This window comes from Shewanella sp. 4_MG-2023 (assembly GCF_030548015.1).
In the GTDB taxonomy this organism is placed as follows: domain Bacteria; phylum Pseudomonadota; class Gammaproteobacteria; order Enterobacterales; family Shewanellaceae; genus Shewanella.
In genome coordinates this window covers 1-57,671 of sequence record NZ_JAUORL010000020.1, presented here as the reverse complement: position 1 = coordinate 57,671, position 57,671 = coordinate 1, and the positions used below count along the sequence as shown (strand labels likewise).

43 protein-coding genes, 1 other RNA gene and 2 pseudogenes (1 of these 46 running past the window's edge) are annotated in these 57,671 nt (G+C 42.7%); 24 read left to right on the top strand and 22 right to left on the bottom strand.

From position 1 onward, the window contains the following. The 3 genes and pseudogenes from Q4546_RS12360 to Q4546_RS12350 all read left to right on the top strand — a co-directional run. Positions 1-53 carry the 3' portion of a phosphoglycolate phosphatase gene (locus Q4546_RS12360; protein WP_102440334.1) on the top strand. 670 nt of this gene lie to the left of the window's left edge, so 53 of the gene's 723 nt are visible here — the last part of the coding sequence; its start codon lies beyond the left edge, outside the window; the stop codon is at positions 51-53. Between the two features lie 4 nt (positions 54-57). Further along, on the top strand, positions 58-1,059 hold the full coding sequence (gene trpS, locus Q4546_RS12355; protein WP_102440333.1) for a tryptophan--tRNA ligase: 1,002 nt from the start codon (positions 58-60) through the stop codon (positions 1,057-1,059). A 75-nt stretch (positions 1,060-1,134) separates the two neighbouring features. Next, positions 1,135-1,332: pseudogene (locus Q4546_RS12350) on the top strand (EamA/RhaT family transporter); the annotation flags it as partial. A gap of 83 nt (positions 1,333-1,415) precedes the next feature. Here the strand turns inward: Q4546_RS12350 and Q4546_RS12345 are convergent. From Q4546_RS12345 to Q4546_RS12330, 4 genes are all read right to left on the bottom strand, one after another. After that, complete coding sequence (locus Q4546_RS12345; protein ID WP_303446356.1) at positions 1,416-1,991, bottom strand: BON domain-containing protein; 576 nt, start codon at positions 1,989-1,991, stop codon at positions 1,416-1,418. After that, positions 1,988-2,581, bottom strand: coding sequence for a phosphoheptose isomerase (locus Q4546_RS12340; protein WP_076541969.1), 594 nt, complete (start codon positions 2,579-2,581; stop codon positions 1,988-1,990). Before Q4546_RS12340 ends, Q4546_RS12345 begins: the two co-directional genes overlap by 4 nt. Before the next feature lie 81 nt (positions 2,582-2,662). Beyond that, positions 2,663-2,989: a YraN family protein gene (locus Q4546_RS12335; RefSeq protein WP_102440355.1), complete on the bottom strand. Its 327-nt coding sequence runs from the start codon at positions 2,987-2,989 to the stop codon at positions 2,663-2,665. Between the two features lie 11 nt (positions 2,990-3,000). Continuing rightward, entirely contained in the window at positions 3,001-4,824 is a 1,824-nt protein-coding gene (locus tag Q4546_RS12330) for a penicillin-binding protein activator (RefSeq protein WP_303446355.1), read from the bottom strand. An 89-nt stretch (positions 4,825-4,913) separates the two neighbouring features. Between Q4546_RS12330 and rsmI the strand changes: the two genes are divergently transcribed. After that, complete coding sequence (gene rsmI / locus Q4546_RS12325) at positions 4,914-5,756, top strand: 16S rRNA (cytidine(1402)-2'-O)-methyltransferase (protein ID WP_102440330.1); 843 nt, start codon at positions 4,914-4,916, stop codon at positions 5,754-5,756. A 113-nt stretch (positions 5,757-5,869) separates the two neighbouring features. Continuing rightward, positions 5,870-6,213: RNase P RNA component class A (rnpB, locus tag Q4546_RS12320), an RNA gene on the top strand. Positions 6,214-6,275: 62 nt separating this feature from the next. Here the strand turns inward: rnpB and Q4546_RS12315 are convergent. Further along, positions 6,276-7,547 (bottom strand): YeeE/YedE family protein, encoded by a 1,272-nt coding sequence (locus Q4546_RS12315; RefSeq protein WP_102440329.1) that lies wholly within the window; start codon positions 7,545-7,547, stop codon positions 6,276-6,278. Positions 7,548-7,932: 385 nt separating this feature from the next. Between Q4546_RS12315 and Q4546_RS12310 the strand changes: the two genes are divergently transcribed. The 7 genes from Q4546_RS12310 (at position 7,933) to Q4546_RS12280 (ending at position 20,488) form a co-directional block, all read left to right on the top strand. Further along, a complete protein-coding gene (locus tag Q4546_RS12310) occupies positions 7,933-11,013 on the top strand; it encodes a chemotaxis protein CheB (protein ID WP_303446354.1) in 3,081 nt (1,026 codons plus the stop codon). A gap of 50 nt (positions 11,014-11,063) precedes the next feature. Further along, entirely contained in the window at positions 11,064-13,319 is a 2,256-nt protein-coding gene (locus Q4546_RS12305) for a GGDEF and EAL domain-containing protein (protein WP_102519729.1), read from the top strand. A 279-nt stretch (positions 13,320-13,598) separates the two neighbouring features. Next, a complete protein-coding gene (locus Q4546_RS12300) occupies positions 13,599-14,330 on the top strand; it encodes a histidine phosphatase family protein (protein ID WP_303446353.1) in 732 nt (243 codons plus the stop codon). 89 nt (positions 14,331-14,419) lie between these two features. Next, positions 14,420-15,166 (top strand): SDR family oxidoreductase, encoded by a 747-nt coding sequence (locus tag Q4546_RS12295; protein ID WP_102440322.1) that lies wholly within the window; start codon positions 14,420-14,422, stop codon positions 15,164-15,166. Positions 15,167-15,423: 257 nt separating this feature from the next. Next, a complete protein-coding gene (locus tag Q4546_RS12290) occupies positions 15,424-16,599 on the top strand; it encodes a BamA/TamA family outer membrane protein (RefSeq protein WP_102440321.1) in 1,176 nt (391 codons plus the stop codon). A 1,193-nt stretch (positions 16,600-17,792) separates the two neighbouring features. Beyond that, a complete protein-coding gene (locus Q4546_RS12285; protein ID WP_303446352.1) occupies positions 17,793-19,937 on the top strand; it encodes a bifunctional 2',3'-cyclic-nucleotide 2'-phosphodiesterase/3'-nucleotidase in 2,145 nt (714 codons plus the stop codon). A gap of 251 nt (positions 19,938-20,188) precedes the next feature. After that, positions 20,189-20,488 (top strand): DUF3144 domain-containing protein, encoded by a 300-nt coding sequence (locus tag Q4546_RS12280; RefSeq protein ID WP_102475801.1) that lies wholly within the window; start codon positions 20,189-20,191, stop codon positions 20,486-20,488. Positions 20,489-20,800: 312 nt separating this feature from the next. Here the strand turns inward: Q4546_RS12280 and Q4546_RS12275 are convergent, their stop codons facing one another. From Q4546_RS12275 to Q4546_RS12255, 5 genes are all read right to left on the bottom strand, one after another. Continuing rightward, positions 20,801-21,979: a winged helix-turn-helix domain-containing protein gene (locus tag Q4546_RS12275; RefSeq protein ID WP_102440318.1), complete on the bottom strand. Its 1,179-nt coding sequence runs from the start codon at positions 21,977-21,979 to the stop codon at positions 20,801-20,803. A gap of 142 nt (positions 21,980-22,121) precedes the next feature. Continuing rightward, positions 22,122-24,392 (bottom strand): cytochrome C, encoded by a 2,271-nt coding sequence (locus tag Q4546_RS12270; protein WP_303446351.1) that lies wholly within the window; start codon positions 24,390-24,392, stop codon positions 22,122-22,124. A gap of 308 nt (positions 24,393-24,700) precedes the next feature. Next, entirely contained in the window at positions 24,701-25,366 is a 666-nt protein-coding gene (locus Q4546_RS12265; protein ID WP_303446350.1) for a hypothetical protein, read from the bottom strand. Positions 25,367-25,414: 48 nt separating this feature from the next. Then, on the bottom strand, positions 25,415-26,110 hold the full coding sequence (locus tag Q4546_RS12260) for a HupE/UreJ family protein (protein ID WP_303446349.1): 696 nt from the start codon (positions 26,108-26,110) through the stop codon (positions 25,415-25,417). Positions 26,111-26,271: 161 nt separating this feature from the next. Further along, entirely contained in the window at positions 26,272-26,670 is a 399-nt protein-coding gene (locus Q4546_RS12255) for a hypothetical protein (RefSeq protein WP_102519723.1), read from the bottom strand. A 229-nt stretch (positions 26,671-26,899) separates the two neighbouring features. Here Q4546_RS12255 and Q4546_RS12250 point away from each other — a divergent pair, with 229 nt between their 5' ends. Next, entirely contained in the window at positions 26,900-27,496 is a 597-nt protein-coding gene (locus tag Q4546_RS12250) for a TetR/AcrR family transcriptional regulator (RefSeq protein ID WP_102440316.1), read from the top strand. Between the two features lie 97 nt (positions 27,497-27,593). Further along, the gene (locus tag Q4546_RS12245) at positions 27,594-28,283 is read left to right on the top strand and encodes a haloacid dehalogenase type II (RefSeq protein ID WP_102530826.1); all 690 of its coding nucleotides are present in this window, start codon (positions 27,594-27,596) and stop codon (positions 28,281-28,283) included. 173 nt (positions 28,284-28,456) lie between these two features. Here Q4546_RS12245 and Q4546_RS12240 read toward each other — a convergent pair whose 3' ends face one another. Both Q4546_RS12240 and Q4546_RS12235 read right to left on the bottom strand, forming a co-directional pair. After that, the gene (locus Q4546_RS12240) at positions 28,457-29,113 is read right to left on the bottom strand and encodes a DsbA family oxidoreductase (RefSeq protein WP_102530827.1); all 657 of its coding nucleotides are present in this window, start codon (positions 29,111-29,113) and stop codon (positions 28,457-28,459) included. Positions 29,114-29,309: 196 nt separating this feature from the next. Next, complete coding sequence (locus Q4546_RS12235) at positions 29,310-29,858, bottom strand: carboxymuconolactone decarboxylase family protein (RefSeq protein ID WP_102440313.1); 549 nt, start codon at positions 29,856-29,858, stop codon at positions 29,310-29,312. 478 nt (positions 29,859-30,336) lie between these two features. On the opposite strand from Q4546_RS12235, the gene Q4546_RS12230 reads away from it, so the two are divergent. Both Q4546_RS12230 and Q4546_RS12225 read left to right on the top strand, forming a co-directional pair. Next, positions 30,337-31,287 carry a LysR family transcriptional regulator gene (locus Q4546_RS12230; protein ID WP_303446348.1) on the top strand — a complete coding sequence of 317 codons (951 nt, stop codon included), beginning with the start codon at positions 30,337-30,339 and terminating at the stop codon, positions 31,285-31,287. A 112-nt stretch (positions 31,288-31,399) separates the two neighbouring features. Continuing rightward, positions 31,400-31,825, top strand: coding sequence for a DUF6491 family protein (locus Q4546_RS12225; protein ID WP_102440311.1), 426 nt, complete (start codon positions 31,400-31,402; stop codon positions 31,823-31,825). A gap of 48 nt (positions 31,826-31,873) precedes the next feature. Here Q4546_RS12225 and Q4546_RS12220 read toward each other — a convergent pair whose 3' ends face one another. The 4 genes from Q4546_RS12220 to Q4546_RS12205 form a co-directional block, all read right to left on the bottom strand. Then, positions 31,874-33,424 carry a ShlB/FhaC/HecB family hemolysin secretion/activation protein gene (locus tag Q4546_RS12220; protein ID WP_102440352.1) on the bottom strand — a complete coding sequence of 517 codons (1,551 nt, stop codon included), beginning with the start codon at positions 33,422-33,424 and terminating at the stop codon, positions 31,874-31,876. Positions 33,425-33,836: 412 nt separating this feature from the next. Then, the gene (locus Q4546_RS12215) at positions 33,837-35,057 is read right to left on the bottom strand and encodes a threonine/serine exporter ThrE family protein (protein ID WP_102440310.1); all 1,221 of its coding nucleotides are present in this window, start codon (positions 35,055-35,057) and stop codon (positions 33,837-33,839) included. Between the two features lie 336 nt (positions 35,058-35,393). Next, positions 35,394-36,728, bottom strand: coding sequence for an MFS transporter (locus Q4546_RS12210; protein WP_102440309.1), 1,335 nt, complete (start codon positions 36,726-36,728; stop codon positions 35,394-35,396). A 36-nt stretch (positions 36,729-36,764) separates the two neighbouring features. Further along, the gene (locus Q4546_RS12205) at positions 36,765-38,312 is read right to left on the bottom strand and encodes a M81 family metallopeptidase (protein WP_303446347.1); all 1,548 of its coding nucleotides are present in this window, start codon (positions 38,310-38,312) and stop codon (positions 36,765-36,767) included. Positions 38,313-38,642: 330 nt separating this feature from the next. On the opposite strand from Q4546_RS12205, the gene Q4546_RS12200 reads away from it, so the two are divergent. Continuing rightward, positions 38,643-40,823: a TonB-dependent receptor gene (locus Q4546_RS12200; protein ID WP_303446346.1), complete on the top strand. Its 2,181-nt coding sequence runs from the start codon at positions 38,643-38,645 to the stop codon at positions 40,821-40,823. 194 nt (positions 40,824-41,017) lie between these two features. Here the strand turns inward: Q4546_RS12200 and Q4546_RS12195 are convergent, their stop codons facing one another. After that, positions 41,018-41,737, bottom strand: coding sequence for a Crp/Fnr family transcriptional regulator (locus Q4546_RS12195; protein WP_102440306.1), 720 nt, complete (start codon positions 41,735-41,737; stop codon positions 41,018-41,020). A 308-nt stretch (positions 41,738-42,045) separates the two neighbouring features. Between Q4546_RS12195 and Q4546_RS12190 the strand changes: the two genes are divergently transcribed. Together Q4546_RS12190 and Q4546_RS12185 are read left to right on the top strand one after the other, a co-directional pair. Beyond that, positions 42,046-42,417 (top strand): RidA family protein, encoded by a 372-nt coding sequence (locus Q4546_RS12190; protein WP_102475793.1) that lies wholly within the window; start codon positions 42,046-42,048, stop codon positions 42,415-42,417. A gap of 35 nt (positions 42,418-42,452) precedes the next feature. Then, positions 42,453-43,709, top strand: coding sequence for a D-amino acid dehydrogenase (locus Q4546_RS12185; protein ID WP_303446345.1), 1,257 nt, complete (start codon positions 42,453-42,455; stop codon positions 43,707-43,709). 71 nt (positions 43,710-43,780) lie between these two features. On the opposite strand, the gene Q4546_RS12180 is transcribed toward Q4546_RS12185, so the two are convergent. Both Q4546_RS12180 and Q4546_RS12175 read right to left on the bottom strand, forming a co-directional pair. Next, positions 43,781-45,160 carry an FAD-binding oxidoreductase gene (locus Q4546_RS12180; protein WP_102440302.1) on the bottom strand — a complete coding sequence of 460 codons (1,380 nt, stop codon included), beginning with the start codon at positions 45,158-45,160 and terminating at the stop codon, positions 43,781-43,783. A 22-nt stretch (positions 45,161-45,182) separates the two neighbouring features. Then, on the bottom strand, positions 45,183-48,671 hold the full coding sequence (locus tag Q4546_RS12175) for an indolepyruvate ferredoxin oxidoreductase family protein (protein WP_303446344.1): 3,489 nt from the start codon (positions 48,669-48,671) through the stop codon (positions 45,183-45,185). A gap of 219 nt (positions 48,672-48,890) precedes the next feature. Here Q4546_RS12175 and Q4546_RS12170 point away from each other — a divergent pair, with 219 nt between their 5' ends. The 4 genes from Q4546_RS12170 to Q4546_RS12155 all read left to right on the top strand — a co-directional run bounded on the left by Q4546_RS12170 (position 48,891) and on the right by Q4546_RS12155 (position 53,195). Next, entirely contained in the window at positions 48,891-49,286 is a 396-nt protein-coding gene (locus Q4546_RS12170; protein ID WP_102440300.1) for an MAPEG family protein, read from the top strand. A gap of 177 nt (positions 49,287-49,463) precedes the next feature. Continuing rightward, positions 49,464-51,812, top strand: a complete 2,349-nt coding sequence (locus Q4546_RS12165; protein ID WP_102440299.1) for a YgiQ family radical SAM protein — start codon at positions 49,464-49,466, stop codon at positions 51,810-51,812. A 229-nt stretch (positions 51,813-52,041) separates the two neighbouring features. Continuing rightward, a complete protein-coding gene (locus Q4546_RS12160; RefSeq protein ID WP_241901006.1) occupies positions 52,042-52,596 on the top strand; it encodes a hypothetical protein in 555 nt (184 codons plus the stop codon). A 392-nt stretch (positions 52,597-52,988) separates the two neighbouring features. Next, the gene (locus tag Q4546_RS12155; protein WP_102530834.1) at positions 52,989-53,195 is read left to right on the top strand and encodes a hypothetical protein; all 207 of its coding nucleotides are present in this window, start codon (positions 52,989-52,991) and stop codon (positions 53,193-53,195) included. Positions 53,196-54,743: 1,548 nt separating this feature from the next. Here the strand turns inward: Q4546_RS12155 and Q4546_RS12150 are convergent. The 3 genes from Q4546_RS12150 to Q4546_RS12140 form a co-directional block, all read right to left on the bottom strand. Next, positions 54,744-55,316 carry a lipid-binding SYLF domain-containing protein gene (locus Q4546_RS12150; RefSeq protein WP_303446343.1) on the bottom strand — a complete coding sequence of 191 codons (573 nt, stop codon included), beginning with the start codon at positions 55,314-55,316 and terminating at the stop codon, positions 54,744-54,746. Between the two features lie 263 nt (positions 55,317-55,579). Then, complete coding sequence (locus Q4546_RS12145; RefSeq protein WP_303446342.1) at positions 55,580-56,425, bottom strand: hypothetical protein; 846 nt, start codon at positions 56,423-56,425, stop codon at positions 55,580-55,582. A gap of 114 nt (positions 56,426-56,539) precedes the next feature. Then, positions 56,540-56,956, bottom strand: a complete 417-nt coding sequence (locus Q4546_RS12140; protein WP_102440295.1) for a nitrous oxide-stimulated promoter family protein — start codon at positions 56,954-56,956, stop codon at positions 56,540-56,542. 315 nt (positions 56,957-57,271) lie between these two features. On the opposite strand from Q4546_RS12140, the pseudogene Q4546_RS12135 reads away from it, so the two are divergent. Continuing rightward, positions 57,272-57,671 (top strand): annotated as a pseudogene (locus Q4546_RS12135) (hypothetical protein); the annotation flags it as partial.

Genomic DNA, 57,671 nt, shown 5'->3' with positions numbered 1-57,671 from the left:
TAGCGCTACTGAATTTATCCGCTGAAATGAATGCAACATCAATGGAGCAATAAACGAATGACTGCAAAACCTATCGTGTTTAGTGGTGCTCAACCATCAGGTGAGCTGAGTATTGGTAACTACATGGGCGCACTTCGTCAATGGGTTAACATGCAAGATAGCCACGACTGTATTTATTGCGTAGTTGATTTACATGCAATTACTGTAAGACAAGACCCTGCGAAACTACGTGAAGCCTGTTTAGATACCTTAGCTATTTACCTTGCATGCGGTATCGACCCTGAAAAAAGCACGGTATTTTTACAATCTCAAGTTCCGCAGCATACACAGCTGAGCTGGGCGTTAAACTGTTATACCCAAATGGGTGAGCTAAGCCGTATGACCCAGTTTAAAGATAAGTCGCAAAAGCATGCAAACAACATCAATGTTGGCTTGTTTGATTACCCTGTATTAATGGCTGCAGATATCTTGCTATATCAAGCTAACGAAGTACCTGTTGGTCAAGATCAAAAGCAGCACTTAGAGCTAACCCGTGATATCGCGACGCGCTTTAATAATGCCTATGGTGATACGTTTGTCGTGCCAGAGCCGTTTATTCCGCCAACGGGCGCAAAAGTCATGTCACTGCAAGAGCCGACTAAGAAAATGTCTAAGTCGGATGAAAACCGTAACAACGTTATTGGTTTACTTGATGATCCTAAAGCGATTATGAAGAAAGTGAAAAAAGCCATGACCGATAGCCAAGAGCCACCAGTGGTGCGTTTTGACGTTGAAGAAAAACCAGGCGTTTCAAACTTATTAAGCCTGATGTCAGGTTGTAATGGTCAGTCAATCGAGTCAATTGAAAAAGACTTTGAAGGCAAAATGTACGGTCACTTAAAAGTCGCTACCGGTGAAGCAGTTGTCGCTATGCTTGAGCCGCTGCAAGAGCGCTACCGTGAGATTAGAGCCGATGAAGATTATCTTAATGCAGTATTTAAAGCCGGTGCTGAAAAGGCACAAGCTCGTGCAGAAGAGACGATCAAAAAGGTCTACGAGAAAATCGGTATGATTGTGTAGTATCTGTTTTTTTAAGACAAAAAAAGCCAGCATCAAGCTGGCTTTTTGTGAGCTGCCAATAAAGGCTAATGGTTTGAAATCGCCGTGGCTGAATACTCAGGATTACTATTTTGTGTCATGTTTGGATGGGTATGGTTTGGGGAATGGTTAGATGGGCTCGGTTGGCTGGGAGCTGGGTTGATTGTGCTGCCGACAACACTCGTTTCAATATGTGGAAAAGTCTTGATAGCCAAGCGTAAAGTATTGGCTAATAGGTTGGTCGAAACGCAATAATAGAAGGTTACTCATTAGCAACAGCCAATAAAAATAGTCTATACAAACTCTTTTTATTGGCAGTCTAATGATGAGTTATTGAGCTAGTCATCTTTATCGACGTACTCAAATACTTTGATTACCTTACGTACACCAGAAGTATTGCGGGCGATATCAACCGCAATATCCGCTTGTTCGCGATCGATTAACCCCAGTAAAAATACCTCGCCGTTTTCCGTGATCACTTTAACTCGGGTCACATCCAAAGACTTCTCATTTAGCATCCGCGTTTTAACCTTGGTTGTTACCCAAGTGTCGTTGCTGCGAGTGGTAAATGAGGTAGGGTTACCAATGCGAATTTGATTATGTAATTTGCCGCCAATTTCCAGCTCTTGTACCGTTTTAATGGCTTTATCCCGCAACATTGAGTTAGGAGATTGACCAATCATCAATACATTACTGTTTAACACCACACCGGTAATATTGGTCTGGTTATGAATATCTTCATGCTTAGACAGTGCGCTGGTAATTTCAAAGTCGGCATTGGTATCACTGATTTGTGTCGACATACTACGCTCATCATTGACCATTTTGGCCCCGCCAACAGCACCAACCATCACCATGCCAGCGCAGCCTTGAAGAAGGAAAAGTATTGCTATGACAAGAGCCGTTTTTATCATGCTTGCTCGTCCTGTGGGAACAGAGTGCGGTCAATATTGTCACATAAGCAGTGAATTGCTAATAAGTGAACTTCTTGAATACGCGCAGTGACATTGGATGGAACTCGTACTTCAACATCGCCAGCGCTCATCAAGCCCGCCATAGCGCCGCCGTCTTTACCGGTTAATGCCACAATAGTCATGTCACGGCTTAATGCAGCTTCCATGGCTTTAATGATGTTACCTGAGTTACCGCTGGTCGAAATTGCTAATAAAATATCACCTGGTTGACCCAGTGCCATGATTTGCTTTGAGTAAATTTCGTCATAGCTGTAATCGTTAGCAATAGCTGTAATGGTTGAAGTGTCACAACTTAACGCGATAGCAGGTAGCGGTGGACGCTCAATTTCATAGCGGTTTAATAACTCAGCTGAGAAATGCTGCGCGTCACCTGCACTGCCACCATTACCACAGGCTAGGATCTTGTTACCACTTAAAAGACATTGCACCATCATTTCAGCCGCTTTCTCAATCGACTCTGGTAATGCTTCAGCAGCATCAATCTTGGTTTGAATTGACTCTGTAAAGCTATCTTTAATACGTTCTAACATGGGTTAAATCCTTACAAGGTAAAGTGTTGCTAGCATGCTTTATTTCTTCAATTGAGCAGCATTATAGCTAAAAATGGCTGTTTAAAAACACCCCTGAAGCCATTGAATGTCGGTTGTGTTAATGGCAACCATATCAAAACGGCATGGGGCATTGATTTTATGGGTTTGTATATACTGTTGGGCTGCTTTTCTGATGCGAGAAATCTGTGCTGCAGACAGGGCGGTGAGTGCGCCGCCAAATTGGGTTGATGAGCGAAATTTTACTTCAACAAAGACCCAAGTTTGTTGGTCGCGCATGATTAAATCAATTTCACCAAAGCGGTAACGCTGATTTTGAGCCACAAACTTAAGGCCTTGCTGTTCAAGGTAAGTACGTGCGGTTAATTCAGCCTGTTGGCCTTGACCCACAGTTGACGACATCATAATGGGCGCAGCTGGCCTCGTTGGTATTTACCCCAACTGAGTTTACGTTCAATTACGCCATTTTCATCCACCGATAATGCTCCACTACGACCATTAAACTGGTAGCCAGGAAAGGCGCGCATTTGCGCTAAACGATTGACTAAATCAAGGGCGTCATAACCCATGATGTATAAACGCTTCTGGCTGTTATTCCAATTGCTCCAGAGTTTTTTGACCATGGTGGTTTCAGTATTCGTGCCCATTAACCAAGGGATATCACTGATCATCAGGTTGTTAAGCTCTTGAGCCGATTGAGTCGAGCTGCCACTTAAACGGCTGCGGCTGGTGGTATACAGGGCAACCGGATCGGCAAACACACTAAAATTGACGTCTAAAAAGGGCTTTAATAGCACTAAATCTTTTGCGGCTGAGATCATGTAAATAGCATCAATATCACGACGTGAGCGAAAATCAGCTTCAATATTGTTGCCAATCAGCTCTTTTATTCTAGCAATTCGCGCTTGGCTGTCTTTAACACCTAAGGCTTCTTGTACTGTTAGCTTCATCTGATCGCCGCGATCATAAAAGTGGACTTCAGCATTGTCTTCAGTGAGCTCAAGCCACTTTTTATTAAAGCTTTCTGCCATACGTTTACCCGTTGAGTCATTACTGACTAACAATAACGGTAGCGTGATGCCATCTTCATAGAGTTTTTGCGCAGCATCGCTAGCTTCTTGTGCTGGCGATAATGAAAAGTAAAACTGATCATTTTTTGGGGTAAAGCTGTCGGTTTGATTTAAATACAGCTGCGGCACAGTGAGCAAATCTTGCTCATTAAGTGCTTGTAGCTCTTCAACCGCGGAAGGCAATAGCGGCCCAATCACAAATTCAGCACCAGCAGCAATAGCAGCTTGATAAGCTTGCTCAACCCCAAGGTTAGTGTCAAAGAAATTAAGCTCAACATTGTCTTCAAATGCCGCCATATAGCTGGCAATTAAACCTTGTCTAATTGGCTCTGCAACACTGGCTCGTCGGCCTGTTAACGGCAATAACACTGCAATATTTTGTGGTTTAAAAGGTTTGGCATTTAAGGCTTGTTCTAAATCTGATGGCAGTTTCGCAGCGCCTGGGTGATTAGGGTTGGCTTGTTGCCACTCACCTAAGTAACGAACTAACTGTGAAGGGTCAACCGCATAATGTTTGGCAATGTAGGCTAGTTGCAACCAGCCTGAAAAAGTGGGATTACTGCGATCACCCATAAAGCTTTTAATGGTTTCTTCATGCAGTGGTTGTAGCGTGCGCCAAATGGTGTCATTCACTTCAAAGGCTTGCTGCTGCGGAAGATATAAACTGAGTAAACTTAATTGTCTAAGCTCATCAATCGGCTGCTTAGTTTGATTATATAAGCGGGCTTTATATTGATGATAGGAGACTCTTTGCCATTGAGGTAATTTCCACTGGCTAGGATAGCGTAAAATCGCTAAGGCATCGGCATCTGAACTGGTGTTTTCAGCCACCCGCGCAGAAAGGTAAATATACTCAGCCTGAATGCTTGAATCACTTTGCAAATCAGCTTTCATCGAGGTCAAAAGCTTGTTTGCGGCAACAAAATTGCCATCATTGATATAAGCATGTGCGGCAAGTAGCAAATAGCGGTCGCGAATTTGCGGCTGTTTAGCATTGCTTGCTGCAGATAAATAAACATTAGCCGTTTGTTCAACGGATGCCATTGAGCTATCAATAGCCTGTTTATTTTCAGTAGGTTGAGTCGCACAACCAAATAACACGGCTGATAAAATGGCGGCGAAAACAAATTTAGTTGTATTCAGTCTTTTTAACACAGGGCTTCACTCTGGTAAGATGCTGACTCTAGTTTAACCTGCTCTTTCACTTGGCGAAAGTCTTGATGATAGTCAATACAGAGGTAGTTATGGACCTATCGGTCGCACTTTATATCGTTCCCACTCCTATAGGCAATTTAGGAGACATCAGCAGCCGTGCAATCGAGGTGCTTAATAACGTTAAACTTATTGCCTGTGAAGACACGCGTCATAGTGGTAAATTGCTCAGTCATTTTGGCATTGAAACCCGTAAGACGGCGTTGCATGATCATAATGAACGTGACAGAGCCCAGTGGATTATTCAAAAGCTGAGTAATGGTGAAGCTGTGGCACTTATTTCTGATGCGGGCACGCCGCTCATTTCAGATCCTGGCTACCACTTGGTCAAACAGGTGCGTGAAGCAGGTTACAATGTTATTCCGTTGCCGGGCCCTTGCGCAGCAATTACCGCCTTAAGTGCATCAGGATTACCTTCAGATCGTTTTTCATTTGAAGGCTTTTTACCTTCAAAAGAAAAAGGCCGTTTAGACAAATTATCAGCACTTAAAGAAGACTCAAGAACCTTAATCTTCTATGAATCACCACATCGCATAGTGCACAGTTTAGAGTCAATTGTGGCGGCATTAGGCGAAGACCGTGAAATTGTCATGGCCCGTGAAGTGACTAAAACCTTTGAGACCTTTTTATCTGGCGCAGCAGGCGCTGTACTGCAACAAGTTAAAGATGACTTAAATCAGCAAAAAGGCGAAATCGTATTAATGATCCATGGTCACCGCAGTGACAGTGATTCAGAAATACCCACAGTGGTGATCAATACTTTAAAATTGCTATGTAAAGAACTGCCACTTAAAAAAGCCTCGGCATTGGCTGGCGAAATCTACGGCCTTAAAAAGAATGCGCTTTACAAATACGGTTTAGAAATCGGTCTATAGAGAATAGGTTGAGTTGAGTAGTTAGCTCAACCTGTTTACCTCAGCTTCATATGGTTTGCCATAAAGCCATATTTTAGTTGGTGTGTTGCAGTGGCTTAGGCTATAATCCGCGCCGAGTTGGCCAGACAGTTGCTGCGTTCGCAAGAACGGGGAGGAAAGTCCGGGCTTCAAAGAGCAGGATACCAGGTAACGCCTGGGCGGTGTAAACCGACGACAAGTGCAGCAGAGAGGAGACCGCCAACTTCGGTTGGTAAGGGTGAAAGGGTGCGGTAAGAGCGCACCGTGCGGCTAGTAATAGTTCGTAGCAAGGTAAACTCTATCCGAAGCAAGACCAAATAGGGTCCCGTATGGCGCTGCTCGCGTTGGGACCGGGTAGGTCGCTTGAGCCTGTGAGCGATTGCAGGCCTAGATGAATAACTGTCCAAGACAGGACCCGGCTTATCGGCCAGCTCACCTAATAGTACGAAGCCCGCTTATCGAAAGATAAGCGGGTTTTTTGCTGTCTAGTCTATCAGTAACTTATTTCATTACCGCTTGTTGGAAACGGTTACCTGCAATGGCGCCGATGACAAGTACCAGTAAATATACCCAACCAGATAATGAGAAATTAGCAATTGGGGTGAACAAGGCGCCGACATTACAGCCGTTAGCAAAGCGTGTACCAAAGCCCATTAACAGTCCACCTAAAGCAAACAATGCCAGCTGTTTTGTGGAGTGGTTTATGGCAAATGAGAATTTAAATTTACCCATAAATAACACCGCGATGAGCGTGCCTAAGAAAATCGCCAAGTTTTGTACTGATACCCCGTGTTCAAAAAAAGGCGTACTGAACATGGCTTCTGGTCGTTGGCTTATTTCGGTAATGGTGTTCATTTCAACCCCAAACAACATCAAACCTTTAGCAAACCAAATACCAAAGGGGGTCGATGCGCCCCAGCCTGAGCCAGTACTTGCCATCATGATGCCAAAAATAACGGCAATAACTAATGCTGTGGTGCGCATTTGCCACAGGCTGGCAAGCCAGTTTTGATATGTTTTACGGCTAAATAACGTGAACTGTGTGTCTGCATCACGGTTAACGCTTTGGGATTGAAGCTGTTGACGCTCAATTTCACCGGCGACACCTAAGTATGAGCCTTTACGGCGGCGATAGTTTTCATATTTTTTGGCAATAATCACCACGGTTAACGCTAAAACTATGGTCACTAAAATTGACATGAAGTAACCATTTAGCGGCGTGCCAGCAAACAAGTCGGGTAAAAATACCCCTTTACCTTGATAGCTTGCTGATGAAAACCAGCTATCCGTTATCCAGCTTTGGCTGCTTTGTAATGGAAAGCCAAAAAAGACTCCCGCGCCAAAAAACACTAAGGTAATTGCCGCTCTTGGCACATCACTGACAAACTCCACCATCATCCCCGTTGCGCAGCAGCTGGATAAGCTCATGCCTGCACCAAACATGATGCCGCCAATCAATAGCCCTGCATTAATGGGGTTAATCCATAAATCATAGTGCTGGCTATCAGCGTTAAGCAATAAACCGGCATTGATGATGGCAGTGATCACAAACATGAACATCAGGGTTTGCAATAATTGAGTAGAGCCGCGGCGGTAAGCGCGGTTAATACTGCCTGCAAAACCGATGGCGCCTTTGGCTAACGCAAAGCCTAAACTAAGGCCTAATAACAAGCGTAAAAACAGCCCGTCATTGGCTAATTGAGTCGCACCAACCACTAAGGTTAATAGCAAAATGGCAACGGCCATCACCGCTTGATTTTTATTTATTTCCACTAGACCAATCCACTACATTTGATAACAAACTAAAAACAGAAATTAAACAAATGGCATTATTTTCAAGTGTTTAAGTGCATCTGCTATTTTTAGGGCGATTATGGTGAACTTGCCTGTAGGTGTCTATCACCATCGGCTGGTTTAACTAGACCGCTTTGTCATAACTCATGCGATAAGGTGAATGAAAATGCCCGCGACCTAATAGCTAAATCATCCGTTACATGATCGCTTAGTGAGCGACCTAGTGAACAAATGGGCAGCAATAACGACCAATATATGTATTAAAGTCCTTATTAATCAGTAATGAGGCTAAGTTTATTGAGTTTCTTGCTCATGGGGCGCATTATCTAAACTCGACTTCTTTAACATAAAATCACTTCAAATAATGAAAAAGCCCAATGCTGCTACCGCGCCGACTCCGCTGACAACTGATGTAAAAACGTCGGCGACAAAGGCTGACTTTCCTATTATTGGTATTGGTGCTTCTGCTGGCGGCCTTGAGGCCATTGAGCAGTTTTTAAGCCAGGCTAAAGCTGATTGCGGTATGGCTTTTGTGGTGGTGCAGCATCTAGACCCTCACCATAAAGGCATTATGTGTGAGCTGTTGCAGCGTGTAACCCCGCTTAAGGTGCTACAAATTAGCGATCGCATGATGGTTAAGCCCAATCATGTATATGTTATCCCGCCCGCTTATGACCTAACTCTTTTAAATGGGACATTACTGCTATTTCCTCGTGTTGAGCCCCATGGGTTACATTTACCGATAGATTATTTTCTTAAGTCTTTAGCGGCTGATAAACAGACTCAAAGCATTGCGGTGATTCTGTCGGGAATGGGCTCAGACGGCACGCTTGGGTTACGGGCTATCAAAGAAAAATTTGGTGCAGTGTTTGTACAGCGCCCTGATACGGCCAAATTTGCCAGTATGCCTAAAAGTGCCATTGATACCGGACTAGTTGATGCTGTAGCACCCGCAGATGTGTTAATGGATAATGTGGTTAATTACCTCAACCACATGCCTATTCAGGTTGAAAATACTGAACAAGATCACCACGACATTAAAAAAGTCATCGCCTTGCTGCGATCCCATACAGGGCATGATTTTTCCCGTTACAAAAAAAGCACCATTTATAGACGTATTGAGCGGCGCATGGCTTTGCATAAGCTCACCAGCATTGCTGACTATGCTCAGTATTTACGCAGTAATGCCCAAGAAAATGAACTGCTGTTTAACGAGTTACTCATTGGTGTGACACACTTTTTCCGTGACAGTCAGGTTTGGCTGCAGCTTCAGGATGAGGTTATTCCAGCATTGCTGGCTAAACACCCAGAAGGCGGCACCTTGCGAGCTTGGGTACCTGCTTGCTCTAGCGGTGAAGAGGCTTATACATTGGCAATCGTGTTTCAAGAAGCCTTAAAGCAAGGGAGTTATCCCCAGCATTTTGAGTTGCAGATATTTGCCACCGATCTTGATAATGACGCGGTTAAAAAAGCCCGAGCTGGGATCTACCCGGCGAGTATTGCAGATGATATTGCTCAAACGCGATTAGATCATTATTTTGTGGCCAATAAGGCAGGTTACCGCATCGGTAAAGAAATACGGGAAATGGTTATTTTTGCCCAGCAAAATCTGGTCACCGATCCACCATTTACTAAGCTTGATTTAATCAGTTGTCGAAACTTGTTTATCTATTTAGAAGCGGATTTACAGCAAAAGCTGATCCCCTTATTTCATTACAGCTTAAATCCTGGTGGGGTGCTGGTGTTAGGCACCTCTGAAACCATAGGTAAAGACGACGTCCTGTTTAGTGCTGTGCATGAAAAACTGCGTATTTATCAGCGATGCGAGACAATTGAACCGATTAATTTAATGAGCTTTCCAAGCAGAACCTCAGGTGGCTATTCACCTGAGCAAATGTTTGAAAAACTGGTGCCCGCTAAAACCCAAGGAGTTGATGATTTGAACTTAGAAGACTTGACCCAATCGCTGTTGCAAGAGCACTTTGTGCCAGCGGCGTTGTTGACCACAGAGCAAGCGGATATCGTCTATATCAATGGTAAAACTGGCAATTATTTAGAGCCCGCAGCCGGTAAAGTGAATCACAATCTATTTGCAATGGCTCGTGAAGGTTTAACTGCGCCCATAAGTGAAGTGTTTAATCGGGCTGTGCGCCAAAAGAAGAAGGCTGAACTAAGAAATATTAGTGTGGGGACTAATGGCAATACAGTGCAAGTGGATGTGAGTGTGCAACCATTGCTGCAACCTGCAAGTCTGTGTGGCATGGTATTGGTGCTGTTTAGTGAATCATCAATGCAGACTTCGGCTTTAAGCACGCACAGTAGCGCTGATGGCGTTGATAGCGCTACTGATACTGATGAAATAGTTGCCTTAAACCAAGTCCTGCAACAGGCTCGGGATGATTTAAGGATCACCACCAATGAGATGCAGTTTGCACAAGAAAACCTCAAGTCGACTAATGAAGAATTACAAAGCACCAATGAAGAGCTGCAAAGTACTAACGAGGAGCTGACCACCTCTAAAGAAGAAATGCAGTCGATGAATGAGGAATTACAAACCGTCAATCATGAGCTAAACACTAAAGTTAATGAGTTGTCAGAAGCCAGTGATGACATGAAAAACCTGCTTAATAGCACCAATATTGCCACCTTGTTTTTAGATAGCGATCTTAAGGTGCGCCGTTATACCACTGAAACACGCAGTATTTTCAAACTCATTGCCAGTGATGTTGGTCGTCCGATCACTGATTTAGTTAGCTCGTTAATTTATCCCGCCTTGGCTGATGATGCCTGCGAAGTGCTGCGGAGCCTGATATTTCAGCAAACAGAGGTGCAAACCCATGATGGTCGCTGGTATATCGTGCGCATCATGCCTTATCGCACCCAAGAAAACCTCATCGATGGCGTAGTGATCACCTTTAGTGACAATACTGAAAACAGAATGGCGAGTATTGCCATGACGCAATCGGAATCGCGATTCCGATTATTATTTGAAAATTCCTCCCATGCAGTTGCCTATAAAAGAATCATTTTGAACAATGACAAAGCGGTAGACTTCAACTATCTTGAAGTAAACAACGCTTATGTTGGCATAACCGAACTACATGACGTAATTGGAAAAAATGGCAGTGAAGTCATTCCTAACATCCTCCAATCTAATAGTGATTTTATGGCTGCTTGTGGTCGCGTCGCTATGTCTGGCAAGCCAGAAAAAATTGAGTATTACGTAAAAGAAACTAAGCAATGGTTTGAATGTTCAATGTACTCACAACAACAAGGTCTGTTTGTTTGTGTGACTGAAAACATTACCGATAAAAAGCACAACTTAAAAACCTTAAATAATGTAAGGGAAATACTTAAGCGGGGGAATAACTCCTCTGAAGCAGAGCTTAGGAATTTATTGGTGGATGTACAAAATAATCTGGAGAAACTTTGCAAGATGGAATAGCAAAGTGATATCCAAAGGCAAAGGAAGATAGCCATGACCAAGTGCACGCAATGAACAAGGGTATAAAGCCAACTATTCAAAGCCTGAATTCATTGCGTAAGGATTCTATGCAGTGTCAGCATAAACATGATTGCAATGAGTGCAATGAGCGCTGCTCACTAGCGGATGAGGTTGCAGCTGATCGATTACTACATGAGTTACAGGTGCATCAAATCGAATTAGAGATGCAGCAAAAAGAGCTAATAGTGGCCAGAGATATCGCCGAATCAGCCGCTGCAAACTATCAAGCATTATATGATTTAGCCCCAGTAGGTTATGTTTCGCTTAATCGCACTGGGCATATCACTCAGGCTAATTTTACCGCTGCAAGTATGTTAGGTATGCCCCGTAAAAATATACTGGGTAAACGCCTTGGAGCATACTTAACTGAAGACTCCCTACTGCAATATAACGCTCACCTTGGCAATACTTTTCAAGGCGTTGACTCTCCAGACAGTGAGATAAAACTTAACATCGATAATAAGCTAAGCACGGTACAGTTAAAGCTTACTATTAACGAAGATGGCCTTGAATGCCTTAGCGCACTGACAGATATTACCGCCACTAAAAAATCTGAAATAAAATTAAAACTTGCCGCCAGTGTTTTTAGTCATGCTCATGAAGGCATCATGATCACCGATTTAAAGGGCAATATCCTTGAAGTTAATGACACTTTCACTCAGATAACGGGCTTTAGCCGTCAAGAGGCCATTGGTAAAAACCCACGAATTTTCAGATCGGGTCGACAGTCTGCAGACTTTTACGACGGTATGTGGAGCACGCTGAAACAGCATAACTATTGGTGTGATGAAATATGGAATAAACGCAAAAACGGCGAAATTTATCCGCAAATGCAATCAATCAGTGCGGTGCGTGATGTGTATGGTAAGGTCATGCACTATGTCTCAATGTTTACTGACATAACCGATAAAAAAGCGCACCAGCAGCAACTAGAGCATACCGCCCATCACGATATGTTAACTGGTTTACCCAATAGAGCATTACTGGCCAATAAGTTAGCGCAGGCACTAAAACAGAGCCAGCGACGCGGTAAAAAGCTGGCACTGGCTTATCTTGATTTAGACGGCTTTAAAGCCATTAACGATATCCACGGCCATAGCACTGGCGATCAATTCTTAGTTTTAATTTCACAGGCGCTAAAAAGTGCGCTGCGTGCAGGAGACTTTTTAGCGCGTATTGGCGGTGATGAGTTTGTTGCAGTGCTGAGCGACCTAGAACAGGCCAGTGATTGTGAACCAGTATTACAGCGGATGCTGGTGGCTGCATCGCAAAGTATTATTTGCAATGAAGAAATACTGCAAGCTTCAACCAGTATTGGGGTAACACTGTACCCGCAAAATGGCACCGATCCAGACTTATTGCTAAGACAAGCTGATCATGCGCTGTATCAAGCGAAAGACGCAGGCAAAAGCTGTTATTTATTTTTTGATAAGGACTCTGCTGAAGCCTCGAAAACGAAACGAAAGAGCCTTGAGTGTATTATTCAGGCTTACGAAAACCAAGAGTTTGTTCTTTATTTTCAGCCTAAAGTAAATATGAACACAGGGAAAGTAGTGGGGGTTGAAGCATTGCTGCGCTGGCAGCATCCGCAACAAGGATTATTGCTGCCAGAAGTCTTTTTACCCATGATTGAAGACCACTTAATTAGCATTAAAATAGGCGAGTGGGTAATTGATACTGTACTTAAACAACTAGATGAGTGGCAAGAAAAAGGCTTAACGATTCCCGTTAGTGTCAACATTGGCGCCAGCCAATTGCAAAGTAGTGACTTTGTCGCCAACTTAGCTGCAGCTTTAACCGCTTACCCTAATATTTCTCCCGAGCTATTGGAAATGGAGATATTAGAAACCAGTGCCTTAGAAGATATGGTTAAAATTAGTCAGCGAATGAACGCCTGTTTACAAATGGGCGTTAAGTTTGCCTTAGATGATTTTGGTACTGGTTACTCATCACTTACCTACCTTAAAAGCTTGCCTGCTACGAAATTAAAAATAGATCAGAGCTTTATTCGGGATATGTTAACAGATACGTCTGATCTGGCCATTTTGAAGGCTATTATCGGTTTAGCTGATATTTTTGACCTTGGGGTCATAGCTGAAGGGGTAGAAAACAAGGCACAAGCTGACAAGCTGTTATCACTTCACTGCACTATAGCTCAAGGTTATGGTATTTCTAGACCTATGCCAGCAGCACAGGTGCCTAAGTGGGTGCAAGCTTGGCACTGCAATCCAACTTGGACTGCGTAATTCTTAATGCGAATAAAAGCGCTCTAATTCACTATCACTTACCCTCATAACTCAATTCTTTGCTTCCTAATCAAGTAACTAAAAAGGCTTCTTTTGTATCATGATTAAAGACTGTCGAATCCCCTTTAAAAATAGGCTATGTTAATGAAATAAACAGGTCGCTCTTACGGGCTTTAAATGCTGTTGAGCATGATTTAGCATTTGGATGTAAAAACGGTTTATGGGCATTATATATGGCGCTTAACGCAGCAAATTCAGCATTTAGTGATGGGACTTACCATGAGTAAAATTTTTCTAATTCGTCACGGCCAAGCCAGTTTTCATGCCGATGATTATGATCAGTTATCTGATTTAGGCATTGAGCAGGCTAAGCTGGTGGGGCGATATTTAGCCAATAAAACCATTACGCCAGATCTCGTGATAACAGGCTCAATGTTACGCCATCAGCAAACCGCGCAGCATAGCCTAGATACCTTTGGTTTGGCCGATGATGCACTGATAAGTTTAAGTGAGCAAGATGCTGGCTGGAATGAATATGACCATCAAAATATTCTCGGTGCGTATCATCCTGAGTTTACCAGCCCCAGTAAAATGCGCGCATTTTTAGCTCAAGAGCCCGATCCTCTCGCGGCTTTTCAGCAGCACTTTTTCGGCGCTATGGAGCAGTGGACACAGGCATCTGCAACGGCTAAGTTTAATGAAAACAACCTATATACAGAATCTTGGAGTGATTTTCAGCAACGGGTCATAGGTGTTTTTGAGCGCTTAACCAGCGAGCATCACGGTAAAACCATTTTGGTCTATTCATCGGGCGGACCAATTAGCGTGATTGCCAGTTTATTATTGGGATTGCCGCTAACACAGTTTGTCGATATTAATTGGTCATTAGTCAATGGCGGCGTGACCAAAGTGGTGGCCAGAGGTCAGGACAAGCAGTGGTCATTGTCGTCATTAAATGAGCACGATATATTCGAGCAACAAGGGGATAAAAGGATAATTACATACACCTAAGTGCTTATTTTTGCTGTAACAGCGCCTAAAATGGGCTTAAATAGCCCATGTAAATAATAAAAATAACTCATCATAAAATGGATAATAAGATGCGAAAAAATATTTTGATCACCGGGGCAAGTTCGGGTTTAGGTCGAGGAATGGCCATTGAATTTGCAAAACAGGGATCTAACTTAGCACTGTGTGCGCGCCGAATGGATAGGTTAGTTGAGCTCAAGGCTGAGCTAGAACAAATTAACCCGCAAATTAACGTGCTGATAAAAGCCTTAGACGTGAATGATCATGAGGCTGTTTTTAGCGTTTTTGATCAATTTAACGCTGAAATGGGGCCGTTAGACCGCATTATTATTAATGCGGGCATGGGCAAAGGTGCTTCTATTGGTACTGGGTATTTTCATGCCAATAAGCAAACCGCAGAAACCAATTTTATTGCCGCACTTGCACAAGCTGAGGCGGCAATGGCTATCTTTAGGGCTCAAAATTCAGGGCATTTAGTCACCATATCATCAGTCAGTGCAGTACGTGGTTTTAGACGGGCAATGACAGTTTACGCAGCCACTAAAGCAGCGCTAACATCTCTTAGTGAAGGCATACGTATTGATGTAATGAATACGCCGATAAAAGTAAGCTGTATTCACCCTGGTTTTATTCAAAGTGAGATCAATGAAGGGGTTGAAAAAATCCCCTTTATTGTCGATACCGAAACCGGTTGTAAGGCGTTAGTAAAAGCGATTAATAAAGAAAAAGCCAACGCTTTTGTGCCAGGTTGGCCATGGGCAATATTGCATTGGGCATTACGGATTGCACCTGTGAGTGTTATCAGAAAAATGAGTTAAATCATTTGCTTAAATTAGAATTAGAATTGGCCTATTTATCCTGTGATAGATAGGCTTTTTTGTATTCACACTGCACTGAACCTTAGTTGTGATGGGATTGAATGGTTAGATCCTTCAACAGTGAGTCGAAAAACTGCTTTAATTAAGTCATAATTTTTATCGTTAATGCTGCTGAGTTTTATTGTGCTAACCCATATTGGTATTTTTGGGGACGGCCGATTCAGTACTGGTACTCTTTTTACTTGGTTAGGTACTTCATGTTTAAAAAAATCTCATTATGCATTTTAGCTATGGCTTCTTGGCAAGCATCTGCTGAACAGTCTTATTTTTTTGACCAGCAAGATGGCCAATTTGATCTTGGCTATCACCTCGCTGAAAATGCCTATGGTTTTTTACCGGTTCCTATTTTAATTACTGAGCCTGCAGTTGGTGCTGGTGGTGGTTTGATGGGCTTGTTTTTGCACGAAACCGATGAAGAAAAAGAACTACGTAAACAAAAAGCCCTTGAGTCTATTGATGGCGGCGCCCAGTTAATTCCTGCAGCAATGACCTTGGTGGGCGGCGGCGCGACAGCCAATGGTACTTGGTTTGCTTTTGCGGGGCACCGTCATTCTTGGTTAAACGATAGTATTCGTTATACCGGCGGCGCAGGTGCTGCTAAGGCGAATTTAGATATTTATACTAATTTAGGTGGCTTACTACCTGAAGGGAAAAACCTCAAATTTGATACCACTACCGAAGCTTACTTTGCGATGCAAAAACTGCAGTTTAGAGTGGCTGATACGCCATTATTGTTGGGCTTAAAACAGCTATGGTCAGTGTCCAGTGTCTCATCATCAAACGCTGTAGTTGATTGGTTTTTGCAAACCGCACTGGGTGATAAACATACCACCTCAGGTCTTGGTTTGGTGGCCGAGTATGACACTCGAGATAATATGTTTTTCCCGAAAAAGGGTTACATTTTATCGGCTGAATACATGTTATATGATGAGGCGTTAGGTTCTGACAGTCATTACGGTACCTTAGATACCAGTGGCGAGTTTTATTTCCCTATTGCTAAAAAGTGGACCTTTGCGGTCGCTGCTAGTTATCAGGAATTGTATGAGAAAGACACCAGCCTTTCACCTACCACTAAGCCTTATGTTGATCTTCGTGGTGTATCAGCATTTCGATATCAAGGTGATCAAGTCGGCACCTTACAAGCGCAGTTGATGTATCACATAGATCACCGCTGGACGGTATCGACCTTTTACGGTTACGGCCAAACAGAGACAGAGACGGAATCAATACAAGACAGCAGCGACTCCGTTAATGCTTATGGTGTTGGCTTTCGCTATCAAATTGCCAGACGTTACGGCATTCATATGGGAGTGGATGTCGCCGCCAGTGAAGAGGAGCGGGCATTGTATTTTAACCTAGGCTCGGGCTTTTAATCGTCAATCAGACACTTAAGCACATATTAATTGGCAATCAGTTTATATGTGCTCTTACCTTTATAAGTACTATTGAATTCAGTAGTAGTCAATATCATCTACCAGGGACTTAGTTATAATTCTTACACTTTTAATTAAGCACTTTTCGATAATAAAATTATATTTAACTGATAATTGATTACACTGTTTATATTGGGTTGTCTCTATGTCTGTATTTTACAAATAGTGTTGCTATTTTATCTTTGCTTATGTCTTTATTAACAATCTAATCATTTTGTAACTGCTGTAGGTTATTAATAATTAGGGTTTGATTAATTTAAGAAACTATTTTTATTAATTGCCATTTAATTTGTTGGTAATTTAAAGTGTCGCGGCGAGGCTTAAGATGTTTATTTGTTGTTGCTCAGGTGTTTGTTTGCGGCTTGATTGGTGTTTACTTTGTGAGAAGCACTTGTTGCAGCCAGGTTTTTAATTTAAATTTTCAAAACTAATTTTATATTTATAATGTTATCAGTAGCAGTAGGTGAGTAGTACTGAATTGTTTTCTATTTTGGTCAGATTTGAAATTTATTGATCATTTCAAGAACAAGTGTCATTTCAATTGACTGGGACATAAGCTCTACCAATCATCACAATCATAAAAGCTAAGGTTTTGTAATTAAACATGGTGCCAAAGGCTAGAGTAAAATAGAGGTCTGAAATTTTGGTTTTATCTTATCTGTCTGTACTTTAATTATTTTATGTTTTTGATTGTGGCAGTGTCTTGCTGTCGAAACAATTCAGAGTGTTGTTTTTTATTCATATCTTGAGGGATATTTTTTATCCTAAGAGATACTTGTTGAATATATGTGCTGTTTTTATATTAACTGAAATATTTATGAGGGGTAAGTTAAGACTTAAGGTTTTTAGCCGTGAGTCTTAAGCTTGTTTTTCAAACTATATCTGTAATTTTTATTTTTACGTTTGTTGCTTGTTTTCTGCGTTGTTATTTTTTTGACTTTAAATTCAAAGCTGTTTTTTTGTTTTTATTGTTGTTTGAAATAAAATCTTCACTTTACTTATTTGTATGTTTTATTTAATTTACTCCCGCCTTTACTGATGCTGAATATATCACTTGAGATTAATTGACCAATCTTAATCTGTGGCAATAATTCGGCATACAGACATAAATAAAATAATTATCTGGAATAAATATGAAATTGAATGCTAAGAAACTTCTGCTTGCTACCAGTGTTGCAGCAGTACTTACAGGTTGTAATAGCTCATCAGACGATAAACCAAAAGACGATACCATTAGCATGGAAGTTCGTTTGATGGAAACCACAGATATTCATACCAATGTAATGCCATACAATTACTTCGAGAGCGCAGATCACAACGAAAACAATCTGCCTGAATGGGGCTTAGCGCGTACTTCTTTAGTGATTGCTGAAACGCGTGAAGAAGTCGCCAATAGCATGTTATTTGATAATGGCGATTTAATCCAAGGTAGCCCAATGGGCGACTACATGGCAGCGCTAGGTGCTGAGCATCTTAAAGGTGAAAAGCATCCGGTTTACAAAGCGATGAACTATTTAGAATATGATGCAGCTAACTTAGGTAACCATGAGTTCAACTATGGCCTTGAATACCTAGATGAAGCGCTTAAAGGTTCAGATTTCCCTTATGTTAGCTCAAACGTATGGAAAGCTGATAGCTCGCTTGAAAAAGTCAGCAATGCAGCAGATGAATGTGAAGTACGCATTACTGAAGATTTTTATGACACCGCAGAAAATATGTATAACCCATATGTCATTTTAGACCGTGAGTTTATTGCCGAAAATGGTGAATCATACAATGTTAAAGTCGGTGTCATTGGCTTTACACCACCAGATATTATGGGCTGGGATGCTTCGCATCTAGTGTGTAATGTGATGGTTTCAGATATCAAGAAAACCGCTGAACATTTTGTGCCTATGATGAAGGCTGAAGGTGCAGACGTTATTGTTGCTATCCCGCATTCAGGCTTGAACGATAATGAAGATGAATTTGCTGAAAACGCAACATTGCATCTAGCTTATGTTGACGGTGTTGATGCCATCATGTTTGGTCACGACCATCGCGAGTTCCCGAATCAAACTGATGAATACGGCGATATCCCAGGGGTTAATCCTGAACTGGGTTTAATTAATGGTATTCCTGCCATCATGCCAGGTTTCTGGGGTGCTAAGTTGGGTGTTATTGACCTAAAACTTAAATCTAGCGATGACGGCGAGACATGGACTGTTGACCATTCTCACTCTACAACCGAGCTGCGCTCATTGGTGCCAAATGAGTCTGATGTCATCATCGAAGACTTAGTGGTTACTGAGCACGAAGGCACAGTTAAATACATGTCAAAAACGATTGCTGAAATCGATGTGAACATGAACAGCTTTTTCCCGCAAGTGGTACCAGATTTATCCATGCAAGTGGTAAACCAAGCACAGCTTCATCAACTGAATAAATGGAAAGCGGAAGGTGAGTTTGCTGATGCATCTGCAGACGCCATCTTCATGTCTGTGTCTGCACCATTTAAATCTGGTCGTAATGGCGGAGCTGATTACACCAACATTCAAACCGGTGAACTAACTAACGCTTCAGTTGCTGATATCTATGTATTTGATAACAATACCCCAGCGGTCTTAAAAATGACCGGTGCGGATATGAAAAACTGGATTGAGTGGGTTAACTCTAATGCTTACCGCAGCCTACCATTGGCAGAGGGTGAGACTTTCCTAGTTGAAGGCTTCCCTGGTTATAACTTCGATGCGTTCTATGCTGGCTTTAATGAATCTGGCGAAGGCATGCTTAAGTACACAATCAACGTTGAAAACGAATCAAAGTACACCAACATTAATGGTTTCAGCTACACAGAAACTGACAATGAGCAGTTGACTAGCCTGACCTATAACGGTACTGACATTGCTGATGACGCAGAAATCTATGTGATTACCAATAGCTACCGTGCATCAAATTCAGATATGCCAGGTGTTGATAACGCTGAGCTTGTTAAAGATGAAGCGGCATTTAACAACCGTGAATTGGTGCAGTCCTATTTGGCTGATCGTTTAGCAGAGCAAGAAGGTGATAGTAAATTAGCGTTCCCAAATGCTGAAGTGTTTGAGCTTATTGCGCCAAATACTACTAGCGTGTCATTTGCTTCTGCAAAGCTTGAAGAAGGCTTCCGTTGTGCGACCAATGAAATTACTGGTCTTTCAACTGAGCAGGAAGATGGGACTAAAGAAGGTACTGAAGGTTTCACTATTTACAACTTTAACTTCGATTACAGCGGTGAATTTAACTGTAAAGCGAAGTAAGTTTACAGTGCAATGAAATTTAGCTGCGGCTTATATTTCATATAACACTAAAATCCTACTTAGTAATAAGTAGGATTTTTCATGTGTTAAATTTGGTGAGTTATCGACAAATTGATGCTGCTCACAGTTACGGAGCATCATTATTGCAGAGTGTGAACCACCTTAAGGTTTACCAGCGTAAAAGCACGTAGGTTATTACCATTGCTATTTTACTTTGCCGCTACAGGCAACTTTCAGTACAAGGATCTATCATGTTTGATTCAAAACCAGATAAAGCTTTTTTCGATCGCGCTAGTCAGTTTATTAATGTTGCTAATGAGTTTAATCAAAATCCCAAGGTAAAAACGGGTGAAGTAAGCGCTTCATTCATGTATTCCTTAACCCGCTACAATGCTTGGTTTGCTTCTACTGGTTTTGATAATGCCGAAGAGATGCAGCAGAAAAAAGCTGACATGGTGGCCTATTACACTGAAGAGTACCGCAAGTTGTTAGAAGGCAACATGGAAGATTACATCCAAAACTTTGACCATTACCGTAAAACGCAAAAGTAAACCTGTTGCTGCACAGCGCAAGATTATGATTTAAAAAATCCACTATTAGAGTATCGTTAAGATAATCGACAGTGGATTTTTTTATCGTTAATTATCTTGGTGTTGACGATTAAGCCCTATCAAGTGTCTCATTTTATACTCCGAGTAATGTTAATTACCCCGGCAACAACGGCATCGCAGTTTTGTTTCTAATAGAAACGGGCAAGACAAGATGACCAAGTTCCTATATCGCGTTGTGCTTAGCCGTACTGAGTACTCTGCAACCTGCAATCATCAACACTCAACAATGTGAAATGGGCTCATCAATAGGTGCTATAGCGCTAATTGTTGCCGATGCAGCCATGCTACCGGATTGCCTAACAGTGGTAACTGCCATACACCATAATGCTCATCATCTTGTAGGCGGTAGTAGCGAATATCATTATCGAACAATAGGCTGCGGCGCAACGAGCTGTAGAAAGTGAACAGTTCGCCTTGTTTTCCTAAATGTTGATCTGGAGTGAGGTGTTGATGGTCAACGGTCATGAAAAATACACTTATGTTGTGACCTTCTTGCTCTATTTGTTGCTCATTAAATTGATAACGAGCTTGAAACTGTATCGATGCCCCATCGCAATTTAACAGGCTAATACAGGCATCAACCGTCATAATACCTGCTTTGTCTTCGTTGTAGAGCAAGGCCATCCTAAAATCGACTCTTACGATGTCACCAGATTCAGTCGGATAATAAATATAATTATTATAATGTTGCTCGGTTAATTCAGTTGTTTGTACAGCCGCTTTGGGTAAGGTTAATTGATTTCTGGACGGCGTGGTGGTGAGCTGTATCTTTTGCGTCAGCTGCTGTAGTTGTACTGCAGATATTAAGGCGTTATGGCTAACGGTATTGAGCAAGCCTGTTTGAGCGCAATCACCTTCTGGGCACATTGCTAAACTGTAGTAATGATTGTGTTGTCCTAGCCATTGGGGCTGGGATGGATTAATGATGGGCAGCGGCAATGAATCACAGTGATCTTCTGAGGTCGCCTCAATGACTGCTGTTAATGGATGTTGTTGGCATAACGTAAAAGGCAGGTTTACTGAGGACGGTTGCCATTGTCTATACCCTATAACGGCGATAATGATACTCAAAAATATCAATATAACCATAGCTTTGATGGTTAGGGTTGTACGGGGATTTTTGTTTTGCTTTGTGGCCTGTGGCGCGTTTAATGCGTAACCATGACGCGGAATGGTTTTAAGCTCTATTGACTCATCGCTGGCAAGCTTTCGTCTTAAGGTACTGATGCATTGATTGAGAGATGCATCAGTCGCATTGCGGTTAGGCCAACCAGCTGATTGTAAATCGGTTTTAGTGGCAACACCTTCAGCCAGTATTAAATGTTTTAATACTGCATTTTCTGAAAACGATAATGAGTGCTGCTCACCTGTTCTAGCATCCGTCAGGGTTTGTTTGTCAGAATCGAATAGCAAGTTGGCCAGCAACAACATGAAAATTCCTGAGTGGTTAAGAAGAGATATAATATAGCGGAATGTGGTTGATGTTGATGTGAAAGTGGTCAAATAATTTGACCTTCCTCAAATAAAAAGGGGCATAAATGCCCCTTTGAGAGAGTGATGATGAATTTGGGGATTAATTCAATTTATGCTGTTGTTTGAGTTTGTCTAATTTATGGCAAGTCACACAGGATTCTGTTTCCAGTTCATCCTTAGGGACACCAAAACGACCGCCATTTTGCTCCATATGCGCACGTACATGGGGCTTAATTACCATGGTATTGCTGTCTTCGTCATACCGCTTGGCATGGCATGAATAACAAGTTGCCGACACTGGGCTCACATAAGCATCGACGTTAACATCAGTGGCCGGATATGCTCTGCTATCAGGATCATAAGTCAGATCCAATGCTAAGGGTTTGCCTTCTTCAGTTAAACGCTCTGCACCAAAAGTGTCACCTTCATGACAACGGTAACAGTTGGCTTGGTTAGCGGGGTAATTTACTGAGCGGATCCAATCCGGTTGTTTCTGAGTTGCCCGCTGGTTGTTATGTAATGAATGCATCCAGATTTTATGATCTGGGTGACTCACAACGAGTTGCTCAACAAAGTCTTTGTCACCTTGCACAGTATGACGTTCGCGAATGGCTTGGGTCGGCGGAGTATTGGGATTATGACATGCGACACACGCATCAACGATATCAGCAGTTGAGGTGCCGTAGCCTTTACCGCGAGGTATCATAGGCTTAAATGCAATAGCTTCTTCACCATCATTACCGGAGAAACAGGTCGTATTCGCCAGCTCAAGATTTGATTCGGTCTTACGAGAGTGACAACCACGGCAATTTAGCTCGGTAGTATCCGTTTCTTCATTGTAACCATGACAAGAACCGCAATTTTTGTTTGACACAATTGGGCGACGTTTAATTTCATCACGCAGGCCATAGGCATCAAAGAACCAACGTTTGTTATAAGTAGCATTGCTCTTAACGCCTTCGGCACCACAGGTCGCTGCTTGACCTAAATCATCCGTACAGAAAAAGACTCGATTCGAGATAAAGCCATAATTGTCTGAGGTGTCACCTGCAAAGGTATCATTCATCTCAATTGGCCCGACCCGGTAAACAAGGTTGCCATCAACTAATGCATGCACAGGCGTTAAGGGGCGTAATCCGCTTTGCTCTGACGTCATTCGCTTGGTGGTTTTACCGTAAACGGTATAGCCGCGGCCTTGTCCCATGTGACCAGCAAGCCCTATACCGTCTTGTTGCCCTTGGGTGAAATTAACATCAATGCCCCAGTTTACGTACAACTCAAGCCCGGTTAAATAATCCCAATCTTTTGCTTCTGTGCTAGTAAAAGGCAGCGCTTGGCCTTGTTGATCTTCAAGTCCAACCACGATTTCTGCAAATGATTCACCTTCAACATCAACAATCTTCGCATCGCTAATGTTGACATTCATTAGGCTGCGGCCAGCGATACCGGCATCGGCTTTGCCTCGGTGTTTATCATAGACATGCTCGGCACTATGGCAGCTTGAGCATTGGCTGTTATCACTCATACCGCTATGATCGATGTTGGCTTCTTCTAAGTTATGACAACTAGAGCAATTTTCACGAGTTGGCATTGTTTGCCAGTTTAACGCTTCAGTGTGTTCGGTTGTTTCTTCATCGTTGTGACAAGCTAAACAGTTACCAACGGTCTCAGAGCTAACACCAATATGAGCTTGATGAGCAATGATAGGCCATGTTTTATCATCATCGACTCTGCCTGCTGAGTGGCAAGTGGCACAGTTTTCTAGGCTATCACCGCCATGTTTAATGCTGGCAATGTCTTCATGACAGCTTAAACATGTTTGACTATCGACAATATTACGGGTGAACGATAGCTCAGAACCATCGACCATGTAATCAGTGTTTTGATATGTGGTCGGCACTAACTCAGTGCCATTTACGCGGAGGATAACGCGTTGGGGTAAACTTGCATCATAGCCATTTGGAAAGTAACTGCTATCGGCTAGGTTGGTACCCATTGTGTATTGGTATTGGCCGTTAGCAAAGTCGGTTAGCTCTCCTGGGCACTCTTCATTGCAGGTTTCGTTGAGCAGGTATTGCCAAGCAGAGCTATCACCATTAATTGGTGCGAGTAACTGAGCGGCTTCAACTCTAATGCTGTTAATTTTTGTGACAGGCGTCCCTTGTTCATTTTCAGCAGAGAATTTAAGGGTAATATTACCTTCAGAGACAGAAATATCTTCAATATCGAGGGATAAAACCTTCGCTGAAGGGCTGCTAGGTGGTGGTGAAATACCGTCTTCACCATCACGCCCATCGTTACCACACCCTGCCATAACAAGAGCGGCTAGTGACATGCTATATGCCCATATGTGCTTTTTATTGTTCATCATGATCATCTTAATTTTAGGAATATTAGTATTGCTTCCGCCGAGGACATTAGCTAAAGATGCGCAGATTTGATGAGTGAACTGTTTTAAAAATAGAGTTTTTTAGAGGGTTTGGCCTGATTTTAGATATTTTTAGCTTTTTTAACTGAAGCTGCTGGTAGTTTGGCTTTGAAAGTGGGGCATTCTAATAAATAAAATCCACTATCAGAGTATCGTTAAGATAATCGACAGTGGATTTTTTCTGATTTAGTTTTTTGATTTAGTTTGATGACTCATCACCACTAACCATTAACCACTAACCATTAAGCCAATCAGCCTTTAATGTTATAGGCCCCAGTCGTGTTGAGTACCACGGTAATGGCAGCATCGCTGGTGTTTTTCCAATACCAACCATGGGCACCTGCAAAAGGGGTGGTTAATGAGCCAGTCACTTTATTTGCAGTACTAATGTTGTAGCTTTCATAATAGCCAGTGGTATCGCCTTGGGGCTCACCGTGAAAGTCAAAAAACAACGGGGCTTCATCAAGGGTGTGCCATTGATAGGTTAAATGAGTAAATTGATTGAGCAGTAATTTATATTCCAAGCCTTTGCCTGCAGGAATAACCACATTGACGCTATCCGATCTTACCGCTGACGTTTTTCGGGCTTGTTTAATGTCGGCAACTAAGGGCGCGGTGACAATGACTAATTCTGCACTCTCAATACCATCTACACTTTCTTCATTAATCACACTTCCTGCATTTTCAACAGTCCCTATTTCAGCTGCTTGAGCTATTTGGGTTAACCCTAAGGCTGTGCCAATACCGGTCGGGTCGATATTGTATTCAGCAGGTAATATGGCTGTGAGCAGTACAATCGCGGCAATAACACCTGCAGCGATACTGGCTTCAATAAGCGTTGCTGTGGAGTGTACAGGAATAGTTATGGGGTGCACCGGAATAGCTATTGGCTGCAACTGTTGTTCATTCTTGTTCATGTTTGTTCCTTAAAAAATGCGGTAAATGATGATGCATATTCCGGCTGATTAATTGATAAAATAGCCAGTTAATTGAAAGCCCACTAACATTAAGCCGCTGCTCATTAGCAAGGTATTGGCGGCGGTAGAAAACTGCAGGTAGCTTCTATGACGTCGCCATAAACTCATCAAAATAAGCACTAAGCCCAACGCCAGAAACTGTCCGATTTCAACACCGACATTAAAGGCGATGATGTTGGCAACAAGTCCATCGCTGGGCAGCTGAAACTCTTGGATCTTGGTGGCTAAACCAAAGCCGTGAAACAGTCCAAAGATCATCACTGCAACCTTGGTATTAGGTTGAAAACCGAATAGGCGTTTAAAGCCGCCGAGATTATCAAAGCCTTTGTACACAATTGAAAATCCAATAATGGCATCGATAAGATAAGCATTAATCTGCACATCATTTAGCACCCCAAATAACAGGGTGACACTGTGGCCGATGGTGAATAAACTGACGTAAATCAGCACATCTTTAGTGCGAAACAGAAAGAAAATCACCCCGACGAGAAACAGTAAATGGTCGTATCCAGTGACCATGTGTTTAGCGCCAATGTAAATGAAAGGGAAGATGGAAACGCCCTGATTTAAGGTAAGAAATTGCCGAGTGTCTTTATCAACACCATGGGCAAATAAAGAAAATGAAGCGAAAAGCCCCATGAATATCACCACCATTTTTATGGCAGTGGCCAGTGGTTGGCTCATTGTTGTAACTCCAATAAGTCACGCACAAATGCGCGTTATAAATATCGCTTTACGACTGAGCTCAATCATTGAAGCTCTGCTGAAATAACTCAGTTTGGCCTTGATGAATGCGCAGTCAGTTAAATCACTCTTATTACGAATATGATTATAAAGTCGCTGACTTATTGATGTGGTGGAGGTATAGGGGGAGCAAATTGGTAACTTTGATAATCTATTGGATTATCTGAAAGGGTATTGGTATGGGCAAATTCAGCGACAAATATGGATTCGAATGGTGGATGAGCCGCAGAGAGTGACTGATTAGCATGTTCATGATCAGCAGCGGACTTATCAGGGTTATTCGCTGCTAATATTTCTGCCTGTGATTCAGTGGCATTAAAGGTTTTTTTAAGTGTATTTTCAGCCTCTTGGTAAGGATGAGAGTGCTGTGATAAATCTGCATGGTGATGGGCAAGCACGATACCTGATGGATGTTCTCCGTGAGGGTATTGCACTGAGAATGCCGTACTAATAGTAAATAACTGACACAGCAATACCACTAACACTATTGATAGTGTCATAGGGGATAATGGCCTAGATGAAGATTGCAGTTTAGCCTGATCGTTATTGAAGTTCAGTTGTTTAAGCCTTGGCACCAAGTTGCGTCATTTATTAAGGTGATTAAATCAGATAAACCTTAAAACTACTAGAGCTGCAATTATTGGTCATCGCCAGTAAGGCAAACTAGACTTGAACAGTCGTTCATTGTAAAATTGAGCAATCGTTCAATATAGATCTGAGACTAAGATTATGACTAAAGCAGCCAAATTTAATCGTGAGGAAACGATTCAAAAAGCGGCCAACCTATATTGGCAAAAAGGTTTTCACGCGACTTCAATGCGTAACCTGCAAGAAGTAATCGATTTACGCCCTGGTAGTATTTATGCCAGCTTTGGCAGCAAAGAAGGCTTGTTTAAAGAGGCCTTACAATACTATGCGCAAACGGGTGTTGAGATGTTAGCCCAGTGCCGTATTGATGCTGGCTCGCCCCTTAGGGCGTTAAAACTGTTTATTGAGCGCTCAGTGTTAGCCAACAAATCAACCGTGCCAAGTGGTATGTGTATGCTGGTTAAAACTGTGGCAGAATTAACCACAGACAATGCCGATTTATTAGCTGAAGCTAAAAGTGCCTTAGGGATGGTTGAGGCTGAATTTGCCGCACTACTCACTGAAGCGCAGCAGTTAGGTGAGTTAGATACGACTCAAGATCCACAGGCGTTAGCACGTTTTATTCAAGTGCAGATAATTGGTATTCGTACTTATGCCCATGCCAATCAAGATGACGATACCATTCAAACTCTCATTGATGGTGTATTTGAAAGTTCGCAATTAATGCCTGGCCATTAAAAAGCGTTTGATTGTTGCAATGGCAATGCAGCGGCTAGGGACAAAGAGCACTAAAGTAAAACCTCTAAATAAATGATTTTATTTTTAAGGGATGAATATGGCTATTACACTGGCTTTTGATGTTTATGGCACGCTAATTAACACCCATGGGCTGTTGGCACAATTGCAAACGCTGGTGGGTGATAAAGCCTTTGGGTTCTCAACTACTTGGCGCGAGAAACAATTAGAGTATTCGTTTCGCAGAGGCTTGATGAACAATTATGTTCCTTTTAGTGAGTGTACCCGCCAAGCGCTAGATTATACCTGCCTGTATTATCAAATATCTTTATCTTCAAGCCAAAAACAAGCCTTACTAGAACGCTATAAAACCTTGCCAGCATTTGCAGAAGTAAAGCAAGGCTTGCTGGCATTTAAAGCCCAAGGTTATCGGTTATTTGCCTTTTCAAATGGTACTGCCAAAGCGGTTGAGCAATTATTGCAAACAGCAGGCCTTATTGAGTTATTTGAAGCGATAGTGAGCGCCGATGAGATCAATACCTTTAAGCCTAATCCGGCTATTTATCAGCATTTTTTGCAAGTGTCAGGCTCAGTCGCCAGTCAAACTTGGTTAATCTCCAGTAATTCTTTTGATGTGACGGGGGCTATATCGGCAGGGCTTAAAGCAGCTTGGGTTAAGCGATCACCAACGGCGATATTTGACCCTTGGGAGATTCAGCCCAATGTGATCGCCACTGATTTACTAGCATTAGATAATATGATGAGCCAATTTGCGATTAAAGAGACTTAACGCCGCAGTGATAACATTTACCAAAGCTTATTTAGCAGTGAAGTTAATGAGCCGTGCTCTAAAAGCTTAAAGCAGAACGGGATAAATCCCATCAACAGCGGGTTCATAAACTAAAAAACGGATGATATTTATCATCCGTTTATTATGTCATCGGCTTTAAAAAAGTCTCACCATTAGTTACTTTCTAACTCTGCCAATAGTTGCGTCAGTACCTGTTTATATGACTCAACCGGATGAGCGCCGTTTAAGGCACTAGTGCGGTTAAATATAACCGTCGGTACCGAAGAAATCCCCGCAGCGGTCCATTGGTTTTTCTCAGCGCTGATATGCTCTCTGATGTCGGGGTTGTCTAATAATGCCATAGCCTCATCGACGTTAAGCCCAATAGCAGCTAGTTCATTGGCCAATACTGCTCTATCTGAGACATCTTTATGCTCAGTAAAGTAAGCGCTAAACAAACGTAATTTCAATTCAGTTTGTTTATCAAAACCTTTGGCGTAATCCAGCAATATATGAGCATCAAAGGTATTAACGATATGCATGTCGTCGCCAAAGTTAAACTCAAAATCGAATTCGGCGCCGCGCTGGGCAATATTTTCTCTGGCTTTGGCGCTATCTTCAGCACTTGAACCATATTTACGCGCCACATGTGCACGTAATTCTTCACCTTCTGCAGGCATATCAGGATTGAGCTCAAAAGGTTGCCACTCAAGTTCAACTTTGTCTTCTATCCCCAGCTCTTTAATGGCTTGCTGCAAACTCTTGTAACCGACCACACACCATGGACAAACTACATCTGAAACGATATCGAGTTTAATTTTATCTGACATATTACACCTGCCTTGCTATGTGATTTTGGACTTATGCTTTTCTTGGGTTTGTACTTAGGTTTGTACTTAGGTTTGAACTTAGGTTCGAATTTAGAATTGTACTTGGATTTAGCTTTGAAAATGATTAAAGCTGATAATTATCAGCTTTAATGTTAACCGTAAACGTCTTACTTATTGGTGAGCGCTGAATTAGCGGCTACTTTTCCCAAGCAAATTGTTGAAAAGGCTTATCCACCGGAGTATGAGCAACATGGTTTACGTAGTTGCTAATGACTTTTTGTGACAGACCTAAAACGATTTCCAGTAACTGTTGCTGACCATAACCTGCTGTAAAGAAGGCTTCCATTTCAGCATCAGATAACAAGCCACGGTTACGCACCATCAACAATGTGGTGTCATGTAGTGCTTGTAATTTAGCGGTTGGCATAGCGGTGCGATTTCTCAGTGCTTCAGTTAATGCGCCATCCACTTTCATCATATGGGCGATGCCAGTATGGGCTGGTACACAGTATGTACAACCATGTTCAACATTAATGGTTTGCCACACTACCGTTAATTCTTCGGCATTGAAAGATGAGCTTTCAAATAGGTTATGCAGTGTTTGATAGGCCTCAAAGGTATTCGGCGATTCAGCAAGCACTCCATGAAGATTGGGCACCATGCCAAAGCTTTTTAAAGACTGTTCTAACATCGTTTTACTTGCTTGTGGTGCAGACTCGATAGTGTGAATAGTAAATTTGCTCATGATGATGCTCCGAATTTGAATCTTCTTATAAATAATTTAGTTCAAGTCAGTTAGCTCTAGTAAAAAATAGGGGGTAACTTCATTGTGTGAAATAAATATAGACTTAATTGAACGATCGTTCAAGATTTATTTTGAACGATTGTTCAAAATAAAAAGTGTTTTGCGATTAATGCATTGAAAAAGCGTAGATTTAAGTTTAATTTCTCGACGTAATTGTTGAGTGATAGCCATTTTTTCTCAGGGCAAAGATAAGCATAAGGGCTTGAGGGAAGTTATTGATACTGAGCAATCGTAAACTTGAAGCTTATATCAACTATTAGGCGGCGACTTTGATTGGATTCAGTTTGGCAGCAAGCTATGATTAGTTTAATCAAAGTTAGCTGAGTACGCTTATTCGAGCTTATTCGAGCTTATTCAAGCTTATTCAAGCTTATTCAAGCTTATTTGAAGTTGCTTGAAGCTTCCAAGGACATGATAAATGCAATCGATTACTAAACAGCTGAGTCTTTTTCTTGATGTGGTGCAGCAGGGTTCGTTTACTAAAGCGGCGGCATTGCACGATATGGATAACTCGTTACTGTCAAAGCAAATCAAAAAGTTGGAAGCCGAATTAGGGGTGCAATTACTTAATCGCTCAACGCGCTCGTTTTCATTAACCTCAGCAGGGGAAGAGATCCTCGAACAAACCCAGACTTTATTAGATACCCTAAATCAAATCCAAAATATTGCAGATTCATATCAGTCTGAGCCGAAAGGGATTATTAGAATTACCTCGTCTATCTTCTTTGGTCAGGAGTATCTGCAACCTGTCATCAGCCAATTTATGAAGCAATACCCCAATGTTAAAGTTACCCTGTCATTGGATGATAAACGCGCCGATATTATTTCTGATCACTTTGATGTGGCTTTTAGGATTGGCAAGCTCACAGAGTCGAATTTGATTGCAAAAAAAATTGCCAAGACCCACTTTGCCATCTTGGCATCAGAAGCATTTTTGGCAGAGCATGGTCACCCGCAAACCCCAGAAGAGTTAATTCAATTGCCTGCGGTTATTTATAGCAATGGTAATGTCATCTTAGATCAGATGCGCTTATCCCAGCAGCCCCATGGCGAACAGTTTAAAAACTATAAAATGCAGGGGAATTATAAAGTCAGCGATGTCAGAACCATTATTGAAGCGGTGAAGGATGGCTTAGGTTACACTCATATTGATTTATTTAATTTAAATCAGTCGATTACTGAGCTTAAATTAGTGCCATTATTAACCCGCTATTCACTTTCCACTATGGATACTGGCATATATGCTGTCTATCCGCATCGTAAGCAAACCCTGCTAGTGAGTGAGTTTATTAAAGCGGTGCAGCAATATATTGGCACGCCACCTAAGTGGGTTGAACACGTACCGAATTATAAAAACTTATATAAATAAACTGAAACTAATTTTAGTGATGGTTATTCATTGTAAGTGAAAAATGTGGTGTAAGTAGTTGTTTTTGAGGGTGTTTGTTTTCAGTCGCAATGAATTAAAAGGAGGGTATACCATGTCTGTAAACAAGTTGATGAGCTTAGGATTCATGCTATTACTTACTGGCTGCGCCGCAACGCAAGCCAGTAAGCAAAAAGCGGCCATGTATCAGTTTGATGAGTTACAGCAGGTTAACTCGATTAGTCATTTTCGACTTGATAGTTGGCGCAGTATCGATAGCCGTAGTTTATTTATTGACGTGCGCCCAAGGCAAAGTTATTTACTGGTGCTTGATGGCATTGATAATAATTTGCAGTTTGCACAAGCCTTATTGGTCTCATCGAAACTGGGGACAGTTGAAGCGGGTTTTGATACGGTATCGACCGCGGCAGAGCCGCAATTCACCACCCGAATAAAAAGCATCTATCGCATTGATGATAAACAGCAAGAACAGCAAGTGAAACAAAAAATAGCAGGCTTTTCAGCGGTTAAAAAGCCTTAGTGGTTAGAGAGTAAAATTAAGCTTGCAGCAGTAACGACAAGTGTCAGTTTAAAAACGATTTTTCACTTGAAAGCGCCACTCCCAATCATCGACATATTCGCCGCTGGTAAAGGGCACCGCGAAATCAATATGGCCGACACTACCGTAGCTGGATTTTGATGAATACACTCTGGCACCAATGCCAATGCTGCCAATGGGGGCGTTGACTTCATTATTGTCATCAGGCCCGCCAAACGCCTGTCCAATATCCACAAAGGTGGCCCAGCCAAGTTCAGCAAGTTGATATAAATTGATGTTGGGATAATAGCGGACTTCTCCTGTGAGCAACCATTGATTATCACCATATTGATAGTCGTTAGGATAACCTCTTACCCCTGTATCATCGCCTAGGGCAAAGGGGTCATCGAGGTAATTATTTTGCGAGCTGGCTAAGCGGGTTTTAGCGTAGGCGGTCCATTTAGGGTTAATGTGGTGGAAGTATTCACCTTGGATGCTGATATTATAGTAATCGGCTTGGCTGGTGTTAAAGCTGGCTTCACCAGTAAGATTAAATAAGAATAAATTATCTTGTTGTTGATAGCCTCGACTGCTACTGACCGTTAGGTGATAGCCTACAGAAGACTCTTCGGCGACATCGCGAGTCTCAATGCCTAATTGAACAAAGTGACGCCAGCCTAAGTTAAAGTCCTCATGATTATTAATTAGATGGATATTAGTAAACACCTTATAATCATCTTGTAAGTATTCATAACTTGCCCAAGGGTATAAAAAGTCTCTGTCTTCAGGCAAGGCTTGATTTGGGAAGGTCTCACTGGGCTCAAATTGGTGTTTATCTTGGGTAAAACCTAAGCTAATTCGCGATAAATCCGCCTCTGTTTTATCAATAAGCCAGCCATAGCCGATAGCGGCATAATCGACATTATGCTCAAACTCATTAACGTCTTGGCCATTTTGTCTTAAGGTATCAATACGTTGATCGGTTAAGTATTCTGCGAAATACCTATCGGGGGTATCTAGTGAGTAAAACGGCTTATTAAAATACAGTTGGGTTGCTTGACCATCACTATTATCATACCAATTGGCAGCAATTGTGGCGTGTTTGATGAATTTTAGTGGTGCTGAAATGCCAAACTTATAACCGGTTCGATCAGCATTTGATTGATATTTAAAGCGGGTTTTAATGCCGCGTCCCATCAAGTTATCTTCTTTTATCCCGACAGAAAACTTAGTTTCACCACCGCTAGAGCTTAAGCTGAAGGTGGGCAAGAGTGACCAATTATCCCAGGTTTCCACCACCACAGTATCTTGCTCATTCTCTGCGCTAGGATCTTTTTCTGCGAGATAAATTTTGGCTTCTCGCAGGTAAGGCTCGGCTCGCAGTAAGCGCTGGGATTCTGCAAAGGTTTTTTGATTTACCTCATCGCCTTCAGTGAACGTAAGCTTATCGAGGATCGTTGCTTCAGTGGTGTTGATATGTAGCCAGTTGGCCCAGTGGTGAATAAAGAAGGCATCAGGGTCTGATTCATCAAAAATAGCATTGCTCTGCACGATAATGTTATCGACAGTAAAGGGGGTTGACTGGTTTTTGCTGTTTGTCATTACCAATGCCGAGGCTGAATGCTGCAGGTTGTTAATTTGCTCAGCATGTGCCGCGGCGATAGAGATAATCAAGGTAATAACAAGGATAATGGCTAAAGCGCAATTAGCGCGAATTATCACAATATTATTAGTTTTTATTATGGTACCTACTCAATTATTTATAGAAGGGATAGCTAATTAAGCTATTGAGTAAATAGCATTTAAAATTTCAACAGCTGAAATTAAATGCCTTATCTTAGTATGGCGGGTATTTTGAATTTCGCTGCTTTTTTGCGTAAAAATCAACAAGGGAGCGATGTGCTCCCTTGTTGGTGTTGCCGAGGGCCTTTTTTAGAGGGCCATTTTAAAAGGGCGGTTATATAAGAGGCTATTATATAAGAGGCTATTATATAAGAAGCTATTATTTAAGAAGCTATAAACTTCGCTTTGGCGGTACGATGACGTTAGCGAAAATAAGTCCAGCAATCAGTGACATAAAAATCAAGAACACTTGTGAGCCAATATGGGCCTGATTGAGCATGGTTTCACCTGAAATCATTGCGTTTAAGCCGATATAGGTTTTACTGCCAGGCACCAAAATAACAATGCCTTGAAGTAGGGCAATGGATACCGGTGCTTTCATCCAACGGGCAAATAAGTTGGAGTAAATGCCCACCGCCAGTGCGCCGACAAAAATACCAATAGACTCGCCTAAATATAAGCCGCCAATCATGGCTGAAAAATACGCCACGATACCGGCAAAAATGCCCCAAGGTGAATCCTTAAGGCGGGCTTTAAAGATAATCACTAACGCCATTGAGAGTAATGGCACCGCCGCCCACGAGGCATAAATTGGTAGCGCGTAAGGCTCAATATGCACTGATTCGCCAAACATGACTTTACCCAGTGTCATGCCTAATACGGCGCCAAAATACAGCTTAAACAGCAGCATCATCGCATCCATAATTCTGGCTGTGCCTGAGATGAGATCCCGCGCGGCTAACTCCGCAAGCCCCAGTGTTAATGCTAAACCGGGAATAAAAATAATAATCCCAGAGAGGATCACCACAGGAATATTAATACTAGGGTCTAATATGGCAATACCGCAGGCAAGAATCGCACATATCACCGCCGCAAGGGGCTCAAGCATTTCTGCCATTCGTGACGAGCGCTCAGCCCAAAAAACCATGCCATAAACCAGTAGCCCTAGCATGGCTGACCAGAACACATCATTCCAACTGGTGTCCATCAGCATCGCAAAAGCGCCGGCGCTGACGCCAAAAGACAGCAAGGTTAATTTATGGCCGTAAGGGTTAGGCTTGTTGGCAATTTCTTCTAGGCGATTAAGGGCTTCGGTTAAGGTGCGCTGACCTGTGGTTAGCTCTTCAACTAAATCAAACGTGCGGGCAAGGGAGCCTAAATCTAACTCCCCTGGTTTGACCCGCGCCACATGATTATATTCTTGCTCAGTATCATGCTGTAACACGAAGGTCATTGAAGTGGGCGAGATCAAAAAATAGCCTTCAATCCCCAAGGTAGTAGAGACCGTTTGTAAATGGGACTCAAGGCGATATGCCGGGGTGCCAAATTTGTGCAACGCCTTACCTAATCTTATGATAAATCGGCGTTTTTCAATGAAGTTGTCATCGTTCATTTTGCATGGTCACTCTAGGGTAAAAGGGAGTCGTTATTTGGCGCGCATAGTAACCGAAATGTGCTTTACTGAATACCTACATTTGGCTATTTTTACGATTTTATCAGTCGGTTAAAAAGCATTGGCATAATTTAGTTTATACATACTGTAGACCAGAAATGTTTAAGCTGAGGTATTAACGCTCAAAGCGCAGGTCAAAGGGGGGATTAAAGGCAGAGGTTAGCGACGAGCCATGTTGATTTTTTGGCTGTAAAACCAGCAAGCAGACAGGTATCTATGATGGCAATGTTATAGCTAACGGCCTAGGTATTACCTAAGCCGTTGATGACAGGTTAATTAAAGCGACTGACTGTCTTTAACGATAGTGCTAGATGCTTTAAATAAATGAATCGCACCCCATGCCAAAATAATCATTGAGATACTGAGGGAATAGCGCAGTGATTGCTCGCCAAACTGTGGTACTAAAGCGTCACTGACCATGCCAACAACTAATGGTCCAAAGCCTTGACCTAAAATTGCCATACACAGCATGGTTAGTGCCACGGCCATGGCTTTCATTTTAGGCCCTGCAACGGTTTGCACTGCGGCAAATGATGGCCCAGTCCCAGTTGATAAGGTAAATACCCCTAAAAATAATAGCCCCAGTGCCAGCGTTGAGTTAGCAACTAAAAAGCTGCCGATAAAGATTGGAATGACAATCACAAAGCAACATGCGGCCCATTTGACTTCCCAGCGCTGATCTTTAGCAATAATCTTAGGGGCTAAAAACGCCCCTGCCAAGGTACCAAACAAGGTACCAAAGCCCATTACCGAACCATAAAGAACACCGACTTCTTCAAGGCTCATGTGATGGGTTCGGATTAAAAATGACGGTAGCCACTGCACAATGCCATAATTACCAAACGCGCCCATAGATAGCCCTAACATCAGGTTTCGATAGGTTCTTTGTGTTAGCAGATGTTTGATGGTCGCAATAAGGTTGAGCTTATCATTATCAGCATTGATGAGCGGATTGCTGACACTATCTAGGCCTCTGTTATCTTTTACTGTCAGCCAAACCACCAAGCCCACGATTAAACCGGGCAGGCCCATAAAAATAAAGGTCATTTGCCAACCCACACTGTTGGCCAGTAAGCCGCCTAAAATTAATCCCGCTAAAATACCAACGGTGCCGCCAGCTTGGAAAATACCAATCGCAAAGGCTTTTTGTTTACCGGGAAATAAGTCCCCCAGCATGGCGTGACTGGCAGGAATACAGCCTGCCTCACCCACTCCGACGCCAATTCTGGCTAATAGTAGTTGAATGAAGTTAACTGACATACCGCAAGCTGCAGTCATGGCACTCCACAGCGCCACACTAACAGAGATGATCAATGGACGATTATATTTATCAGCCAGTCTGGCAATGGGAATACCAAACACAGCATAGAAAAAGGCGAACGCAAAGCCGGTTAACAAACCTAGTTGCGTATCAGAAAGGCTTAAGTCGTGCTTTATTGGTTCGATTAACACCGACAATACGAAGCGGTCCATATAAGCCAAGGCGCACACTAGCGCCAGCATAAACAGCACATAATAGCGATTGGTCGCCTTGCTATCTTCGGCAGTTGTGGGCCGGTTTTCGGCGTTTAATGCGCCATCGTCGCTGATGACATTGCTGGAACTTTTCATAAATGATCCTTGTTATTATTGTTATCGGCGAAGCGTTTACGCGCTAATGGGAAAGCTGGCATCATTATCAATGGGATATATAGGGTGCGTGAGCTTGGTATGCGCAAATTCGCCCACTCTGGCGGTGGTAAGCCCGGGTGAGTCAGCCATCAGTAAGTGATCACTTACTTTTTGGTAGAAGGCGCGCCAATGTGCTGATGATTTAACGCAAACCACATCGTATTCATAAATATCAATTCCGTGGGCACGCCCCGATACATCGTCAAAAGCTTGGCCTAAACCGGTTTGCACAATCACATCCACTTGGCCAACGGTGAGTCTCACTGAAGGGCCTAAATCGAAGCTCACACCATTTAACATAGGGCCACGAATGGTTTCTATGCCATCAGAAATCGACTTTACATAAGCTGTGCACGCAATAGGATTGCCACTGCGAAGTGGATCTAACTTGCCACCTAAATTGACACTAATCGTTGCGCCAACACCCGCCTCAATCGCTTGCTTTACCACTTGGGGATCGCGAATATTAAAAAAGGCCACTTTACCCAAGTCGGTGGTGAGGATTTTACTCAGCAAATGGGTTGTGTCACCGGTACAGCCGCCACCGGGATTGTCACCGATATCTGCAATCACAATCGGTTTATTATCATTTTCCCAAAAAGCGGCAGGGGCTTGATAGCGGCCTTTAGTGGCAAGAATATCGGTTGTGATGGCAATGGTTTGATCGACATTAGGTGGCAGATTAAGGCTGAGTTGTCTGTTGTCCCAAATCCATTGGGCAAATTCAGTGGCAATTTGCTCAGCTAACACAATATCGTTGTCAGTGGTCACTAATACATACATGCCGCAATATTCAGTGTCTTGATAGGGAAAACCGTGCATTACCGAGCAATTGAGTATTTGAGGATTTTGTTCATAGGCAAGGCACTTATCGCGGATTAAGGTGCCAAAGGTACCTGCCTCCATGGTGGTTGAAGGCGGCAATAAAATCGGAATTTTCTGGTAATTCATGGTGGGCGTCAGTTGATTTAAAAAGGCGCTAACCCCAGTGAGTAGTGCTTCTTTGGCGCAAGGATTAAAATCTACGTGGGCATATTCTTTACAGGTGGTGTAATAGTCATATTCACGAGCAATAAGATCTGTCACTTTGCCATGTAAATCAGTTGAGGCAACGATTTTGGTGTCAACCCCAACGACCTCGCGGATGGACTTAGCCAGATCGCCTTCTAAATCTGAGGTGCTTTGGACGATACCTGCGCCATGAACCATCAAATAAAATACATCGACTGGCTCATTGGCTAATGTTGATAACAGCTGCTGCTTGACGGCGGCATAAGCATCGTCGGTAACTGTGCCGAATGTGGTGTTAACGTGCATGAATACTGTTGGGACGATTTCCCAGTCATTTTCGAGACAGGCATCAATAGCGCCGCCCATGGCAGTACCCGCAAGCTTTAATAGCGCTTCACCTTCATACACCACTAAATCTTTAAGGGTTGTCGGCCCAGTTAACTCTGTGGCATAGGTGTTTGTTTCATGAAATAGCCCACCGATCCCCACGCGAATTTTATTTGAATCTTTCATGCCACCACCAACTTGTAATCAAAACGTTAACGTTAAGATAGGGGCTTAAGCAATCACCACACTGTCACATTGATTACATTTGCTGAACATTATGCGCCGAAACAGCAGTTGTCAGTCCAGTGACAAAGACGCTGCTGGCAAATGTTAAGATGAAATCTTTTTGTTCGTTGCGTGAAAGTTACCACTTTGTAATCTAGGTGACAGATTGCCTCTAATCAGTTTGTTACCCCTAGATAAAGGCAAAGTTGTTGAGTTGCGCAGTTTGGGAGCGTGCTGTTTTTTGCTTATAAAAATAATCCAATAAACAAAAATAAATAAACAGGTGCGACGATGAAGAGAACACAATTAGGTATCGCAATTAGTGTGGTTTTGCTGGGGCTTAGTGCTCCAAGCTATGCACAAGAAAATGACCCTACGCAACAAGACAACGCCACAGGTATTGAAGTCATTCAGGTGACATCACAAAAACGCGCCCAATCAATTAATGAAGTCCCTATTGCCATCAGTGCCATGAACGAGACCGATATTGAAAGGCTAGGCGCGCAAGATGTGCGAGACATGCAATTTAGTGTGCCGAACATGATTGTCACTGGGTACATAGAGTCGTCACCATCTTTTGGTATTCGCGGTATTAGTGATCGCTCACGTAACCCAGGTTACGATAACCGCGTTGGGGTATATATTGATGGCGTTTGGGTTGGGCGCTCATCAGCTGCTAACCAATCCGCGTTAGATGTTGAACGTGTTGAAGTATTGCGCGGCCCTCAGGGAACCCTATTTGGTAAAAATACCGTTGCTGGTGCGATTAATATTATTACTAAGCGACCACATTCAGATGAGCTGAGCGGGCGTTTAGGTGTGGATATTGGCAATTTTGGCCTGCAAAGCTATAACGGCAGTATTAATGTTCCATTTTCTGAAGATTTTTCAGGGCGCTTGTCAGTGACGAAAACCGATCGTGATGGTTTTGTTGAAAACAGCGATCCGCTGGGGGTGATCCTCCCAGCAGATAAATTTGTTGATGAATTCAATAATAAAGATGAGCTGGCAACCCGAGCGCAATTTTATTGGCATGCGGGTGAGAATACCAACGTGTCGTTAAGCTTTGATTATGTTGAAAATAAAGCCAACGTATTACTGGGTGAAAAAGTCGATGATCCACTCGCACCGGATGTCAATGTGGTGTCATTAGATTCAAGCCAAAGGTTAGATAGCACCATTAAAGGCAGCGGGCTGACCATTGATCATACCTTTGCCAATGAATTCCAATTAACATCGGTTACAGGCCTACGTAGCTCAGAATGGAACTTAAGTGATGTGGATGAAGACTATTCGCCACTGCCCTATGCCTTTACTGAATTTCAAACAGAAGACTCAACTCACTTCTCTCAAGAGTTAAGACTCGCTTCTCCTGCCTATGAAAGCTTTGATTACATTGTTGGCGCTTACTACCTAACCCAAAGTATTGAGGGTGACTCAGATGTCCAAGCCTTTGCACCTGCACTTAACCCAGCAGCGCCACCAGTGTATGTTGGTGCTAGCCGTGTAGCTGATGTTGATGCCGATTCATATGCGCTATTTGCCCACGGTAATTATCGATTTACTGATCAGTGGAGTATCACCGCAGGTCTTCGTTACACCTATGAAGAGAAAGCCATTGATTACACCATTGTTGATACTTCAGGCTTGTTTACTAATTTATCAGCCAAAGAGTCACGTGACGCATCAGATGTATCACCTACGGTGAGCTTAAATTGGATCCCTGTTGAAGATTTACTGCTATTTGCCCGCTATTCTCGCGGCTTTAAAAGCGGTGGTTATAATGCCGACTTAATCAATGATGCCGAAGCGTTACCCTTTGAAGATGAGTCAGTTGATTCTTATGAAATTGGCTTTAAGTCGCCATTTTTAGATAACACCTTAAATCTAAATGCCAATGTGTTTATCTCACAACATGATGATTATCAGGTGCAAAGCTTTACCCAACTGCCATCAGGTGGCACGGCTATCACCATAACCAACGCCGCTGAAGTTGAAAGTAAAGGCTTTGAGCTTGAGCTGCAATGGCAACCTATCGACAGTCTACAGTTGTGGGCAAACTATGGTTACACTGATGCTGAATTTAAAGCTTTTCCAGAGCCAGCAGGCCCTGGTACTGACTTCTCGGGTAATCAATTAGCTGAAGCGCCTAAATATACCTATGGCATTGGCGCTGAGTATCGTTATTCACTGAACTATGGCGATTTTGTGGTTCAGGCTGATTACTTCAAACGGGATAAGTTTTACTCAAACCCAGATAATGCCGTCAGTAACTTAAACCAAGAGCGAGGTGAAAGCGCTGCAAGAATTGGCTTTGAAGCTGAGTCAGGCGCATGGAATGTGTTCTTATGGGGTAAAAATCTGGCAGATGATGTGTCGCAAATTCATAACTCGACCTCATTTTTGGGCATAGGACGTGCTCAGTACAGCCAGCCAAGAACCTATGGCGTTAAAGGACAATATAAGTTTTAGCCTTGCAGGTGTAACCTTGGTCTAGCTAACGCTTAACCTTGGTTTTGACGATAAATAAAAAGCGCAAATTATTTTATAATCTGCGCTTTTTTGATGCTATTTAACTTAATGTTTAAAGTGAGCCATTAACTTCAACTCGTCACTGCAGTCATTCACTCATCCCATAACTTGCGGGCAATTAAGCCTATTTACGCCTATGACGCGATGGCTTTAACAGCCACTTGAGAGGTGATCATTTTATCCACCCCAGATATTTTGACTAACGGCTTAGAATCTAAAATACGGATTTTTCCATAGTGATATTCAATAAATCCGGCATCTGACCAATCTTTCAGTAACTTGTTAATGGCCTGACGGGTCGCACCTACTGAAGAGGCTAACATCTCTTGGGTAAATTCAAGCTCTTGGCAAGCAGAGTTAGGAACATTAGTGGCTGAAAAGGCCAGTAAAAATAATATTTGATTGGCTAAGCGGCGCTCTAAATTAAAAAATAACCCATACTCATACATGTTAAACACCTCTCGAATACGATAGGCCACATGCTCACACAGTGTTTTATAAATAATGGGATATTTTTCAGTTAATTGCTCGAAGTCCTTCGATAAAATTTTACCGACTTTGACCTCACCAATGGCGATAACATCTTGCGGACGTACATCATTATCAATAGCGGATAAAAAACCGATGCAGTCACCCTCACCATAAATCACATAAGTGGCTTCTTTACCATTGTCTGCAATAACTCTTAGACGGACCGTACCACTGAGTATTTGATATTGACCCGCGCCAGCACCTGATTCACCTTTTCTGTAAATGTGCTCTCCATCACTAAAGTGTTTTATTTTAAATGTAGCGGTTACTTCGTCTTGAATGTGTTGCGGCAATAACGCAATCCAATTAGCTGTATTCGACATACTAGAGCTCACTTTGGTTATTATTTTTAGTATTTATGCTGAAATTGACGGCCATATTTTATTGTTATATTGGCCTTTTTCTTGTAAAAAATTTAGCCATCACCCTAAAAGGCTGCTGATTATATCTACCATGACTGAGGTCGACAGCATAGTAATAAATGGTGCTAATTTGTTACATGCGGGTGCAGTTAGTGTTTTTTATTAACAAGAGTTACCCAAGTGTCATCTTGATTGCAGTGTTGGCCAAATAATTACTCCTATAATGATTTTTAATCATCATGACATCATTGATATAAGGTTGAATTTAAATGGCTAAACAAGTATTAGGTAACAATGCCTTAGGCTTACCTTTCTCTCCAGCAGTTGCTGCTGGTGGGTTTATTTTTTTATCTGGGCAGATGGCGTTTGATCAGAACAATCAATTAGTGGATGGTGATATCACCGTGCAGACCAAGCAAGTGCTAACCAACATCAAAAACTTATTGGCAGAGCAAGATTTAACGCTGGACGCCATTGTAAAAAATACCATTTGGTTAACCCACGTTGAAGATTTTGCCGCCTTTAATCAGGCCTATGCTGAATTTTTCCCTAATAATCCTCCTGCTAGAGCGACTGTGAGATCTGATTTATTGATCCCGGGTGCGCGCATTGAAATTGAAGCGTTAGCGATAAAAGATTAGCCACCAATTAGCGCTGTAATGCTTGAGGGGAAAACATGAATATCATTATTATTGGTAGTGGACTGTTGGGCTTGAGCACCGCTTATCAGCTACATGCTCAAGGGCATCAAGTCACAGTGATTGATCGACGTGAAAGTGCAGGGCTTGAAACCAGTTTTGCCAACGGCGGCTTACTGACCCCCAGTTTGTCAGATCCTTGGAATGCACCAGGTGTGTTCTTTAATATGCTAAAAATGATTGGCAAAGAAGACTCGCCATTACTACTCAGACCTAAAGCATTACCCTCGCTGGCATTGTGGGGGCTCTCCTTTCTAAAAAACTCTCGCCGTAAAACCTACGAGCAAAGTATTTTTCGTAACACCCGCATGGCGAAATACACCCTAGATGTGCTTGATGATATGACCCAAGCAATCGGTTTGACTGATCTGGGTGGTGGCAGTGGCACCATTAAGGTCTGTCGTCAGCAACAGGAGCTGGATGAAGTGCTGGCCATGGCCGAGTTTCTTCAGCCTGAAGCGGTTAAGTTTACTATGCTCAGCCGTGATGACACCTTTAAACTTGAGCCTGCATTGGCCCCGCTAAACGATAAGGTTGCGGGGAGTATTTATTTTCCTGAAGATCGCTTTGGCGATGCCCATCAATACTGTGTTGAGCTAACAACTTACCTTGAAAAAGTAGGGGTGCAGTTTTTATATAACACCACAGTAAGCGATATTATTAAGCACCAGGGCAAAATCACCCACATTAACACTAGCCAAGGCCAGTTAGATGCCGATGCATTTGTATTGGCAGCAGGCAGTTACACGCCGTTATTGGCGAATAAAGTGGGCGTTAATATTCCGGTTCGCCCCTGTAAAGGTTATTCATTAACCCTAACGCTTGATGGCTGGGAGGGCGGGCCTAGCATGCCTGTGATAGACCATTCGCTGCACGCTGGGGTGGTGCCGCTAGGGAATCGAATTCGGGTGGCGGGTACGGCAGAGTTTAACGGTTATGATACCCAGTTAAATCCTGGGCGGTTGCAGAATCTTTATGATTTATTGCAGGCGATTTACCCTGAGTCTAGCGCTTTTGTGAACCCAGAAACCACCCAAAGTTGGACGGGTTTACGACCAGTGTCAGCATCGGGTGTACCGCTAATTGGCCGCTCAAAAATTGATAATTTATATATTAATACTGGCCATGGGCATTTAGGCTGGACGATGGCGGCAGGCTCTGGCAAGGCGCTTGCAGACCTTATCAGTGGCGAGCGCCCTGAAATATCTCTCGCTGATTACGCAGTTAATTGCTGAGTTAATTGCTGAGTTAATTGGACAGCGTAGCAAACCTTAATGGCTTGCTAGGCTGATATTTATTACCACCTCTAAGGGAAAACCTTGCCGCGGTTGAGCAGGTTTTTAGGGTCAAAGGCCAGCTTTAGGCGTTTCATTAAGGCTATTTCGTTGTCAGTGCGGGAGCAATGTAAGTATTTAAGCTTATCTAAACCAATGCCATGCTCAGCAGAAATCGAGCCAGCGTAAGGTTTTAGCTGCTGATAAACAATGCTTTGCACTTGATGCTTAGTCTGCTCATCATAGCTACCTACACAAATGCCTAAATGTAAATTACCATCACCTAAGTGACCAAATACAATGAATTTTGCATGGGGCCACTGCGTCATAATTTGGCTTTCAACTTGCTGAATATATTGCTCCATGTTGGCAATAGGCAGGCTAATATCAAAGGCAAACAGTGGGTTTAACTCGCTGATGACAGTGTCAATATCATCCCTCATGGCCCATAACTGTTCACGCTGACTTTCTGACTTAGCAATTGCGGCGTCCACTAAAATATCTTGCTCTAACGCAGCCATTAGCGCTTCTTCAAATTGCACGGCGTCGCGCTCGGCGTTATGGCCTGTGGCTTCAATTAACACGTAATATGGATAGCCACTGTCGATAACCGTATTGTGCTTGTCTGAGTCGGTCATTAATTGATAAAAATTGCCCCACATCACTTCAAATGCCGATAGCTGACCATTTAAGTGACTGTTGAGTAATTTCAGTAGCTTGGCAACAGCATCAAACTGGGTTGCGGCGACAATGGCAGTATTGCGACTGCTGGGCAAAGGGTGCAGGCGTAACACGGCTTTAGTGACGATACCTAAGGTGCCTTCGGTGCCGATAAATAGCTGTTTAAGATCATAACCGGCGTTATTTTTTAGCATACTGTTTAATGACGAAATAACCGTACCATCCACTAAAACCGCTTCTAAGCCCAAGACTTGTTCACGCATCATGCCATATTTAAGCACGCTATTACCGCCAGCATTGGTGGCAATATTTCCGCCAATAGTGGCGCTGCCTCTGGCGCCTAAATCCAGAGCAAATAACCAATCTTGTGCGGCGGCTTTTTCTTGCACCATTTGTAGCGGCACGCCCGCTTGCACTGTCATAGTGCCTGCTTGATTATCGATGGACTCAATCTGAGTCATGCGCTCTAACGAAATCGCAATATCGTCAGCTGTTGCATAGGTACCATTGACCAATCCGGTTAACCCGCCCCAAGGGATGGTGGTTTGATCCTGCTGGTGGCAAAGGCTCATCACCTTAGATAGCTCTTCGGTTGAAGCAGGGCGCACTATGGCCAGTGCTTGGCATTGTCCTTTGCCATAAGAGTAAGCAGGCCTGTTGGCAACATCATCCCCAAGGATAATGCCTTTATCACCTACGATAGCGGTTATCTTTTTTATAATATCTATCATATTCACTCTCTGTAGCTATGTATTAGCTAACTTCTTTAAATTGAATGGCTGATTTATCTGGGCCATGGGTAAATTGATGTAATAGCTTTTCTTTGGCCATGAGTGTGGCGCTAATATTGTTTTCTTTAATATGGCCAAAGCCTTTAATCATTTGCGGTAGCTGAGCGATTTCAATGGCGAGTGGTAAATTATCATGATTCAGGTTTTCGATGATATGCTTTATATCTGCTTGATAATCTTTAATTAACTGCCTTTCCATCTTTCTTTCATTGGTATAGCTAAACATATCTAGTTTAGAGCCGCGCAAAAACTTAAATTTAGCCAACACTTTAAACGCCGTTAAGATCCATGGGCCAAATTCACGCTTAATCGGTAAACCAGTATCAGGGTGTTTTTTGCTAAACAAAGGCGGTGCGAGAGAGAATTTAACCTTAAAGTCGCCGTCAAAATCGTTATGTAAATTTTGCATTAGCGTCGCTGAGCTGTGCAGACGCGCCACTTCATATTCGTCTTTGTAGCTCATTAATTTACTCAGATTAGTGGCTACCGCTAAGGTTAAGCGGTCAGAATTTTCAGCCACAGCTTTTTCTGCTTGGCTGACTTGTTCAATAAACTCACGGTATTGTTCGGCATAGGCATTACTTTGATAATGACTGAGATGCTCAGCCCCATCTTTAATGGCGCTAAAGGCGGTGGTCGCAATATTTTGCTGGCTGTCAGTGGTCAGTAATTGCGAGAAAAATTCAGGATTAAAACACAATAATCGGCCTAAATTTAACGCGTTGAGATTAAAGTCAACACTCACACCATTAAGGCGTAAGGCGTGTTCAACTGAGGCAACTGAAAGCGGTAACGCCCCTTTTTGCAGGGCAAAGCCCACCACAAATAAATTAGCGCCTATGGTATCTCCCATGAGTTTTTTGGCGATGTTAGAAGCATCGATAAAATCGACATTATCGCGGCCTAATAATTGGGTTAACGATTGTTGCTCTTTAAACTCAGTGGGGATCGCTTGTGGGTTTAATTGAAATATTGCTGGTGGCGCAATGGCAGCATTACCAATTAGGCGAGTATGTTGATCATTAATGATTTTAATGATGTGCGGATCTAGGGTCGCCAGTAAATCGAATGCTAAAATTAAATCGGCGCTGCCAGTATCAATTTTAGGGCTAAATAATCGCTCAGGTGAGTTGGCAAATTTAAGATGGCTGTAAACCGCGCCATTTTTTTGCGACAAGCCGGTCATGTCGTAAATTGAGCAGGCTTTATTATCAATATGAGCTGCCATGCCTAATATCGCCCCGACAGTGATCACCCCTGAACCGCCAATCCCTGCAATCATGACATTGTAGTTATCATCAATGTTACACGCGGTAGGCGCGGGAATCGTGGCAAACACATCTGCTGAAATCGCGGTGGCAGCGGCCTTTTTCGGGGTGCCACCAATGACGGTAACAAACGAAGGACAAAAGCCTTTATTACAGCTGTAATCTTTATTACAACTGGATTGATCTATTTGACGCTTGATGCCTTTCGAGGTCACTTTCGGTTGCAAGCTCACGCAGGTTGACTGAACTGAGCAATCGCCGCAGCCTTCACACACGTCAGCATTAATGTATAAGCGTTTAGTTGGATCAGCAATTAAGCCACGTTTACGGCGGCGACGCTTTTCTGCTGCACAAGTTTGCTCGTAAATTAATACGGTGCAACCTGCTATTTTGCTGAGCATGGTTTGCACCATGTCTAAGCGGTCACGATGATAAATCTCAACGTTTTTGGCGATGTCTGGGTTATTGGCGTATGCCTGTGGCGAGTCAGTGACAATCACGCATTTACTAATGCCTTCATAGGTCACTTGTTGGCTAATTTCAGCGACGGAGATTGGCCCATCCACTGGCTGGCCGCCAGTCATGGCAACCGCATCGTTATATAAAATTTTATAGGTGATATTGACCTTGGCCGCGATGGCTCCGCGGATTGCCATTAAGCCAGAGTGATAATAGGTGCCATCGCCTAGGTTTTGAAACACGTGGTTGGTGTTAGTGTATTTGGCTAAGCCCACCCACTGCATGCCTTCACCGCCCATATGGCAAGGGATCATGGTGTCTTTGCGATAAAATGCTGCCATGGCGTGACAGCCAATACCAGCCATAGCGATACTGTTTTCAGGTACTTTTGTGGAGGTGTTATGGGGGCAACCAGAGCAAAAGTAAGGGGTTCTAGGTAAGCTGGTGGCGCAACTTTTAGGGTCAAGCTTTGAGCGTAAACGCACAATTGCGGCGTCAACCTTGGGGTGAGTTTGACCATTAATGCGCAGGCGCTCAGCGATGATAAAGGCCAGTGTGAGTGGCTCTAACTGCACGTCGGCACTGACGAGCGCGAGGCCATTTTCATCCTGTTTACCAATAACCCGTGTGGCACCTTGTTTGCCAAACAGGATTGATTTTATTTGCTCTTCAATAAAGGCGCGCTTTTCTTCAATAACCAGTAATTCAGGTTGCTGCTGGGCAAAGTCGGTTAATTTGCTGGGCTCGATGGGCCAGATACAACCTAATTTGAATACCGATAACCCCAGTGTTTGCGCAAGATCATTGTCGATCTCTAATAATGCCAGGGCCGACATTACATCGTTATAGGCTTTACCGGCAGTGACAATACCCAGACTTCTTTGTGAGGCGTTGTCATTTTTGGCTACGCGAACCTGATCAAGATTATTGGCTTTAATAAAGCGATGCACCAAGGGCAAGCGGTGAGTAATGACATTGGTTTCATTGGTTTGCGGCGGGATAAAGCCACTGGTTTTGAGATTGATGCTGTCTGTGGGGGTGTCATCTCGACTAGGACGTTTGATATCTATATTGTCGAGATTAATATCAATAGTGGCGGTTTGTTCCACTGATTCATTCACACATTTAAAGCCTACCCATAAGCCGCTATAACGAGACAGCGCCCAACCTAAAATACCATAATCGATAAATTCGCTGACATCGGCAGGGTAAAGTGAGGGAATAAGATTTGCCGCTAAGGCCTGTTCACTTTGATGTGAAATAGTCGATGATTTACCAGGATGGTCATCACCGTAAACCACCAACACGCCGCCATGTTCATGGGTGCCAGCATAATTAGCATGTTTGAACGGATCGCCACTTCTATCAACGCCGGGCCCTTTGCCATACCACATTGCAAATACGCCATCGACATTAGGCTCGGGTATGGTATCAAGTAATTGAGTCCCCCAAATCGCCGTTGCAGCAAGATCTTCATTGACCCCAGGTTGGAAGGTGATGTTATGTTGATCTAAACGCTTTTTGGCTTTCCAGATATAACTATCTAATGCCCCTAGTGGCGAGCCTCGATAACCTGAAATATAACCCGCGGTATTCAAGCCTTGGTTTTTGTCTAATTGCGCTTGAATTAGCGGTAATCGAACTAAAGCTTGGTTGCCGTTTATAAAGATACGACCAGATGTATTGTTATATTTATCTTCTAAAGTGATGTCACTATGTTTCATCTGCTCTGTTCCTTCGAGTCATATTTGGTGTTATCAATCGATTTTTAGGTTAGAACATGTGAATTATGATGACTGCAATATAGGTGACATTTGTTAAATAAATTCAAAATTAGGCTTTTGTAAGCCTTGCCGCTGTGATGATAAAAATCGCTTTTTTCATTAAACAAAGCTGATATTTAGCATATAGTGAAGCCTTAACAGCATTTAAAAGGAGTTCAAATGATCGCCAGTGTATCGGGGTTATATATCGCTTTAACGGCCATAATGGCCATTTATTTTAGTTTACGAGTGGTAAAGCTTAGAAAAGGGCTGAAGATTGGTATTGGCAATGAGGGTAATCAAGAGTTAATTATTGCAGATCGCGTGCACGCTAACCTTGTGGAGAACGCGCCATTTGCGCTGCTATTAATCTTGGTGGCTGAAGTGAATGGGCTTTCAGCACCGTTTTTACATTTGTTTGGCAGTTTGTGGTTATTCGCGCGCTTGTTACATGCCATTGGCTTAACGCAGGGCAAAGGCGGTTATCATTTTGGCCGCTTTTGGGGAGTATTAATCACCTGGATAATTATTGTCAGCTTAGCCGTGGTTAATATCGGTTTATTTTTAGGCTTATGACTGAGTACTTGATAAGGTGGGAGTTTTACTATTCCCACTGTATTTATAAGGTTTTTTATTTTTAGTCATCAATAAAAAAATTTCACATCTGCTGCTTTTTTAGTCACACTTACTCATCGCCAACTGGTATACTCCGCGACCGTTTATCGACGTATCCATCAATTTTAGGTTACACACATGCAAGTTGAATCCACGTTATTTAATTATCCAAAGTTCTGGGCAGAGTGTTACGGCACAGCTCCCTTTCTTCCGATGTCTCGCAAAGAGATGGATCAACTTGGATGGGATAGCTGCGATATTATTATCGTCAGTGGCGATGCTTATGTGGACCACCCAAGTTTCGGCATGGCGGTTATTGGCCGTATGCTTGAAGCACAAGGGTTTCGAGTCGGTATTATTTGTCAGCCAGACTGGTCAAATAAAAATGACTTTATGAAGCTAGGTCGTCCGAACCTGTTTTTCGGTGTAACCGCCGGCAACATGGACTCGATGATCAACCGCTATACCGCAGATCGTCGCATTCGCAGTGATGATGCCTACACCCCAAACGATGAAGGCGGTAAACGCCCAGATCGCGCGGTAACCGTTTATACCCAGCGTTGTAAAGAAGCCTTCAAAGAAGTGCCCGTGGTGATCGGTGGTATCGAGGCCAGTTTACGCCGTATCGCTCATTATGATTACTGGTCTGATAAAGTGCGCCGCAGTGTGATATTTGATGCTAAAGCCGATATCTTAATTTACGGTAATGCCGAGCGCCCGCTGGTGGAAGTGGCACATCGCATCGCTAATGGCGAAAAAATGGCTGATTTGCACGATATTCGTGGCACCGCAGTTATTCGTCATGAACCTTTGCCCGGCTGGAAAGGCATGGATTCGCGCAAATTAGATCAACTACACAAGATTGATCCTATCCCCAATCCTTATGGTGCTGATGATGTCGGCTGTGAAAAATTATCCGGCCCAACCGATAAAAAGATTTTTGATAATGATGCCCCTAAAGCCATCAGCGTGCAGCCGCCAAGACCTAAGCCGTGGGAAAAAACCTATGTGCTACTGCCAGCTTATGAAAAAGTGGCTGACGATAAATTCTTGTATGCCCATGCTTCACGTATTTTGCATCAAGAGCAAAACCCGGGTTGTGCCCGCGCGTTATTTCAAGCTCAAGGAAATCGCTCTGTGTGGGTTAACCCGCCAGCGTGGCCATTAAATACTGATGAAATGGATGCGGTGTTTGATTTGCCGTATCAGCGCGTACCGCACCCAAGTTATGGTAAAGCGGTGATCCCTGCTTACGACATGATTAAAACCTCGATTAATATCATGCGAGGTTGTTTTGGTGGCTGTTCGTTCTGCTCGATTACCGAGCATGAAGGGCGCATTATTCAAAGTCGCTCGCAAGAATCTATCATCAAAGAAATTAAAGATATTCAAGACAAAGTGCCGGGCTTTACTGGGGTTATTTCAGATTTAGGTGGCCCAACCGCTAACATGTATCGCCTCGGCTGTACTAGCGTCAAAGCAGAAACCACTTGTCGACGTTTATCCTGCGTATATCCCTCAATTTGTGGCCATTTAGGTACCGATCATAAACACACCATTGATTTATATCGCGCCGCCCGTGACGTGCCGGGGATTAAAAAGGTTCTGATTGCATCAGGTGTGCGTTATGACTTAGCCACAGAAGATCCTCGCTACATTAAAGAGCTGGCTAAGCATCATGTGGGCGGCTATTTAAAAATCGCCCCAGAGCACACTGAAGATGGTCCACTAAGCAAAATGATGAAGCCGGGAATGGGCAGTTATCATAAGTTTAAAGAGCTATTTGATCATTACTCTAAAGAAGCGGGTAAGAAGCAGTATCTTATTCCTTACTTCATCTCAGCACATCCGGGGACCACCGATGAAGATATGCTGAATCTAGCCCTGTGGCTTAAATCAGAGAAGTTTAAGCTTGATCAAGTGCAAAATTTTTATCCATCGCCAATGGCCAATGCCACCACCATTTACCACACTGAGCTTAACTCATTGAAGAATGTGAAGCACACCAGTGAACAAGTGACCGTGCCTAAGAAAGGCCGTCAGCGCCGCTTACACAAAGCGCTGCTGCGCTATCATGATCCTGCAGGCTGGCCACTTATTCGTGAAGCCTTAGCTGCCATGGGTAAAGAGCATTTAATTGGTAATGGGGTGCAACATATTGTGCCACCAGAATCACGTAATGAGCGCCAAGGTTTTGGGGCTAAAAACCGTGGTGGCAAAAATGATGGTAGTAAGACGGCTTTCACCCGTTTTTCTGGTAATCAGTTTGCGGATAGAGACAGCGGTAAAAAACCGACCAAAGCCAACAAAGCCAAAGCGGCTGGCGAAAAGCAAGAAGGCGGCAAGTCATCTTCAGCTAAAAAACCAGCTAATGCCAATAGCGCTAACAAAGGCAAAGCTAAAACAGGCTGGTCACAGAAGAAGCAGCCATTTAGCAATAAGGCGAATGCAAAAAATAAATCTTCAAATAGTAAGGGCGCTAGATAAGCCGCTGAGCTAATTTGAAATTGTTAACTAGAAAACCGCCAATAGGCGGTTTTTTTATTTCAGGTTAAATTAAACAATCACTGTTAGTCTGCAAGCCTAGTTCATTTGCTTTAGGGTATCGCCCATGGTTTAAATGAATGATTAAAAACTAAAATAAATACCCCAAGGAATAATAATGAAAAAAATATTGGCCACTGCTGTATTGAGTTGTCTGATCCCCGCTACTGCTATGGCACATGGCAGTCATGATCATGATGAATCTACCACTTACGCTAGTGTACAAGACAGTTACTTTGATGCGCTTGCTGTGCATTGTGGTAAAGCGTATGCGGGTGAGGTGACTGCGGGCAACGAAGCTGATTCAGCTTTTAGCAATAAAGCATTAATCATGCACGTACGTGAATGCAGCGATACTGAGCTTAAAATTCCTTTTCATGTGGGTGACGATCACTCTCGTACTTGGGTTATCACCAAAACCACTTCAGGCTTGCGCTTAAAGCATGATCACCGTCATGAAGATGGCACTGAAGACAAAGTCACCATGTACGGTGGCGACACTGCTGACATGGGCACTGCAACTGAGCAATCATTTCCTGTCGATGCTGAATCAATTGCTAACTTTAATGAAAATGGCTTAACAGCGTCAGTGACTAACGTGTGGCATATGTACATTGAGCCAACAGTCTTCACTTATCGTTTAACCCGCGAAAATCGTGATTTTAGAGTGGATTTTGATTTAACCAAGCCAGTGGCATTACCGCCAACACCTTGGGGTCATGAGTAATGTTGTTTTAAGTATAAGTCTGCATAAATGACATCATAGGCAGCTAAAACCCGCGAAAATCGTGACTTAATAGCCTATTTTGAGATACCTGCCGAATAGGCAGTAAAACCTCTTCTTACTTTGTGTAGGAAGAGGTTTTTTATTTAATACTAACTCGCATTTGCTAACAAAAAGCCGCAAAACTTGTTTTACTCTTTTGAAAAATCAACGTCGTGGTACTGAGTTCACACCAGATTTAGACCGTAAGTTACCTTTCTGTATTTCCAAACTCCGTTTGGATTAACATCGTGGGTTTTCTACCCACACCCGACCAAAAGGGGAAAAGCGCTTGTTCCCCTTTTGGATATCCCCCAGCGCCCCGACGAAAAATGCTGAAAAGCGCATGATTTTCGATGGGGATTGATCCAGCTTTCAACTTCGTTTATGACCCAAAGCTTGTTTGCTATTTTAAAAAACAACGTCGTGGCGCTTCGCCCACACCAGACCAAAAGGGTATCAACAGCAATACCCTCTTGGAACACCCCGCTGCCCCAACGAAAAATGCTGAAAAGCGCATGTTTTCAACGGGGATTGATCCAGCTTTTAACTTCGTTTGTTGATAACTTCGGTCTTATTCGAAAATGCTAACGCTTCCGATGGTGCATCCCTGCACCGCGAAAGCTAGCCTGACGTCCTGTCAGGCTCACGCTATTTTCTTCAACGTCCTCAATTCAAATTGAACATGTCAGCCTTTAAACCTCGTTACTGATAAAGCTAAATCGAAGAGAAAATAATCCCAGTGTAGATGCATTCAAGACCTTCGAAAACATGGCGAAGTTTCACTGTGTGGAACGCTCTGAGCGAGAGGCATGGATGCCGAACTGGCCGTTTAACATGGATGTTATTTGTTTTCGCAGAGCCCACAGGGATGTGTTAACGGCGTGTCTTGGATGTATCTGCACATAAGGTCGCTCTTTCACATCCATGTGATCGCGACATTCCGTTCATCCTGAACATCCCAGCGGCAGGCAATGGATTAGGTTGAGGTGATGAACTTCAATGATTCAGCCAATAAAAACTAAGTAAAACTATGAATTAATGACATAAGTTACATTAAGGTATCACCACTTAAGGACAGAGTTGGCTAACCTCGAATACAATCATCGGGCACGCCATTTAGGGAAGAAAAAGCCATTCAATAATATGTGCCTTCAACCCTCCTAGAAAGTTTACAGATTGACTTGACCACATCAGAGCCAACTAATTCACTCGGACTAACCAGCAGAAACAGGGTGAGGCAATAAAAGTAAAGGTGAACTGAGTTGATACCAATTAATTGAGGCAAACGGTCACAGCCATTAACTGAAATATCAGTATCAAACAGGTAAACAAAGCAGAGTAAAAGATGAAAAATTCCACCTTAAAAGGTGTAATCAGAACAAATGATTAGTCGAAATACTGTACAAAAAAACTACCGTCAAAAAGCAAATTCCTATAGCATAAACCATACCGATAAATAGGGATGTGGCATCGGCCAAGTCCAACAAGCGATTTATGCCCTGCAAACAGCGCAACGCATAAATACTAAAACGTTATATTTAAAATCAAATTTTGGAGATTAATTATGGAAAATATCACGGAAAAAAGGAGTTTATCTCAATGGTTTTTTGGCGAGTATTCTTGGACTCTCAAATTTAGTTGGGTGCTAGCAACATTAGTATGCGTATACCTAGGTGCTACCCGCGAAGAAAATATCTGGATTCTTCTTGTTGATGGGCATGTCAATTCAGCCTTTCTTCTCTATATACTTGGATACTTATCTGATTTTCGGTATAGGTTCATTAAAGAATCGAGAAATAATTAAATATAACAAGAATTTCAAACGGAAAAAAACAGTTGGCTGTTTTCATTCCTCAACATTTTAGCCAGCCATTTTTAGCCGCTTAGCAAAGCGTTACTAAAACATTTCTGTCCAAATGTTTGTTAGTGATTGTGAATCGAACACTCGTAATAACATGCTTTAGGAGCAGGTTTATCAATGATAATTCGATTTGTCAGCTAATGATTGCAGTGAAAGTAACTGTTTATCAGATTATGCTTTAATCTTAGCGTGAAAAAGGCTGCAACTGCAGCCTTTTTATTGGGTGAGATTTTCTCGTTTACAAAAATTATTTAGCATCAAAACTAAATGATTGTCCTGCTATCGCGGCTTCATACATCAATCCGCCTTTGGCGGCAGTGAAAATTGCCATGCCATTCATATAGCTGGCACTGGCTTTAGTGCGACTTCCTGCATTACCTGCGCCTGCTGAATTCCCCGTCGAACCGACTTGTGCATTGGCGCCAACAGTAATGGCCACTGCAGATGCCTGGGCGCTAAACTCAAAGGTACCACTGGTAAAGTCGTTATAGGCTTCAGCATCTTTAAAGAAAATAATTTCGCTATAAGCTTGTCCACCTAATTGGAAGCCAATAGAAAGTTGTGACACGCTTGAATCACCACTATAAACACCACCTTTATATATCTTGCCTGAGCCGTAGGCCGCACCGATACCAAAGCCGCCTTTACCCACGGTTGGGTAAATCGCATAGCCGTAGGCACTATCAAAAAAACCTTGTACTTCGGGGGCCTTTTTAAAATCGGCAATGGCTTCGGCGTATTTGTCAGCGTGAGCTGAGCTGGAAAATGTCAGTCCGATAAGCACGAATGTGACCGCTAGCAATGACAATATATTTTTCATAAAAACTCCTGTGATAAGCAAACTTTAGTGATGATAGCTTTAGCATAGCAAACCCAAGCTGAACAAAGCTGTAATAAAAACGCCTAATATTGCTACTAGGTGCTTAAAACTAACATGAGTTCAGTTGGTGCTGAGTATTTAAATGAGTGGTGTTGTTATTTAAATCTAGCAGTGAGTAAATAACTCACTTAATATCCTCTTTAATTGAGCTTGTTTGTACAGGTGTTGGCTCAGGCTGTGGCCTTTATCTGGCGAAGTTAATTTCACTTAGTTTTTGGGACTGACTTGTTCTCTAAGCCCTGATCTGAGGCTTTGTCATTACTGATAACACTTCTTAAATAATCAAGTTCTTCATTATCCAGTAGCAGCTTGGCACTATGATGCTGGGGTGTTTTATTGACCTTGATACGTAAAAATACCAGTCGGGTCACTTGGTGTAGTCCGTATATGGCAAACCCATAAATGGTCGCTAATAGACATAATCTGACGATGCCCACAGCATAGCTAGAAATAGTGTCACCAAAATAGAAGGGTAATAACACCAATACCAATCGTAAAACCCAATTAAGTAAAATGCCGCCAGTAAGCAGTAATAACCACCTAAATCTAACATTTTTTAAGCTTTGATGTTTGTCGACTCTATGACGACTTAACGCGCTAATGATAAGGAAAAAATAGATCCCGCTTTGAATTAAAATAATGGCAGGCATGACTAGGGCTATTTTATTAATGGTGACTAATTCACTGATGTTGTTGACTTGAATATGGGATGCATCGGGAACCATACCAATATTGAACGATACAGTGACAACAATAACCGCCATGGAAATTAGCGTAGTAAGTATATGTTTGACGAAATTGAGGTCAGAGGTTTTAATTTGTAAACACGCTTTGCAATAGCTGTACAGTAAGGGCATCAGTAAGAAGTAAAATGGCACCATTAAGGTCATCATAAAATGAATTTGAATTGGGGCATTTTCGCGGGTGATACTGGCTGAAAAAAAGAATAGCGAGATCAGAATAAATAAGGCGCCCAGTAAGCGATTACTATGGCTGGTGCTGCTGTCGTTATTAGCAAAAATATAGCGGACGTAAAAACCTACTCCCAAGCAATGTATGCCAGCGAGTAATGATAGCCAAATATACGCCTGTGAAAAAAACTGATTAATTACGATGGCCAATCCCTTTGTTTATCGTTAAGTCATATCTTAAATCACGCTTTATCAAGCAGCATTATTATGTTTTTTCTGTTTTCTCATATGACGGTTTGACGCCGCTTCGGGCGGTTTGCCAGGTGCGGGCTTTCTTTCTGCGAGCAAATGCGTTATCGCCATAATAGGATGGGGAAGCAGCATTCTTGGGCCAGAGTAAATCATGATTTCACGCACTTTTTGTTTCATGTGCGGTTTGTAGCAATGCACAGGACATTTGTTGCATGTCGGCTTTTGTTGACCATAAGGACAGCGATCTAAGCGTGTTTCTGCGTATTCAAGCAATTCAATGCAATCTGGGCACAAGCCTTGGCTATTTTCCGTTTGTAACGCAATTTGATGATGAGCCCGGCAATAAATTTTTGCCATAGCATTCATTGTGTTGAATTCATATAACAGCTTGCCTGATAGGATCGCGCTTATTGTCATGTGTTAATACCATAGTAAATCACTCGGGTATGGCTAGTTTACCTAATCACAGTCTGTTTATTCAATTCAATGCTTAATAAGCTTGAACTAGAGCACATAAAAACAAAAGCTAAAAATAATGTCAGCTTATTGTGTTAACGAGCATAAAAGCGACATAAACACTTGATTTTTGTCCTAAGAATAGCTTATTAATATTAGTTCAGCTTGTTTAATTTTCAAGCAGAAAAATGAAGCTTCCTTCTTCGGATAGGCTAGGAATGGTAAACTCCAAAACTATTCAAATGCACACAGCATGACACAAATATGGTGTTATAAATGATTATTAAAATTATTGTCGTTGTTTTATTGGTTTGGCTGGGTATTTATCTTTATCGTCGAACCCAAACCGTTGCTAAGCAAGAGCTAGAGCAGAAAGAACCAACTCAGGCAGATCCGCAGTCAGAAGCTGAGATAACAGATATAGCCTCAGCCCCATCTGAGATTGAGTCAGCACCGCAAGATAATACTGAACTTGAGACTGAATCAATAGCTCAAGAATTAGAACCAAGCCCTGTGCAAGATGAAGATACTGTAGTCACTGCCGTAGATGAAGTTGAAGCAACAGTTGAACAAATAGTCGAGACTGAGTCTTATGAGCTGCCAGAGCCAGAGCCAGAGCCAGAGCCAGAGCCAGAGCCAGAGCCAGAGCCAGAGCCAGAGCCAGAGCCAGAGCCAG

Coding starts and splice junctions, on each gene's coding strand:
- trpS (WP_102440333.1), top strand. CDS start 58: ATGACTGCAAAACCTATCGTGTTTAGTGGTGCTCAACCATCAGGTGAG.
- Q4546_RS12345 (WP_303446356.1), bottom strand. CDS start 1,991: ATGATAAAAACGGCTCTTGTCATAGCAATACTTTTCCTTCTTCAAGGC.
- Q4546_RS12340 (WP_076541969.1), bottom strand. CDS start 2,581: ATGTTAGAACGTATTAAAGATAGCTTTACAGAGTCAATTCAAACCAAG.
- rsmI (WP_102440330.1), top strand. CDS start 4,914: ATGGACCTATCGGTCGCACTTTATATCGTTCCCACTCCTATAGGCAAT.
- Q4546_RS12310 (WP_303446354.1), top strand. CDS start 7,933: ATGAAAAAGCCCAATGCTGCTACCGCGCCGACTCCGCTGACAACTGAT.
- Q4546_RS12305 (WP_102519729.1), top strand. CDS start 11,064: ATGAACAAGGGTATAAAGCCAACTATTCAAAGCCTGAATTCATTGCGT.
- Q4546_RS12300 (WP_303446353.1), top strand. CDS start 13,599: ATGAGTAAAATTTTTCTAATTCGTCACGGCCAAGCCAGTTTTCATGCC.
- Q4546_RS12295 (WP_102440322.1), top strand. CDS start 14,420: ATGCGAAAAAATATTTTGATCACCGGGGCAAGTTCGGGTTTAGGTCGA.
- Q4546_RS12290 (WP_102440321.1), top strand. CDS start 15,424: ATGTTTAAAAAAATCTCATTATGCATTTTAGCTATGGCTTCTTGGCAA.
- Q4546_RS12285 (WP_303446352.1), top strand. CDS start 17,793: ATGAAATTGAATGCTAAGAAACTTCTGCTTGCTACCAGTGTTGCAGCA.
- Q4546_RS12280 (WP_102475801.1), top strand. CDS start 20,189: ATGTTTGATTCAAAACCAGATAAAGCTTTTTTCGATCGCGCTAGTCAG.
- Q4546_RS12275 (WP_102440318.1), bottom strand. CDS start 21,979: ATGTTGTTGCTGGCCAACTTGCTATTCGATTCTGACAAACAAACCCTG.
- Q4546_RS12270 (WP_303446351.1), bottom strand. CDS start 24,392: ATGATGAACAATAAAAAGCACATATGGGCATATAGCATGTCACTAGCC.
- Q4546_RS12265 (WP_303446350.1), bottom strand. CDS start 25,366: ATGAACAAGAATGAACAACAGTTGCAGCCAATAGCTATTCCGGTGCAC.
- Q4546_RS12260 (WP_303446349.1), bottom strand. CDS start 26,110: ATGAGCCAACCACTGGCCACTGCCATAAAAATGGTGGTGATATTCATG.
- Q4546_RS12255 (WP_102519723.1), bottom strand. CDS start 26,670: ATGACACTATCAATAGTGTTAGTGGTATTGCTGTGTCAGTTATTTACT.
- Q4546_RS12250 (WP_102440316.1), top strand. CDS start 26,900: ATGACTAAAGCAGCCAAATTTAATCGTGAGGAAACGATTCAAAAAGCG.
- Q4546_RS12245 (WP_102530826.1), top strand. CDS start 27,594: ATGGCTATTACACTGGCTTTTGATGTTTATGGCACGCTAATTAACACC.
- Q4546_RS12240 (WP_102530827.1), bottom strand. CDS start 29,113: ATGTCAGATAAAATTAAACTCGATATCGTTTCAGATGTAGTTTGTCCA.
- Q4546_RS12235 (WP_102440313.1), bottom strand. CDS start 29,858: ATGAGCAAATTTACTATTCACACTATCGAGTCTGCACCACAAGCAAGT.
- Q4546_RS12230 (WP_303446348.1), top strand. CDS start 30,337: ATGCAATCGATTACTAAACAGCTGAGTCTTTTTCTTGATGTGGTGCAG.
- Q4546_RS12225 (WP_102440311.1), top strand. CDS start 31,400: ATGTCTGTAAACAAGTTGATGAGCTTAGGATTCATGCTATTACTTACT.
- Q4546_RS12220 (WP_102440352.1), bottom strand. CDS start 33,424: ATGACAAACAGCAAAAACCAGTCAACCCCCTTTACTGTCGATAACATT.
- Q4546_RS12215 (WP_102440310.1), bottom strand. CDS start 35,057: ATGAACGATGACAACTTCATTGAAAAACGCCGATTTATCATAAGATTA.
- Q4546_RS12210 (WP_102440309.1), bottom strand. CDS start 36,728: ATGAAAAGTTCCAGCAATGTCATCAGCGACGATGGCGCATTAAACGCC.
- Q4546_RS12205 (WP_303446347.1), bottom strand. CDS start 38,312: ATGAAAGATTCAAATAAAATTCGCGTGGGGATCGGTGGGCTATTTCAT.
- Q4546_RS12200 (WP_303446346.1), top strand. CDS start 38,643: ATGAAGAGAACACAATTAGGTATCGCAATTAGTGTGGTTTTGCTGGGG.
- Q4546_RS12195 (WP_102440306.1), bottom strand. CDS start 41,737: ATGTCGAATACAGCTAATTGGATTGCGTTATTGCCGCAACACATTCAA.
- Q4546_RS12190 (WP_102475793.1), top strand. CDS start 42,046: ATGGCTAAACAAGTATTAGGTAACAATGCCTTAGGCTTACCTTTCTCT.
- Q4546_RS12185 (WP_303446345.1), top strand. CDS start 42,453: ATGAATATCATTATTATTGGTAGTGGACTGTTGGGCTTGAGCACCGCT.
- Q4546_RS12180 (WP_102440302.1), bottom strand. CDS start 45,160: ATGATAGATATTATAAAAAAGATAACCGCTATCGTAGGTGATAAAGGC.
- Q4546_RS12175 (WP_303446344.1), bottom strand. CDS start 48,671: ATGAAACATAGTGACATCACTTTAGAAGATAAATATAACAATACATCT.
- Q4546_RS12170 (WP_102440300.1), top strand. CDS start 48,891: ATGATCGCCAGTGTATCGGGGTTATATATCGCTTTAACGGCCATAATG.
- Q4546_RS12165 (WP_102440299.1), top strand. CDS start 49,464: ATGCAAGTTGAATCCACGTTATTTAATTATCCAAAGTTCTGGGCAGAG.
- Q4546_RS12160 (WP_241901006.1), top strand. CDS start 52,042: ATGGCACATGGCAGTCATGATCATGATGAATCTACCACTTACGCTAGT.
- Q4546_RS12155 (WP_102530834.1), top strand. CDS start 52,989: ATGGGGATTGATCCAGCTTTCAACTTCGTTTATGACCCAAAGCTTGTT.
- Q4546_RS12150 (WP_303446343.1), bottom strand. CDS start 55,316: ATGAAAAATATATTGTCATTGCTAGCGGTCACATTCGTGCTTATCGGA.
- Q4546_RS12140 (WP_102440295.1), bottom strand. CDS start 56,956: ATGACAATAAGCGCGATCCTATCAGGCAAGCTGTTATATGAATTCAAC.